The sequence below is a fragment of the Kushneria marisflavi genome (assembly GCF_002157205.1).
Classification (GTDB): Bacteria; Pseudomonadota; Gammaproteobacteria; order Pseudomonadales; family Halomonadaceae; genus Kushneria; species Kushneria marisflavi.
In genome coordinates this window covers 3,455,854-3,511,228 of sequence record NZ_CP021358.1, presented here as the reverse complement: position 1 = coordinate 3,511,228, position 55,375 = coordinate 3,455,854, and the positions used below count along the sequence as shown (strand labels likewise).

The following is a 55,375-nucleotide window of genomic DNA, read 5'->3' as shown; positions in this document are numbered from 1 at the left end:
CGTCATTGACGCTCAACGAAAACGCCGACCCGGACGTGCGACATGACATGGAGGCCTTTTTCCGCGACCGCGTACCGGGCGATCTGCCTTACTTCCGCCATACCCTTGAAGGTCCGGATGACATGCCCGCTCATATCAAGGCAAGCCTGATGGGAACCGAACTGACGCTGGCCATCGACAACGGCCGGCTGGCTACTGGCACCTGGCAGGGCATCTGGCTCGGTGAACACCGGGAAAACGGCGGCAGTCGGCGTATTCTGGCTACCCTGTTCGGCGAATAGCTCCTCCCTCTGCCGGGCCTGGACCCGGCAGAGAGTTGTCCTGGATCAGGACTGACTGTTGCCTTCAGAGGTCGCCTGAATCGCCTTGATCATCTCGTCACCATTGTCATCGATGAAGGTTTTCCAGACCGGCTGAATGGCCTTCTGGAAAGCCGCGGTATCAACATCGCGATTGACCTTCATGCCCTCCTCTTCAAGCGTTGTGATCATCGACTCGGTCTGTTCGGTGTTCATCTGTCGCTGCATGGCGGTGGCATCTGCCGCGGCTTTTTCAACAATCTGCTGCTGCTCGGGTGTCAGGCTGTCAAAGCGCTTCTGGTTCATGACCATCAGCAGCGCCGAGTAGGCGTGATTGGTAATGGAGAGATACTTCTGCACTTCGTTGAAGTTAAACGACACCACGATACCCAGCGGATGGTCCTGGGCATCCACCACGCCGGTCTCAAGCGCCGTATAGAGTTCGGCCACCGGCAGCTGCTGCGGGTTGGCGCCCAGAAGCTCAAACATGTTGTTGAGCGTGATGGAGTTGTTGACCCGCATGCGCAGACCTTCCAGATCCTTCGGCTCACGAATCGGCCCACGGTTGTTGGTGATCTCGCGGAAACCGTTTTCCGGGAAGGCCAACCCCTTGAGGCCAAGTGCCGGCAGCTTGCTCATCACCTCATTGCCCGCGTCACCGTCCAGCGCCTTATAGGCGGCTGCACTGTCGGCAAACATGAACGGCAGTTCAAAGGCACCGGCCTCCGGCACCATACCGGTAAAGTTGGTCAGTCCCGAAAGCGTAATGTCGATGATCCCGGAGCGGGCCCCATCGATCATCTGTGCATCGTTACCGAGCTGACCGTTGGGAAAGATCTGTACCTTGAGGTCACCATTGCTCTGGGCCTCGACTTCCTCCTTGAACTTCTCGGCCAGCTTGTGCTGCAGATCGCTTTGCGGCGTGGGATGAGCAAAGCGCAGCGTCGTGGCTGCCAGAGCGCTGCTGGACACGGACATGGCCAACAGCAGCGCTGCGGCCGTCGTTGCAATCGTTGTGGCACCCAGAGTCGTACCGAACAGGCATTTTTTCATGTTATTGCTCCTTGAAGATCAGCCGATCAGCCAGTGCATCGGCACGGTAATGATCTGGGGTATCAGCACGAACAGCGCCAGCAGTGCGATATACACCAGAACAAAGGGGTAAACGCCGCGTACGGCCTCACTCATTGTCGTTTTACTGATGCCACAGACCACGTTGAGCACGGTGCCCACCGGCGGTGTGATCAGGCCGATACAGCAGTTGATGACAAACATCAGGCCAAAGTAGATCGGATCGATCCCCGCCTCGCGTACCAGCGGCATGAACAGGGGCACCAGAATCAGAATCGCCGGCGCCAGATCCATCACCATGCCTACCAGCAGCACCACCACCATAATGGCGGCCATCAAAAGCCTTGGATTGTCGACCAGCGGACCCAGCAGTTCGGCGAGCTGTTGCGGCAGCTGCGCGATGGTAATGACCCAGGAGGCCACCATCGCCGCACCGACCAGAAACATCACCAGCGCCGTCGAGCGGCCGGCACTTTTCAATACCTGTGCCAGTTTGGCCAGGCTCATTTCGCGATAGATCACGGTCGAGACGAAAATGGCATAGACCGCGGCCACCACGGCGGCTTCCGTCGGGGTAAAGACCCCAAAACGGATGCCGACGATGATGATGACCGGTAACAGCAGTGCCCAGACGCTCTCCTTGAGCGCCTTGAGTCGTTCCGCCCGGCTGGCCTTTGGCTGAGGTTCAAGATCGGATTTACGCATCATGAAACGCCAGGTCACCATTAGCGCCAGCCCCATCAATAGCCCGGGCACGATGCCGCCGATAAAGAGCTTGGCAATCGAGATATTGCCTGCCACCCCCAGGATGATCAGCGGTAATGAGGGCGGAATGACCGGCGCAATAATGCCGCCGGCGGCCAGTAGCCCCACCGAACGAAACGCCGGATAACCGCTTTTACGCATCATTGGATAGAGAATACTGACCAGTGCGGCGGCATCTGCTACGGCCGACCCCGAAAGCCCTGCCAGCAAAAGCGAGGTCAGAATGGCCACATAACCCAGCCCGCCACGCCAGTGCCCGACCAAGGTCATGGCCAGTTTCACGATCCGGTCGGACAGCCCGCCAACCGCCATCACTTCGCCTGCGATCATGAAAAAGGGAATCGCCAGCAGCGCAAAGTTGTCCACGCCGTTGATCATCGACTGCGACAGAATGTCGGCGCTGAACATGCCAAGGTTGAGCATCAGCGCTCCGGCCGCCAGCAGTAGCGCAAAGGCCACCGGCAGACGCAGCAGAATTGCCCCGATCAGTACCCCCAGAAACAGTGCCAGCGTCATGAGCGGTGCTCCCCGTTGGAAGAAGATGTGGCCTCATCAACCGCCAGCGAATGTCCCTCGCCGCCCTGCTCTCCCGGCGCCCGCCCGGGCCCCGGGCGCAGCAGCCCGATCAGCGAGGTGATACTCATCAGGCTTCCGGCCACCACGCCGGCCAGATAGAAAAGCGCCGTCGGCAGCCCGGTCAGCGGCGAGATGTTTTGCCAGTTGGCCAGCGTCTGTTTCCAGCAGCCCATGACCAGCATGATCGAAGCCCCCAGAATCACGATCCACAAAAGGCGCGCGATAATGGAGCGCACCATGGCCGGCAGGCGATCAAAGAACTCCGCTACCGCCAGGTGTTCGCCATCCTTTAAACACAGAGAGGCTCCCAGCATCACAACCCAGACAAACCCGAGCCTCGACAGCTCAATGCCGGAGCGCAGCCCCGAGGAAAAGCCGTAACGCAGTACCACGTTGAAAAACACCAGCACCATCATGGCGGTCATCAGGGCCACAATCAGCCATTCGATGCTGCGCCATATCCCACGAAACATGGTCATTGTCCCCTCCCACTGGCCCGATGGGCCGCCGCTCCGATAGTTCCCTGTTCCTCTGCCCCCTTGCATCACATCATGGTGTGACTCACGTGCTCTCTGATGATCTCGATGCGCTGTCGGGCGCCTGGTCCAGCTCGGCGATGTAGCGCTGCGTCACGGTCAGATCAAGCTCGCCCAGCCCGCGCGCGCCCAGGTCCTGATACAGGGTCAAAAGCGTTGAAAGTTGAGGCGTCGTGACCTGCTGCTGCGCGGCCTCATCACGCGCGAACCCCAGATCCTTGATCATGTAGCGAGCAATGCCGGAAGGCGTGTAATCCTTGTCGATCAGGCGCTGCTTGCGTGATTCCAGAAAGCGCCCGCCGGCATAACCGCCGCCCAGACAGCCCAGCAATTTTTCGACATCCAGGCCTGCGCGCTCGGCAATCACCGTCGCCTCGGAAAGCGCCACCATGGTGGCGGCCACTACCATCTGATTGCAGGCCTTGGCCACTTCACCGGCCCCCAGCGGCCCCAGCAGAACGGGTATCCCCATGGTCTCCAGTACCGGGCGCGCCCGCTCAAGATCGTCATGTTCGCCGCCCACCATGATGGATAACCGGCCGGCCTCGGCACCATCCGTGCCGCCGGACAACGGTGCATCCAGCACCCGAATCTGCCCCTCACTTTGCTCATCAAGGCGACGGGCCAGCGCGCGCACCCCCTCAGGCGATGAGGTTGAGCAGATCACCAGCACCAGTGTCCCGGAAAGCCCCGCCAGCAGCCCATCATCGCCATCGATCAGCGCCTCGAGCTGGGGCAGATCCGGCAGGACCGTGATCAACACATCGCTTTGCGCCGCCAGTGCCCTGGGCGTATCACAACGCTCGGCACCGGCCTCCAGCGCCGGTGTGAGCTTGTCAGGTGAGCGGCCAAACACGCTCACCTGCTGGGCAACGCCTGCCGCCAGCAGATTGCGCGCCATTGGCATGCCCATGCTCCCAAGCCCGATCATGCCGACCCGCATGGTCGATCCCGTATCATCACCCTTTCGCATGCCCTTTCCCCCTTTTAAAGTGGCGATCACCGCCAAGCGTCAGGCACCGACGCTGGCACTACCCTTGCCCAGATTCATTGGATTGGCGATATGGTCGGCCATGGCAGATAGCGCCTCGATGGCCTGTTGTTCGATATGGACATTGCAGTACACCTCCAGCAGTGAGGCACCGACGGCATAGGCCTGTTCACCGCTGTACTGGGGGGCCACCGCAACCGCCAATCCCCGAATACCCGGAAACACCTCTCCCTTGTCCAGCGCAAAACCGCGCGAACGCACAACACGAATCTTGTCGATCAGTGCCTCAAGATCGGTCGTCGAATCGGCCGTCCAGCTCGGGCGTGTGGCCGGGTTTTCAAAGCGCGCCCGGAGCTCGTCATCGTCCAGCTGGGCCAGCAACGCATTGCCCACTGCCGTGATCGAGGCCGGAAAGCGACTGCCGATGCTGGCCGTCATTCGAAGCGGCAATCGCCCGGCGTGTGCGGCGAGGTAAAGCACCTCCGTGCCGTCGAGCACTGCCAGCTGACAGATTTCATCATGCAGAAAGGAGGTATCGCTGCAGGCCTGATAGAACGCCTGGACCGGGTCCACCGTGCGCAGATACGCACCGCCCAGCTCGACCAGCCGGCGCCCCAGCCGATAGCCGCCGTCGCTGCGCTGAACCACGCCCTCGGCCTCCAGCGCCAGGCAGACGTTGAACAGTGATGAGCGCGCCACCCCCAACTGGCGCGCCATTTCACTCACGCCCAGTGTCTCGCCACCAGCCGCCTCCAGCAGCGCCAGCACGCGCAGGGCCCGGGTGACGGCCGGGGCGCTCATCAGTAGAACTCAACGGTGTCGACACGGTTTCTAAGCGCCTCGCCATTGAGGTAACGACGAGCGTTATCGGCGAAGAATTCGGCAATCAGCCGATCCTCCGACTCGCTAAGCGCCGCGGTGTGAGGGGTCAGTAGTACATTGGGCAGGTCCCACAGGGGGGAATCGCGATCCAGCGGCTCCCTGGCCGTGACGTCCAGTACCGCCAGACCGATATGTTGACGCTTGAGGGCCTCGATCAGGGCAGGCTCGTCAATCACCGTGCCTCGGCCCACATTAACGATGGTGACACCGGGCTTCATTGCTGCCAGCAGCTCGGCATCGATCAGCCCTTCGGTGGCATCCGTACCCGGCAATGCAATGACGATCGCATCTGCGCGGTGCACGTGATCACGCAGCTGTGACGGAGGGATAATTTCGTCGACATGAGGCACCATGCGCTGCTGGCGAGAAACACCCAGCACATGCATATCCAGCAACGATAGCCGGCGCGCCACCTCGCGACCGATGCCGCCGAGCCCCAGAATCAGCACCTGTTGCTCGCTGATCTGCCCCATCATCCAGCGATCGCTCCAGTCATGGTCGCGCTGCTGAGCCACGATGCGTGGCAGCTGCTTGGCCCCGGCCAGCACGCCAAACACGGCGTACTCTGCCAATGGCCCACCATGTACGCCGGCGGAGGTGGTAAACATCACCCGCTCCAGGGCATCAGCAGAAAGACCTGCGGCCTTGACCTGCCCGCCGCCGCCGGCAGCCATCACATGCACCCAGCGCAGCTTCGGATTGGTTTCGACGATTTTCGCCAGGCGCTTCGGATCGACATCCGGAATGCCGTAAAGCACATCCGCCTCATTGAGCATCGCGTCAAAGCGCGCTTCCTCCTCCGGCGTACGCTTGAATGCCGGGTCGCCGGCAAAGTCGGCCGGGTGGCGCATGGGCGGCAGCAGCGACTGATCGCGCAGAAGCTCGATCTCGGGCACCCTTGACTCTATCAGTGCGCACAGCGCTTCGCTCAGCGGTGTTGCCACCGCCACTTTCAGCTTCTCTTGGGTCATGCTGCGCTCCGAAAACCAGCGGTCGTCCAGTGGATTGAACATCGTTCAGTGGACTGTACAACGCGCCGTACCATCAGAGAGCGCGGCTTTGGTCGATATCGGGACCAAAGTGCAATGCCCACTTCTATGGGCATTGGCCGCCGATATCAGAAAAAGCGCATATCAGTCAGAAGGGAGATCACAACGGTGACGGCCCTGCTCCAACGCACGGACCAGTACCAGCAAGGTGTGATTGATGGGTGTCTCGATGCCATGACACCTTGCCTGCCGCACAATAAAGCCATTGAGATGCTCGATCTCGCTTTGGCGCGCGCGGGCGAGATCCTGTGCCGTCGAGGAACGCTGAGCGGACATGACTTCAGCGATCGCAAGGGTTGAGCGCTCCATGTCATCGGGCAGAATAACGCCACAGGCCTGCGCCACAATCTGACACTCGCCCATGACCGCTACCACCAGCGCCCGGACACCATCGATGGCCATCAATGCCCCATAGGGTTGTTGGGTAATGGCCGATACCGCATTCCACGCACAGTTGATAACCAGCTTCGTCCACAGCATGTCGGTCACGTTATCCGCCACCGTCGCTGACATGCCGGCCTCCTGAAACAGCGCTACCAGTGATGCGCCCACGTCTGATGATCCCAGCGCAAGTTCACCGCCGCCGTGATGGCGCACATGCCCCGACCCCGCCATGGACACTGCGGCATACACCACCACCGGAATGACCTCCCGACCCAGCATTTCGGCAAGGCGGTCGGCATTATCCACCCCGTTTTGCAGGCTCATCACCACGGCAGTCTCCGACAGCGCCGACGCCATCGATGCTCCGGCCGTTTCGGTGTCGGTGGATTTAACGCAAAACAACACCAGCTCGGCGTCCTTCAGGGCACACACTTCCTGACTGGCGGTCACCTCAAGCGTTTCGCACCCTGACGCCGTTTCCAGTATCAGTCCTTTGGACTGTACCGCCTCGACGTGGGCCGCACGACCGATCAGCGCGACCGTATGTCCGGCACGCGCCAGAAGCGCCCCGTAATAACTGCCGACCGCACCGGCGCCCATGATCGCAATCTGCATGGTGTCTCCTGTGAGTGAATACATTCATGGGGCATCCTGCCCCACTGTCACACCCCGTCGCGAGCGCTATTGTGTAGGATAGGCAGACCCCGCAGCGTCGATGGGCTCGCCAACGCTTTCAGCTAAAAAGCAGACGCTTACAACAGACTTTGAAAAAAGAGACATGGCATGAAGTCACTGACTCACCGTCAACAGTACATGGGGCTTGCCGGCTGGCTGTTGCTGGCCTTTATCGCCGCCGCCATCGGGGCTGTGGCCTCCGTTGACGCCGCATCGTTTTATCAGCAGTTGCAGCAGCCCTCTTGGGCACCACCGGCCGGCGCCTTCGGTCCGGTATGGACCACGCTATATACCCTGATGGGGATTGCCGCATGGCTTGTCTGGCGTGAAAAACCCACTCGGAACGTGCGCCCGGCCCTGACGCTGTTTGTCGTTCAACTGGCCCTCAATGCGCTCTGGAGCTGGCTCTATTTTGTCTGGCACCTGGGCGCGGTTGCCTTTGCCGGCACGGTCGTGTTGTGGCTTTTGATTCTTGCCACGCTAATCGCTTTCTGGCGCATCAGACCACTCGCGGGCGCCCTGCTGGTGCCCTATCTCGCCTGGGTGAGCCTTGCTACTGCCCTCACCTGGAGCACCTGGCATCTCAACCCGCAGCTGTTGGGATAACCTGGTATCGAAGGCATGCTGGTGTAAAAGGGTTGACGATAGTGATGCATCGTCATCGGACTCCCAGCCCAACAAAAAAGCCCGCCACTCATATCGAGTGGCGGGCTTTTGATTGCGCGAGGCGCTACCGGTTTACGGAATGACCTTTTCGGCGCGCAGGCGGGTAAAGAGGTCGAAAAAGGCCGCACGCGTCTCGCGAAACTCATCAAAGCCGAAGTCACGGCATTTGACGATGTCGTTCACGCACTCCTGCTCGCGGCCAAGATCAGCATCGGTGTGCCACCAGGACGCCAGCTTCGTCACGTCCGATTCGACCAGACCGTGCTGCTCGGCAATCCTTTCCCACTCGGGCTCAAGACCAGCCATCTGCTCTTCCAGCGGCTGCGGCGTTTCGGGGCAGTCTGCCACTTCAAGGCCGAAGAACTCGCCGATTTCCTGCCACATGCGACGCCAGCGGAAAGTATCACCGTTGACCGTGTTGAACGCCTGATTATGCGCACCGGTTGTCAGGGATGCCCATTCCATCTGGCGGGCCAAAAGCAGCGCATCGGTCATGTCGGTCAGCGCGTTCCACTGAAGCTGCGAGCCCGGGAAGACGAACGGACGACCGGTGGCCTTGCAGATCGAGGCGTAAACGCCAAGCGTGGTGCCCATGTTCATGGCATTGCCACGGGCATGACCGATGACGGTATGCGGGCGGTGCACATTCCAGGCAAAGCCGTATTTGCCAGCAGCTTCGATCAGGATGTCTTCCAGCGTGTAGTAGAAGTTTTCCCCCGGTACGCGCGGTGCGGACTCGCGAAACGGCGTTTCAACCTTGCCGCTGCCATAGCTTTCAAAGGAGCCCAGATACTGCTTGGTGCCGGTGACCAATGCCGCATGCTCGAGCTTTTCCGGATCCAGCGCGGCAAACAGGTTATTCATCATCGCGCCATTGGCTTCGACGTTTTCCTGTTCGCTGTCACGTTTGGTCCACGTGCAATAGAAGACATGGCTGATCGGCAGGCCCTTGAGCGCCTGTGCGGTCGCATCGGCATCCAGCAGGTTTGCAGAGACCGGAATCACGCCGTCCTTGCCGGTGGCCTGACGCGACAGACCGTAAACGGTCCAGCCGCTGGCAACCAGATAAGAGGCCAGGTTTCCGCCGGTAATGCCCGTGGCACCGACGACCAGTGCGACACCTTTTTGCATGATGAGACTCCCTTGTTCATCAAATGATGCCAGGCATTATGATCCTTGCGCGTCGTTGCCGAAATCGAACATTATGCAAATGATTATTGCATCAGGTGCAACATGATGGATCTCAATGCGTTACGAACGTTCGAGCGGGTCGCAGCGACCGGCAGCTTCACGGCGGCCGCGAGGCATTTTCATATGGCGGTGTCTTCCGTGTCGCGCCAGGTCGGCGCGCTGGAGAAAAGTCTTGGTATTCGGCTGCTCTATCGCCACACCCGGGCGGTGGCGCTGACCGAGGCGGGCCGGCAGTACTACGAGCAGATTCGCGGTACGCTCGAGCAGCTCGACCAGGCCACCGAGGCGCTCAAGAGCCCGGCGCAGGCACCGTCGGGCACCCTGCATATCAACAGCCCGGTGGCCTTCGGCCGCCATCAGGTCGTGCCGCTGCTGCGTGGTTTCCATCAGCGCCACCCGAACGTGCGCGCCGAGCTGCTGCTCACCGATGCGCTGACCGACCCGGTGCGCGAAGGCAGCGACATTACCTTTCGCGTGGGGCAACTGGCCGACTCTTCCCTGATTGCCCGGCCGCTGGCGCCAATGCACTATGTGGCCGCCGCGGCTCCTGACTATCTCGCCCGCCATGGCACGCCAGCGACGCCGGAAGCGCTCCGGGATCATGATTGCCTGCTCTATCAGGGAGAGATGGGCCGCCAGCGCTGGTATTTTCAGGCACCAGGGGAAGAGGCACCGACAGCGTTCGAGCTGACCGGCAGCCTCTACAGCAACGATGCCGACAGCCTGCTGCAGGCCGCCATACTCGGCCAGGGCATCGTATTGTTCCCGACCTGGCTGATCGATGAGGCGCTGGCATCCCGTCAGCTGGTGCCACTGCTAAGGCAGTGGCGCTGTGAAGTCGTGCCCGAGCGGCGCATGATTCACGTACTGACTACCGATGGCCGCCTGCGCACGCCCAAGGTGGCCGCGTTCATGGACTATCTGCAGGAAACGATCGGTAAGACGCCGCCCTGGGACGACTGGCAATGACTTGATACCTCGCCCTCACTCCAAAAGTCACGGCGTGCTCGAGGCCGTCCCGGCACCCGGCCAGCGCACCGGTGCCGTGAGACAAACCAGACATGCCACCACCAGTACGATGCCGGCCCAGCCCAGCAGCGGCAGACGCTCACCGACGATCACGACGGCCAGCAGTGCCGCCACCACCGGCTCGAACAACGTAATGGTGGTGGCCGTACTGGCCGGCACTCTTGCCAACCCGTAACCAAAGCCGAGATAGCCCAGAAACATCGGTACCAGCGCCATGTAGAGTCCGACCGCGGCATTGTTGATCGAGCCCAGAAGCGGCGCACCGGTCAACAACAGCACCGGCATCAGTATCAGACCTCCCAGACCAAAGGTCGCCCCCATAGCCGCGCGCGGCGGGATGCCTCTCTGCATCAAGCGCCGCGCTGACCAGGAATAAAACGCATAGGTCAGCCCGGCCACCAGCCCCATGACCACACCCTGCAGTACCTGAGTGGTACTGCCCACGCCCGTGGTCGGCTCGGTTTCCGCCAGACACAGCAATGCCATACCGACCAGCCCCAGCGTCGCACCCATTTTCCAGCGTGCGCCCAACCTCAGGCCATCAAAGCGCGACTCGATCAGCGCCGAGAGCAGCGGCGCCGAACCAATCGATACCACCGTGCCAATGGTGACGCCGGCCAGACGCATCGAACCATAAAATGCCAGCGGATAGATCGCCACGGCCACAGCGCCCGATAACAACCAGGGCCAGCGGGCGCGCAGCGGCGGCAAGGTTTTTCGAATGCGCGGTGCGGCCACCAGTGCCTGCAAGAGCCCACCAATCCCCATGGCCACAGCGCCGATGGCAATGGCACTGACCTCCGGCGCCAGCGTTGCCGCCGTGCCGGTGGTACCCCATAACACCGCGGCAAGCAGCACGCCGGCCACACCCAGAAGACGCTCGCGAGCAGGGGTGTTCATAACGCGTTCACCATTGCCCGTGCCATGTCATGACCCTCCCGGACGCAGCAGCTGCTGCCTTCAAGGCCCGCCCGTACCATGGCGCCTTCCAGCAGAAAGGCGAGCTGATGCGCCAGTTGTAATGCCGCAGCCTCATCATCGGTCAATTCCTTGAGCGGCGCCGCCAGCAGTGATTCCACCTGTCGCTTGTGACGCAGAACCACGTTACGACCATCATGGCCTGCCGGCAGCTCAGCGGCGGCATTGAGCAGGCCGCAGCCGCGAAAGCCCCGCTCATAGGCCCATTCGGCATGATCCTGATAAGCCAGAAACACCGCCAGCACCTGATCGACAGGCGTGAAGGCTCTGGTCAGTCGCGTCTCGTAAAGCGCGAGCCATTCGCCATGGCGCGCTTCCAGGTAGGCGGCCACCAGTGCCGCCTTGGAATCAAAATTGTTATAGAGGCTTTTTTTGGCCACACCTGCACGTCTAACGATGGCATCAATGCCGGTCGCCACAATGCCATCGCTATAAAACAGCATGGCCGCGGCATTTAGCAGTCGTTCACGCGCGCTGACCACCGGCAGGGTTCCAGATGATGTCATGGTGATACTCCGCCATACGAAGGTAGGTAGACCAGTCTACCTACCTTCGAATCCATATCAAGGACTCATGTCAGCAAGGCTGCGTTCACGGTTGAATCCATATATTCGTATTTTTTTATTCTCGGGATCGAGGCATCATAAGACAGGCCACCTTGATGGCGGCCTTATCATGACTCGAAGGACACCACCCCATGAATCCGCGGTTAATCTTTATCCTGCTGGCATGTCTGGGATTTATCATCTGGATAATGCTGGACCGTTAATCTCCCATTCCACGATGCGATAATTTCATACGGTGATCAGGACAAAAAAAAGCCCCGGCGCTTCTGCGACGGGGCTTTTGATCATGACAACCTTCAGCCCTTGAGGGCGTCCAGCAGTTTTTCAGCCACGGCTTCCGAACTTGCCGGGTTCTGGCCGGTAATGACCAGGCCATCGACAACGGCGAACGGGGCGAAGGCCTCAACCTTTTGATACTCCGCACCGCGGCGCTTGAGCTCATCTTCAAGCAGGTGCGGTACCACATCCGTCAGGCCAACGGCGGCTTCTTCCTCGTTGGTAAAGCCTGCCACTTTTTTCCCCTTGATCACGAACTCGCCCTGCTCGTCCTTGAGGTTCAAAAACGCTGTAGGCGCGTGACAGACGGAGGCGATCGGCTTTTGCTGACGCAGGAAATCTTCCAGCAGCGAAATCGAGTCCTGATTGTCGGTCAGATCCCAAAGGGGGCCGTGGCCACCAGGATAGAACACGGTGTCAAACTCCTCGGCACGCATGTCGGCAAGCCGTGCCGTGTTGGCAATGCGTGCCCTTGCCTCGTCATCGGCGTAGAAGCGACGCGTGGCATCGGTCTGGGCATCTTCATTTTCGCTGTTGGGGTCGATGGGCGCCGCCCCACCCTTCGGCGTTGCCAGCGTGATCTCGCAGCCGGCATCGAGAAAGGTGTAATACGGCGCGGCGAATTCTTCCGCCCAGAAGCCGGTCTTGTGGCCGGTGTTGCCCATCTCGTCGTGAGAGGTCAGAACCATCAAAATACGTGCAGCGCTCATGGAAGACTCCTGTCAGCGTGAGTTACCCATGAGATGGTTACGAGCAGGCACCATATCAAGGCCGGGCCATCGGGCCTTTTTTCGCAGGCAGAAACGCTGACGCAAAAAAAAGACCCTCCGGCGCATCACCGAAGGGTCACATCACGGCAGATCCTTATGACAGGGCCTTTTTACAACCAGCCCTGTCAGACCGTCATTACTGGCCGCAGCTGCAGTTGTGGCCGCAATCCTTCGAACCATCGGCGTGGCCGGTGGCACAGGCCTGGCAGCAGTACAGCTCGCCATTGTGCTCTACGGCGTTGTCTTGAACATCACAGGTGCATTGCGGACAGGCACAGGTCGTCTGGTCGGACATGGTAAAGCTCCTTTGAAGGTGAACCCTGTCTTTGTAAACCTTGTACCTTCTATAAGGTCAAGACATATTGAACAACTTCCGGGGCCTGACACGATTCGAGCACTGCCCCATGTCGGCACGCCTTACCATCAGCGCCCGGGCTCGACAGCGCTGGAGATCAAAAAGGCCCACCGATCAATCACCGGTGGGCCTGATGTCTGACGCGCCGCAAAGGTCTCAGCCCTTGCCGTTTTCTTCATTCAAGCGCTGGCAGTCTTCATCAGCTTCCTCGCGCACTTCATACTCTTCGCTGACGTAGCGTTCTTCCTGGTTGTCCCAAATGCGAAAGCATTCCAGCGGCATATCGTCCATTGCCTTTTGCTGCTCCCGATTGGGGGCGCCCTTTATATGTGCGGTAGCGTGTTCATGCACCTCATAGCGAGTCGCCATGCCTTCCTCCCTGATGGATCAATGACATGAAAAGTGTGGTCATGAACGTCATGCAACGCCACCGGCAGACTTATAAAATCATCCAACTGTCATCAATACGGGCATCACGCCTGCGCCGTGCTCCAGTCAACAATACCGAAATACCAGGTGGCCAGAATCAACAGGCCAAAGGCGATGCGATACCACGCAAACACGGCATAACTATGGCTGGCGATAAACTTCAAAAGGGCTCGCACCGTCAGCATGGCCACAATGAAGGTGGTGACAAAGCCGATGGCAAAAATTGGTAGATCCGACAGATGAAGAATGTCGCGATACTTCCACAGCGAATAGACCGTGGCGGCCACCATGGTCGGCATGGCCAGAAAAAACGAGAAGTCGGTGGCGGCCTTGCGAGAGAGCCCGAACAGCAGCCCGCCGATGATGGTCGAGCCCGAGCGCGAAGTGCCGGGAATCAGCGCCAGACACTGCGCCAGCCCGACCTTGAGCGCGAGCTGCCAGGTCATGTCATCCACCGTCTCGGCCTTGACGGTATGTTCCCGCTTTTCCGCCCAAAGCATGATGAAACCGCCAATGATCAGCGCGGTGGCGACAGTAATGGGGTTAAAGAGCCAGTGCTCGATGGTATCCGCCAGCAGCAGTCCCAGAATGACCGCAGGAATAAAGGCTACCAGCACGTTGAGCGCAAAACGCTGCGCCTGTGGCTCACGTGGCAGCCCTTTCACCACACCGATTACGCGCTCACGAAACTCCCACATGACCGCCAGAATGGCACCGAGCTGAATCACGATCTTGAAGGCAGTGGCCGTGTCACCGTTAAAGTTGAGCAGATCCCCTGCGATGATCAGGTGTCCGGTACTGGAGACGGGAAGAAACTCGGTCAGTCCTTCCAGTATTCCCAGAACAAAGGCTTGAAACGCGGCCAGAGTGAGCATGGTCATTCCATTAATAGAGTCGAAAGGGCACACGGGCGCCGAGGCATCCGCCAAAACGAGTGTCAGATTACGGGCTTTCCTGCCGCCCGGTCTCTGCTCACTCGAGCAATCAACGCCCTATGACTACTGCGCGGAAAAAACATTCCCTCTGATACCGAAATCGGAGGGAACATGATCACTTCACACCATGCCGACAGAGAATGCGGGCACCTGCCCTGCATGGTCACTGCCCGTACAGATCGGCCCTGCCCCTGCTCCATAAAACCGGCCGTGAGCGCTTGAAGCCTGATCGCCAAGTCTGAACTGCCCGACGGCGGCCACCAGCTCATGGGCCTGGGTTTTCAGGCTGGCCGCGGCGGCGGCAGACTCTTCGACCAGCGCCGCATTTTGCTGCGTGGTTTCGTCAATCTGGCTGATGGCCTGACTGACCTGCCCCACGGCCAGGTTCTGCTCACTGCTTGCACCGCTGATTTCACCGACGATCTCGCTGACATGCCTGATGGAGGAGACGATATCCTGCATGGTCCTGCCCGCCTGATCGACCAGCGTCGTGCCTCGCTCGACACGTTGAACGCTTTCATCAATCAGTGAACGGATATCCTTCGCCGCTTCAGCACTGCGCTGGGCCAGACTGCGAACCTCACTGGCCACCACCGCAAATCCGCGGCCCTGCTCACCGGCACGCGCGGCTTCCACCGAGGCATTAAGCGCCAGCAGATTGGTCTGGAAGGCAATGCCATCAATCACGCCCACGATGCTGTTGATGCGACCGCTGCTGTCGTTGATGTCACGCATTGTCTGCACAACCTGGCCGACCACATCTCCCCCCTCGGACGCCACGACACTGGCGCTGGACGTCAGCTGGTTGGCCTTGCGGGCATTCTCGGCGTTTTGTGTCGCACTCGACCCCATCTCCTCCATGGAAGCCGAGGTCTGCTCGATGGCAGAAGACTGCACCATGGTGCGCTGGCTCAAGTCATCGTTGCCCTGGGAAATCTGCGCGCTCGCCGAGGCCACGCTCTCGGCATTGCGCCGCACACTGGCGACCACGTGCGACAGCCCCTGAACCATCTCCTTTTGTGCCATCAAAAGCTGGCCGATCTCATTGCGTGAGCGCGCCTCCACGCTGACCGACAGATCCCCGGCAGCCACCGCCCTGGCCTGTTGCACCGCCTGCCCCAGCGGCCCCGTAATACCGCGGGTAATCACCACCGCCGCCACGACCGAGATGGCCACGGCAATCAACGCCAAAATCAGTGTGTTCAGCATCGCCTGGTGATACTGGGCTTCCCCGCGTGCCATCGACGCCTGCGCCGCCGTCAGTTGAAGACCGGTCAGCTCGCTGATGGCATGACTGATCGGATCGATGGCGGTGTATAGCGGTCCAATAACACCATCAAGCTGGCCCCGGACCAAGCCGGTCATGCCCTGCAGTCGCTGCTCGAGAGCGCCCAGCGCCTCATCAGCGGTCATGAACAGCGACTGGGCCCGAGCGACCGCGGCGGCCTCCTCGGGCGTCAGCTTCGTATCCTTGTAGGCCGCCCAGTGACGCTTGATGGCCTCATGAGCATGGCGCACGTCCTGCAAGGCCTCTTCAGACGTTATCAGCCCGACATTGGCCTTGTTGATCGCATCGATGACCTCCACGGCATAGGCATCCGAAATCACCTTGAGATCCTTCAGGGGCACCACCCGGTCGTCATACATCGACTTCATGGTGTCATTGATGCTGCGAAGGCTCAGCGAATTCAACGCGCCGCTGAGCACCAGAAACACCACAGCGACCAAAAACCCCAGCCCGATCTGCTTACTGATGGAAAGATCTCTTATGGTCATGGCACCGGTTCCAGAGAGGGTTTGACCAACCCTTGGCGGAGAAAGGAATCCTCTCGATATCGGCGCAGACGCCGAATGCTTTAAGCGCTGGAATCGTCTTTGTGGCAGGAAAAAACAGCTGGCCAGGTTTGAGCCCAATACAGGACCGTCATGACCATTCCTCGGCGGTGATGGCGTACCGGTCGTGGTCCCGCCACTGGCCGGCAATGTTGAGATAGCGCGGCGAGTGGCCTTCCAGTCTGAAGCCCAGCGATTTAACCAGCGCCACCGAGGCCACATTGGCGGGCTGGATGTTGGCTTCCAGCCGATGCAGCCGGTGGTGGTGAAAAGCCTGCGTGATGACCAGTGCCATCGCCTGTTTCATCAGGCCGCGGCCGTCATACGGCGAAAACGCGTAATAACCGAGCGCTCGGGACTGGAATGCCCCACGCACGATGTTATTGATGTTGATACAGCCAACAAGCTCGCCCTCGCCGGTGCGGGCCAGATAGCTGACATTGTGGTCTGCCGAGTATCTTGCGATGTGCCGGGCAAAACGCTCTGGATCGCAGGGCGGGTTAACCCAGCCGCTCAGCAGCTCGTGACTGCGCGCCACCGCCTCAAGAAACGCCGCCTCATCCTCGGGCTGGATCGGTGATATGACCACTCTCATGGTGTTCGCACGCTCCGCATCGATCATAAGGACATGATTCGATGGACCACGAGTGCCCGTCGATTCATTGAGGCGCTCTAATATATAGACGCCGCCCTGCCCTGTCTTCTGACATGGCTTCTGTCATTGCTTCAAGCTATGTTGCCTGTTCCCTGCCCCAGGAATGCTCACATGCCGCTGATCAACCGTCGTCGCCTGCTTTCTGCCTTTTCCCTGCTGCCGCTGGCCACACTGTCCTTGCCCGCCCTTGCCAAAACGGCAGCCACCTCAAGCCAACAGGAGGTTCAGGGCAGCATTCAGGCATTGGAACAGCAGCACGGCGGGCGCCTTGGTGTGGCGCTGATGAATGTGGGCACAGGGGCGGTGGTCAGTCATCGCGGCAACGAGCGGTTTCTATTCAACAGCACAGGCAAGGTGTTCATTGCCGCCGCCGTGCTGGCACAGGTGGATGATGGCAAGGCCTCGCTGGATCAGCGCATTGAGGTCAAATCTTCCGACCTGACCGGCTGGACGCCAATCACCGAGCAGCAGCTCGGCAGCCCCGGCATGACCATCGCCGAACTCTGTCAGGCAGCCGTGGCATGGAGTGATAACGCCGCCGCCAACCTTCTGATCGAACGCCTCGGCGGCCCGGAACACGTGACCGCCTTTCTACGCGCCATCGGGGATACCACCACCCGGCTGGATAGAACCGAGCCGGCACTGAACGAGCACGATCATGAAGGCGATGAGCGCGACACCACCACGCCGCTGGCGATGATGCAGACGCTGCGCACCCTGCTGCTGGGTGAGGCGCTGTCGCCCGCCTCGCGTCATCAACTGGCCGCCTGGATGATCGAGGGCAAAACGGGAGATGCCCGCCTGCGTGCCGGCATGCCCACCGGCTGGCTGGTTGGTGAAAAGACCGGCACCAATAGCGTTGGCAACGCCGCCGACATCGGCATCGCCTGGCCCTCAAACCGCGGCGCGGTGATCGCCATTGCCTATGTCTATCTACCACAGGCCGACAAGGCGCAGCGCGACCAGGTCATCGCCGAGATCGGCCAGCTGGCTGCAAGGGTCTGACACTCGCGCCGTGACGGTCGTGATCATGCGCCTGAAAGCCTCGCTCCTGGCGGAGCTTCTATGAACCGGCAGCGCGGCTACACTGATTGACCATGATGCCACTGGATGCCACATCCTCTGGTTCGGCAACCTCATCACCCTCTTTACGCCGCCCCCTGACACAGGACGATTATGGCCGCCTCGCTTTCTCTCGCTTTTAATACCCGCCACTGGCGCCATATCGCGACCCTCATGACGCTGCTGCTGGGCGCGCTCATCGCAGCCCCGAGTCATGCCGGCGATGAACTCTCCAGTGCCGCTCAGGTCCTGTCGGGTAGCGCAAGCGAGGCCGAGAGCAGCGCCAATACAGAGACCCATGGTGGCATCGAGACCACCCCGAGCCCGCGCAAGGACCGTGACATTCAGGCCCGCATCGCCGGGATTTTCTCCGAGATTGAAGGCCTTGATGCCGTCAACATCAGCGTGGTGCAGGGCGTGGTCACGCTGTCAGGAGAAACCGCCAACGAGAAAAAGGCCCAGCAGGCCATCAGCCTGGCCAGCCGCCTGACCGACGTGGTCACCGTCAATGACGCCATCAACCGCACGCTGGATGTACAGGACAACGTCTCGACCGTCTTTCAGGAACTGACCGCGCAGGCAAAAGGGCTGATCAAGGCCCTGCCCCTGCTGCTGGTCGGCATCGTGCTGTTCGCGCTCGTGACCTGGTTCGGGGTCTGGCTCTCAAGGCGCCAGCGCCTGTGGCAGCGCCTGACGCCCAACCCCTTCGTGGCCGAACTGGTGTCCCAGACCATCCGGGTCATTTTCGTCATCTTCGGGCTGATTCTGGCACTCAGTCTGATGGGGGCCGAGACCATTCTGGGCACGCTGCTGGGCGGGGCCGGCGTCATTGGCCTCGCGGTCGGCTTTGCGGTCAAGGACACCATCGAAAACTACATCGCCTCATTGATGCTGAGCATTCGCCAGCCCTTTCGCGCGCGGGATCAGGTCGTGATCAACGGGCAGGAAGGCATCGTCGTGCGGCTGACCTCGCGCGCGACCATTCTGATGACGCTGGATGGCAACCAGCTGCGCATTCCCAACGCCGACGTGTTCAAGGGCACCATCCTCAACTACACCAGCAACCCGGAGCGCCGCTTCACCTTTGAACTGGGGGTGGATGCCGATGACGACCCGCTCGCCGCCATCAAGGTCGGGCTGGACGCCGTGCATCAACTGCCCTTCGTACTGGAGGAGCCCAGAGCGATCGGCATCATCACGCAGGTAGGCGACTCCAACATCGTGCTCGAATTTCAGGTCTGGGTGGATCAATCCAACACCGACTTTTCCAGAGCGCGCAGCATCGCCATTCGCGAAACCAAGCACGCGCTGGAAGCCGCCGGCTTCAGCCTGCCCGAACCGATCTATCGCCTGCGCTTTAATGCCTCGCTTGAACAGGCGCTGGAACGCTTTCAGGGCCAAAGCCCCGAGCACCTGGGCAGTGACGCCCACGTGGCCACGGCTGATACCACCCCTGAAACAAGGGGCGCACGCCAGAGTGATGACGCCCATCCCGCGCGCGCGCGCGCCAAACGGATTCTTCAGGACCCAAGCGCCGAGGCGCTGTTTGACGCCCGGCCGGATGACAAGCTGATGGAAAAAGTGGAACAGGAGATTGCCAGAAGCGACGAAGAGACAGATCTCTTGAACAAGCGCTCGCCCAGGGAGTGAGACGATAAAGGGTGGCAGTAAAGGCGAGTATTTGAGGTGGGAGCTCGCCTGCTCATCGATTGATATCAGGCGCAACGTCGGTACGGACCCATTCTCAACTTCAGACTGCCATTGTCTGGATAGAGCCTCCCAATCCTGTCGATCAGGGGTTCAATAATGAGGCAGCCCCCCAGGCGCCTGATGAATGTCATCAAGGGGGATACCGGCATCAGGCACTGAGTGCGACCTGGCCGAACTTTTCCGATGTCACCACTGCTGGACGTGAATGCCACAAAAAAGCCCCGCACATGGCGGGGCTTTTGAGTCTCGATACAGGCGGCTCACTTCACCATGAACATGCCATGTGGTCAGGCAAAAAACCCTTCTGGCATTTCTCGCTCATCCACGCCCAGCATCAGCAAAATCTGCTTCTGCGCCGCTTCAAGAACACGCGCCCTTTCTTCTTCGTCCGGCAGGCTCTTGGCAATGGCGACGGCACCGACCAGAGAGGCCAGAATGGCGCGCGATTTTTCGGCAATGGCGTCACGGTCGGGTTCAAACGGCAGTTTCTTCAGCCGGCTCAGCGCAATCAGGCGGGTTTCAAGCATGCGGCGCATACGATGGTAAGAGGCTTCAAAAAGCGCTCGAATTTCAGCATTGTCATTGCCGATTTCGTTAAACAGTACGGTTTCAGGCCCCGGCTGGCTCTTGCGCTCAAGTTCCTGAAGGTTCCAGTAGTTGGCCACAAGCGCCGTCAAATGCTTGATCGATAACGGCCCCTTGACGAGCCTTGCCGCGCGGCTGCCTTCCAGCGTTTCGCGAATGGAGGCGTTATACAGCGCTTCCTTGGAGTCGAAATGCGAGTAGAAGGCACCATGTGTCAGCTTCGCCAGCTTCATGATCTGACCGATCGACACCTTGTTGAAGCCATTACGGGAAAACAGCTCGATGGCTGATTTCAGAATGCGTTCTCGTGAACTGGCCTTGTGAGCACTTGAGTAGGGCATGACGTCCTCGCCGCCGGCAGACTGGATATTATCTTGATCATATTTAGTGCGGTGATAGCCTGGTGACAAACGTCAGCTTAACGGAGTCAGCATGAGCTCACCCATCGTGATCACCGGCATGGGCATGATCAGCCCGCTTGGATGTGGCGTCAACTCGGTCTGGTCGCGGCTGGTCGCGGGGCATTCCGGCATTGGCAGAATCACGCGGTTCGACAGCGCAGACCTGCCCATCAACATTGCCGGTCAGGTGCCGGACCGTGAGACCGACCGCGACGCCGGGTTCGATCCCGATCAGGTCGCCGATGCCAAGGAGCGCCGCAAGCTGGAACTGTTCAGCCTGTATGCGCTGGCCGCTGCCAAAGAGGCACTGACCCAGGCCAACTGGTTCCCGCAGGACGAGGCCGGGCAATGCGCCACGGCGACCATCATTGGCTCGGGCATAGGAGGGTTCCCGACCATCACGCAGGCGCAGAACACGCTGACCCAGCGCGGCCATCGTCGCCTATCGCCGTTTACCGTACCCGCCTTTCTGGCCAACATGGCCGCCAGCAATGTATCGATCCGGTATGGCTTTCGCGGCCCGTTGGGGTGCCCCGTGACCGCCTGTGCCGCAGGGCTTCAGGCGATAGGTGATGGCATGAGAATGCTGCGCAGCGGTGAGGCAGAAGTGGCGCTGGTGGGCGGTGCCGAGGCCTGCATTGATCCCCTGTCGCTGGCCGGTTTCCATGCCCTGAAGGCCCTGTCCACGGAGCAGGATCACCCCGAGAAGGCTTCAAGGCCATTCGACAGAACACGTCATGGCTTTGTCATGGGAGAAGGCGCGGGGCTCATGGTGATCGAGACGCTGGAACACGCCAGAGCGCGTGGCGCCACACCACTGGCCGTGCTCAGCGGCTATGGCACCAGTGCCGATGCCTACCACATTACCTCAGGTTCGGAAGATGGTGCCGGTGCCGCTCAGGCCGTTCAGGCAGCCCTGCGCATGGCAGGCCTGGCGCCCGGCGAGATCGACTACGTCAACGCCCATGCCACCTCAACGCCGGTGGGGGATCGCGCTGAAATCGCCTCCCTGCAGAAAGTGTTTGGACAAGGACTCGGCGATGTCCCCATTTCCTCGACCAAATCGGCCACAGGTCACCTGCTGGGTGCGGCCGGCGGTGTGGAAGGCATCTTTTCTGCGCTGACCACGATCCACGATCAGCTCCCCCCAACGCTTAACTTTACCGCCGCTGACGAGGGCCTGGAGCATCTCGACTTTGTGCCGGAGGTGGGCCGCCAGCATGGGGTACGCCACGCCCTCTGCAACGGATTCGGGTTTGGCGGCGTCAATGCTGCGTTGATCATCAGCAAGCTGACGTAACCCCCGAAGGCTGCCTGAAACCGGAAGCCCCGCACATGGCGGGGCTTTTCGGTCTTGAGGATCAGGCTTAAACGGCGCCTTGATCATCGTTTTTTTCATCCTCACGGCGGCTCAACTGCCCTTCCCGGTTGCGAAGATTTGCTTGAGGGGTGTTGGTCTGGGTGTATTCGATCTGGCTGCGGCTGTTGGCCTGACGGTGATCTACAAAGTGCAGCAGGGCCAGTTGTGCAATCAAAAAGCCGCAGCAGAGCAAAATGCCTTTTAACATGGGAGTTCTCTAAATTCGGAAAGGAACAGCCAGAGTGTATGGTGATTGAGCCCGACATGACCAGTCATCGTTCAAGGCATGGGGTTTACCCATGAAGGCACCCTGCGTGACGTGGAATACAAGCAGGGCCGCTATCTCGATCTGCACCAGTTCAGCCTGCTGACTACCGCCCCTGCCGCGACCGGAATCATGGCCAGCATTGAATCGATAATATTCCCCATCAGCCGTCATGAGAGGCCGCCCCATGGAAGACAACATGACCTTTCGCTACGCCACCCGAGACGACCTGCCGGCCATCGTGGCACTACTGGCAGACGATGAAAAAGGCAGAACCCGTGAGAGATTCGCCGATCCCCTCCCTGCGGCCTACTACGACGCCTTTGAGGCCATGGAAAGTCAAAGCACACAGGCATTGCCCAACCGCTATCTGCTGGCCTGTGATGGCGACAATATCGTCGGCTGCCTGCAGCTCACCCTGATTGCCGGGCTTTCACGGCTGTCAACTGAGGGCACAGATCGAAGGGGTCAGGGTCGCCTCGAGTGCCAGAGGGCTTAAAATCGGTGAGAAGCTCGTCAGGCAGGCCATTGCCATCTCAAAAGGCCACGGCGCCGCTCTGGTTCAGTTCACGACCGACAAGACACGCCCGGATGCCCACCGGTTCTACGAACGGCTGGGATTTATCGCCAGTCACGAAGGTATGAAAATGATGTTGTGAGCACTTCAAGGCACAATAGCTGACAGCCTGAATCAGCTACTTCAAATTTTACCGCGGCCGGATGCCCCGCCCGCAGACATAACGCTTAAAGGAAATACGGATGGACCTGAAAGAGATCGTACAGGGGCAGCTGACCGAGGCTGCCGAGGTGCTGGCCCGTTTCAGTCAGGATGAGGCGCAAATTGCCGCCGTTACGCAGGCCGCGGAGCTATTGGCAGCGCGTTTCAATAGTGGCGGCAAGGTGCTGGCCTGCGGCAACGGCGGCTCACACTGTGATGCGATGCATTTTGCCGAGGAGCTGACCGGGCGCTTTCGTGACCACCGCGCCGCTCTGCCGGCGATTGCCATTTCTGACCCCAGCCACCTGTCCTGCGTGGCCAATGATTATGGCTATGAGCACATCTTTTCCCGCTATGTCGAGGCGCTGGGCCAGCCGGGGGACATCCTCTTCGGCCTGTCGACCTCCGGCAACTCCGACACCATTATCAGGGCGGTCGACGCCGCCAGAGACCGCGGCATGCACGTCATCCTGCTGACCGGCAAGGATGGCGGCAAGCTGGCAGGTCGGGCCGACGTCGAGATTCGGGTGCCTCATTTTGGCTACGCCGATCGCATTCAGGAAATTCACATCAAGGTGATTCACACCATCATTTTGATGGTAGAGCAGCTGGTAGCCTCAAAAAATTGACCCGGGCAGGAAGCTGATCAGAAGGCGTCTGATCAAAAAATGGCCCTGTTCACGTACTCCATATCGCGAACGAGCGCTCCGCTCGGCCATGCGGAGATGAGCGTTTTATCACGACGAATGAGTGGATGGCCGAGGTGATAGCAGCAAACCGGCTGCTATCTGTCTTGCTCTCTCCACCGGTTCGAGATTGCCCTCACGCAGCCCCCCCATCAAGGCGCCATCAATGAGCAGCTGAAAGTCGCAGGCGAGTTCATGGCTCGGAGAATACCCGGCCTGCTCGAGCACTCGAGCAATAATCTGTATCTGGGCCAGCTTGTGCGCTCTGGCGATGCGATGAGTTTCGCTGCCACGATCGGCAGCTTCCACCATGGCATTAATAAAGGCACAGCCCCGAAAATCGGCCTGCCCATAACGCTCGGCGATGACATCGAACACGCCAAGCGGCGAGCAGTCATTGGCGGCAATACCGGCCTCGAGTGAGGCCAGGGCCATCTCATTACGGTGGTTCAACACGCCATGAACCAGCGCCTCCTTGCTTTCAAAGTGCCGGTAGAACGACGCACGCCCAACGCCAGAGGTTTCAATCAATTCACTGATGCCGACCGCATGGATGCCTCGCTGATAGAAAAGCGCTTCCGCCGCTGCAATCAGTCGTTCACGAGCCTGTATCGGCATGGCTTTCCCCTAAACGAGATTGACTTCAGATGGTAATGATCAGTACCGTTCAACGCAAACGGTACTGATCAGTTCCATACTGGAACGATGACCCACGGCCTTTATCGCTTCAAGAGACCGTGCTCGCAGAGGGAGCGCCCATGTCGCAACTCACCACACTCGTCATCACGGCACTGCTTCTGTTCGGCTCCCCGGGTCCGGGTCCCATGACGATCGTGGCGACATCGGCCACCTTTGGCATTCGCCAAACGCTCTCGCTCTACGCGGGCATTCTGATCGGGCTGGCGATGTCGATGGTGGCCTCTGCCCTTGGGCTGGCGGCACTACTGGCAGCCCTGCCGAGCGTCAAGCTGACGCTGCAAATCGTGGGCGGGCTCTACGTGCTCTACCTCGCCTACCGCATTGCGACAACGCCACTCGACACCAATGCAGCCGAAAGCGCCCGCCTGACGATGCGCGATGGCATTTTACTCAACGTGCTCAACCCGAAGTCCTACGCGGTATTACTGGTGATCTACTCCCGGTTTTTACTGCCGATATCGCCAACGGTCATAGCTTACGTGGTGACCGCAGGGGTCTGCCTGGCGGTGGCCGTGGTCACCAATATCTTCTGGATGTGCCTCGGCGGTGCCATCCGACCGCTGGTGCAGCGCCCTCTTTTCTCCAAATGGCTACGCCTTACCTTCGTCCTGCTGATGATCGGCGCAGTCGCCTGGGCTTTTATTCAAAGCTGAGTACATTTCAGGCGATAGGTTGGACAGGAATAGACCGGAACGGCGGAGTTTTGGAAGCGCCGTTTTTTCAGAGATTTAAAGAAGTAGGGAGGAATACCTAGGAAGGGTCAGTGGTGCCCGAGAACGGCGTCTTATCATTCGAGCTGCATATGAAGGAGCGGATAAGGCTTGCCTTGACCATCAAGCGGGAAACGACCGATCACCGTAAAGCCCAGGTGCTTGTAGAATCCCAGTGCCTGCTCGTTCTGCTCGTTTACGTCTACCCTGGTGACACCACGAGTGCTTATGACATGTCGGGCAAGTGACGCTCCGACACCCTGGCCGCGCGCTTCCGGTGCAACGAAAAGCATCTCGATATTGCCATCGCTCACACCGCAGAATCCCAGAATTTTACCGTCATCGCTCTTGGCAACACTCAGGCTGACGGCCTTGAAATACTCATTCAGGATAAGCGGCTTGAGTTCAATGAGGTCACTTTCAGCCAGAAAATCGTGCGTCGCTCGAACCGAGGCCTCCCATATCTCTATAAGCTGCTGATGCTCTGCACTTGCGGCGCTTTCGATCTTCATTCATCGCTCTCCTGCTTCACCCGATTTTTTGAGCCTATCTATCCATGGCCGGCCATTGCCATAGCGCCAATGAGCTCAATAAAGCTATTTTTTCAGAAGCTTATCGCAACCATCCTCCATCACGATGGCCTCAGCATTGCTAAAGGGGCGAAGATCAAGATGTTCGGAAAACTCATGCTGAGCCTGCTCTACAGCTTTTTTGAAAGGGAAGTTGGTGTGGTGAGGAAGCGGATAAAATTCAATCACACCCAGCGATGCATACGAACCAAGGTCTGGGGCAGCCCTTGAATCATCCAGGGCTCCTATATATTCGATATCCGCAGCCAATACGACGGCGCCGGCAGACTCGCCAATATAAGTCTTTCCCGATTTAATCTGTTCAATAATGAGCCTATCGGCCCCTGTTCTTTTCAGTTCCTGCAACAGATAAAACGTATTGCCACCTGAAACATATACGTACTCGTTCCTGGCCAGCTTGAGAGCAATCTCATCCTCTCCCGCCGTAGAAATATCCAGCTCATCGATCAACAGTCCCAGACTTTCCAGCGCCTTCCTGCCCGCATCAACATAAAACGTCATCTTTTCAGGAATGCTGGCTGTGGCGATGAATGTCACTGTTTTGGCAACGCACTCGCTGTGGTCGAAAGTGACGAAAAGCTCAGAAACTTCTGCAAACGATGAGGCCAAAAACAATTTCATCCTGATGTCCTATTCATGTTCATTCGTGATGTCTACAGCGCAGCATATCCAGAGTACAGCCGGTCAGCCCATGCCTGCATTATGGTCAGCCGTTAAATATCCCGGCAGAAAAAATATACTCGGCGTTTTTGTTCATGCTTGTCTTGGCCTTCCAGTCAGGCGCTGGATTGGGTAGGAACAGATAGGAACGGAGAAGCCTTGAAAGCGCTGTTTTTGCAGTGTTTTCAGGGATTTAAAAGACTTGCGAGGAATGCCTGGGAAGGGTCAGTGGCGCCCGAGGCAGGACTCGAACCTGCAACCCACGGCTTCGAAGGCCGTTGCTCTATCCAATTGAGCCACTCGGGCAGTGATGCATTGCGCATCAACGGTCCCCATTCTAGCGGGACAGGGCCGGCATGAACAGGGGGAATTTTCATTGTCTTTTCAAGGTGCTGAGTCTCCCTCCACCATCAGCCGGTAACCAATGCCCGATTCGGTCTGAATCAGCGAGGGGGTTCGCGGGTCATCACCCAGTTTCTGGCGCAGCCGACTGACCAGAATGCGCAGGTAATGGGTGTTGTGCTCGAACACCGGCCCCCACAGCTCGATCAGCAGCTGCCGGCCGGTCACAATCTGCCCCGGGCTCTGCGCCAGACGTGCCAGAAAGGCGTACTCACGCGGGGTCAGGTGCAGCACCTCGCCGCCTCGACTGACCCGACGCTGCACCAGATCGATCTCGATGTCCCCGGCCTGAAGCCGGGTCGGCAGCGTTTGCGCCCCGTCACGCGCGCGAAGGGCCACCCGAATGCGCGCCAAAAGTTCACGGATGCCGAACGGCTTGGTCACGTAGTCGATGGCACCGGCATCCAACGCGGCGACCTTTTCCTCTTCGCCTTCGCGCACCGACACCACGATCACCGGCGCCCGGCACAGCCAGTGCAATGACTTGAGCACCTCCTGACCGTCCATGTCGGGCAGCCCCAGATCCAGCAGGATCAGATCGAAGGCGGTCTCCCGCGCCTGCTCGATCCCTTCTCGCCCGCTGGCGGCTTCCACGATGGCAAAGCCCTGTGATCCAAGACTGATGCGCAGAAACCTGCGAATCTCGCGCTCGTCATCAATAACCAGAATGCAGGGGGTGTCAGTCGTCATGATCGAACGCCTCGGGCGGGGCGATCAGCGGCAGACTGATGATAAAGGTCGCGCCTTGCCCATTGGGGCCATCGGTGACCGTCACTTCGCCACCGTGGGCGCGCACCATGCTACGGCATATGGTCAGCCCCAGGCCGCTGCCATGGGGGCCGACGTCTGTTTTTTCACCGGTAAAAAAGCGCTCGAAGATGCTCTCGCGCAGCGCCTCGGGCACGCCCGGGCCTTCATCCTGAACGCACAGACACACCCGGTCGCCGTCGGTATGGCCGGCCAGGGTAATCTGCCCCTGCTCCGGTGAGAGGCGAATGGCGTTTTCAAGAATATTGACCAGCGCCTGCTCGATCAGGGCGGCATGCACATGCAGCAACGGCAGGTTATCGCCCCATCCACGCAGGATATGCACTCGACTCAGCGCCCGCCCCAGCCGCGTCAGCGCGCCCTCAAACAGATCACCGGCGGCCACCCAGTCACGCTTGATCGACAGGCCATGCCCCAGCCGGGTCATGTCCAGCAGGTTCTGAATGTAGCGATCGAGCCGCTCGCTCTCGCCCAGCACTGCCTCGAGCAGCTCCTGGCGATCGTCCCCGCTGAGGCTGCCATCAAGATCGCGCAGGGTGCTGGCCGAGCCGATGATCGAGGCCAGCGGCGTGCGCAGATCATGAGACACCGAGGAGAGCAACGCCGCACGCAGGCGTTCGTTGCCTTCGGCCAGACGCGCATCGCTTAAAGCCTCGACCAGCGCTGCACGGGTCAGCGCCGCGGCAAACAGACGAAAGAGCGTATCCAGCAGCGCCGGCTCACGACGTTCACGGCCGGGGCGGCGCTCATCAATGGCCATGGCCACCACGCCCAGCACGCCGGAGGCATCCACCAGCGGCACCATCCGCCAGCGCTGGTCGCTGAACATGGCCGTGCCCGGCCCGCTGGGCTCGGCGTGATGATAGCTCCAGGTCGCGGCCTCAATGGTCACGGCGTCCAGTGCCGGCTCACCCGGGTGCGCGGCGCTCACCGTCGGGATGACGGCGGTGCCTTCACACTCCAGAAAGGCACAGGGCAACGACCAGTCATGCGCCACGGTGGAAACGATGATCTCGCGAATCCCGGCCCGATCCGGCGCGGCCGACAGTGCCCGGGCAGTGGTTAGCAGCTGTCGGATCTGATGCCGGCTCTCCCGCAGCGCGGTCATACGCCGTCTGAGTGCGCCACCCAGCAGGCCGCCGATCAGGGCCACCAGCAGAAAAAGCCCAATCGTCAGAATCTCGCCCTGCTCGATGATCTCAAGGCTGAAGCGCGGACTGGTGAAAAAGAAGTTGTAGGCCAGCGCCGAGAGCACCGCCGCCAGCATGGCCGCCCGGGCACCGGCACCAATGGCCGTAACCAGCACCGCACCAAGAAAGATCATCGACAGATTGGCCAGATCCATCTGGCGCGCCACCAGCCAGGCCATCACCAGGGCCAGCGCGACGCTGCCCAGCGGCCAGTACCATTCACGTCTGGTGGGCCGAGACCAACGGGGCCATAACCGGCGACGAGCCGCGGGCGTACCGGCGACCACCACGATGTCCAGGGTCTCGACCGAGCTCAGCACATCGCCTCTAACGTTCATGCGCGGCCAGTACCACGGGCGTCGCGCAGCGCGGCCGATGACAAGCGAATCGGCGCGGCTTCGGCGGGCATAATCGGCGAGCTCGTCACTGACCCGCTCACCGGTCAACACGCACCATTCGCCCCCCAGCTGGCCCACCTGATGAGACAGGGCCTCAAGCACTTCCGGTGGGGTCGGCCGGCGCGGGGTCTCGACATGCACGGCCTGCCAGCCGGCCCCGCGACGACGAGCAATCTGCGCGGCGGTACGAATCAGCGCCGCGGCGTCAGGCCGTCCCGGCACGGCCACCAGCACCTGTACATTTTCCGGTCGATCCATTACGACAGCCTCTGTGTCATCCCTCCCCTTGAGTGTGCACGCACTCCCGCGCGCGCCCAACGTGGCCGGCGTAAAAGTTTCGTAAAAACCGCGCCAATGGCGTTGTCGCCAACACCGCCCGATTTCAATATGACCCCTGGTCGTGCCGATAATCCTGTCCAGCACGCGCTTTTACTCTGCAATCACGCGCCACGACGCGATATGGAACGCCTTCATGACCACCGCCAATGCCGGCAATGCTGAAACCTCCCCTCACAAGGCATCAATGACGACACTCACCATTGCCGCCGTTGGTGTGGTGTATGGGGACATCGGCACCAGTCCGCTGTATACCCTCAAGGAGATCTTTACCGGAGGCTATGGCCTGAAGGCCGATGACAGCGGCGTGCTGGGGATTCTTTCGCTGATTTTCTGGTCGCTGATCTGGGTGGTGACGCTCAAGTACGTGCTGGTGGTACTGCGCGCCGACAACCAGGGGGAAGGCGGCGTCATGGCCCTGACGGCCCTTGCCAGGCGTGGGGTCAAAAACCGCCATCTTCAGCTGGTACTGGTGATGCTGGGACTGGCCGGCGCCTCGCTTTTGTATGGCGACAGCATGATCACCCCGGCCATCTCGGTGCTCTCGGCCGTCGAGGGGATCGAGGTGGCTTATGCGCCGATCTCGCACTGGGTCGTGCCAGTGGCGCTGGGCATTCTGATCGCCCTGTTTGTGCTTCAGCAGCGTGGCACGGCCGCGGTCGGCAAACTGTTCGGACCGCTGACGCTTTTGTGGTTTGCCTCACTGGCCGCACTGGGCATTTATGGCATTACTCAGGCGCCGCAGGTGCTGTCGGCCATCAACCCCGTGCATGCCATCGATGTCTTTCGCAGCAACCCGGGCATTGGCATTGTTATCTTTTCTTCGGTGGTGCTGGCCATAACCGGTGCCGAGGCGCTCTATGCCGATCTTGGTCACTTTGGCCGGCGCCCGATTGCCCGCGCCTGGGTCTGGATCGTGTTGCCGGCGCTGGTGCTGAATTACTTCGGCCAGGGGGCGCTGCTGCTGATCCGCCCCGAGGCGATCAACAACCCGTTTTACCTGCTGGCGCCGGACTGGGCGCTCTGGCCGATGGTGATTCTGGCCACCATTGCCACCATTATCGCCTCGCAGGCGGTGATCACCGGGGCCTATTCGATGACCTATCAGGCCATCCAGTTCGGGTTCATTCCGCGCATGCGCGTGTTTCATACTTCAAGCGCCGAGCGCGGCCAGATCTATATCCCCACGGTCAACTGGCTATTGATGGCAGGCGTGGTGGCGCTGGTACTGGGCTTTAAAAGCTCAACCAATCTGGCAGCGGCCTACGGCATTGCGGTGACCGGCACCATGCTGATTACCTCGCTGTTGCTCTCGGTGGTGATGATCCGGGTATGGCGCTGGCCGCTGTGGTCCGCCCTGCCGCTGCTAACCGGGTTCCTGCTGGTCGATACGCTTTATTTCAGCGCCAACCTGGCCAAGATTTTTCACGGCGGCGCCTTCCCGGTGCTGGCCGGCATCGTGCTCTTTACCCTGATGAGCACCTGGTGGCGTGGCCGCGCCCTGCTTGAAAAACGAGTGGGAACGGACCTGCCGCTGGAGGCACTGATTCACAGTCTGCGTCGTCAGCCACCGCATCGGGTCAGCGGGACGGCCGTGTTTCTCTCCGGGCGGCGTGAGGTGCTGCCCCGGGCGCTGCTGCATAATCTGATGCACAATCAGGTGCTGCATGAGCGCGTCATCGTCGTGACGGTTGAAAGCGATGATCGCCCCTGGCTTGAAGCCTCCGAGCGGGTCCACATGGAGGCCTTCGAGGATGGCTTTCATCGTGCCGTGATCCGCTTTGGCTACATGGAAACCAATGATGTGCCTGCGGCGCTGCAAACCTACAGCCGGCTACAGGCCTCAAGCGATGCCCCCTTCCCCTTCGAGCCGATGAAAACCACCTGGTTTCTGACCCGGGAAACTCTGGTCAGCTCGCCGCACGTGGGCATGGCGCGCTGGCGTGAAAGGCTCTTCTCCTTCATGCTGAAAAGCGCCCACAGCAACATGCAGTTTTTCCACCTGCCGCCCAATCGTGTGGTAGAGCTGGGCAGTCAGGTGGAGGTATAGGACAATGCTGTCATCGGCCGGCGGCACGAGCCGGCCGATGCCATTTCTGACTGGAAGGAGCCGCACGCCCCCTCTCATGCCGATTCCCGATTTTCACGCCCTGATGTACCCATTGTTGCAGCTTGCCGATCACGGCGAGCCGCTGCGCCTGCGCGACAGCTACGCCCCGCTTGCCGATGCCTTTGAACTGAGCCCGCAGGAACGCCACCAGCTCAGCCCCAGCGGACAGCAGTATCTGTTCAATAACCGTGTCACCTGGGCGGCCAGCTATCTGCGCAAGGCAGGCCTGCTGGAATCGAGTGGGCGCGGACTGATCACGATCACGGCACAGGGCTACATCACGCTGCGGGAAGTGCGCTACATCGACATGGCCTATCTGATGGGCTTTGAGTCGTTCAGGGAGTTTCGCCGGCGTACCGGCAGCAGCTCGCCCCGCCCTCGCAGTCTGGAGATGTCGGAGTCCCTTGAGGATGTCCCGGACGCGCTGACGCCGCTGGAGAGCATGGAAGTCTCGTGGCGCGCCATTCGTGCCGATCTTGAACTCGATCTCATCGAGCGAATGCAGCAGATTCACCCGGCGCGCTTTGAGCAGCTGGTCATCGATGTGCTGATGACCATGGGCTACGGCTGTGGGGAATCGGCCGGCCAGAACGTCGGCCAGAGCGGCGACGGCGGCATTGACGGGATCATCAACGAGGATCCGCTGGGCCTTGAGACGATCTATCTACAGGCCAAGCGCTGGGTCAATCCGGTAGGCCGGCCGGACATTCAGAAATTTTCCGGCGCACTGGCGGGCAGGCGGGCTCGCAAGGGCGTGTTTATTACCACATCACAATTCACGCGTGAGGCACAGGAATACGTGACCGGGCTCGAAACCCGCATCATCCTGATCGACGGCCCGCAGCTGGCGCGGCTGATGATCGATCACAACGTCGGCGTTTCCACCGTCGACCGTTTCGAAATCAAGCGGCTGGACAGCGATTATTTTCTGGAAGAGTAACGCGCTGGAAGGAGTGACGTTTCACCGTTGCGGTCACACGCGAGAGCTAGAGCGTGCGTGAAACGCCATCGCCGCCGACCTCTCGGTTCGGCGGCGATGACACCTGCTGCAAATCAAACGTCCTTTAGAAGAACATCCTCACGCCCAGAAAGAGCACCGTGGGCGCCAGTAGAATACCGAGCCCGGTGTAGAAGGTGGCCGTCATGGCACCGTAGGGCACCAGCCGTGCATCGGTGGCGGCAAGCCCCGCTGCCACGCCACTGGTCGTGCCGATCAGTCCGCCAAAGATCATCGCCGAGCGCGGGTTGTCCAGACCAATCATGCGCGCCACCAGCGGCGTGACAATCATGGTCAGGATTGATTTAACCAGACCCGCGGCAATCGAGAGTGCCACGACTTCCGAACTGGCGCCCAGCGTGGCCCCGGTCACCGGCCCCACGATATAGGTGACCGCACCAGCGGCAATGGTGGTGATGTCCACGGCACTGGTATAGCCAAAGCCCACCGCCACCACGGCGCCTGCCAGAAAGGACACCAGTACCCCGGCGAAGAGTGCAATCAGCCCGCGCACGCCGGCCTTTTTGATTTCGGAAAAGCGTACCCCATAGGCGGTGGCGATGATCGCGAGATCGCGCAGCATCCCGCCGCCCATCAGGCCCAGCCCCGTAAACATCGAGACATCCGCCAGCCCGTGGCTGCCGCCGGTGTAGATACCGCCAAAGTAGGCCAGCGCCAGGCCGATCAGAATGGCGATCGCCGAACCATGCAATCGGTTGGCGGTGAGATGTCGGCTCATCCAGTGTGAAACGAACATGGTCAGGCCGATCACGGCAAAGGCCGCAATCAGGTGATACTTGTCCAGCAGTGACATGATGGAATCGTTCATGAAGCTCTCCGTGAGCCACAGCGCGAGGCCGAATAGCGGCCCTCAGCGATGAGGTGACAAGACATGATCAGTGCGTGCGACCCTGTGCCGTCGATACCGGCCGGGCATCCAGAGGGGTGGCGTCTTCCACGCGTTTCCCGGTCAGAAGCGGTACCATCGCAAGCCCCAGTACGACCGCCAGAGCGCCGGCCAGAATGGCCACCATGCCGCCACTGAACGCCGCCGCCACGTTTTGACTGGCCGCCATGGCCACCACGATGGGGATATACATCGCGTTCCAGAAGTTGATGCCGCTTTCGGTGCTTTCCGGCAGGTGATCGTGCGACTTCAGATAGCCCGTCACGAAAATCAGCAGCAGCATGGCGATCCCCACGCCGCCCAGATTGGCATCAATGCCCAGCAGTTGCCCCAGCACATCTCCAATAATCAGACCGACCAGCATGCAGCCGGCCAGCAGTGCCACGCCATAAATCACCATGATCCATCTCCTTGTACTTGTGCTTTTATCTGTGTTCTCGGAATCGGGCCACGCCTCGCCCAAAGGAGGGGCAATGATCGCGGCCGGGAACGACGTCATGGATATTGTTGTTTTAATCCCTGTTGCTTTAATCCCTCTTGATTGAATCCTTCGCGTTTAATCGCCCTTGCCCTGGCGCCTGCGCGCCACTAGTGCTGGGCGCTCGCCATGGTCTGATAGGTATCGGCGTAGCGCTCGCGCAGTACGTTCTTTTGCACCTTGCCCATCACGTTGCGCGGTAGCGCATCAATGAAGAACACGCGCCCGGGCTGCTTGTAGCGGGCCAGCTTGTCCTTGAGGGCCGCCAGCACCTGATCCTCATCGAGCTGAGCCCCTTCCCGCAGCACTACGGCGGCGGTCACGCCTTCGCCCAGGTCCGGATGCTGCACGCCGATGACCGCCGACTCCGATACTTCGGGCAGCTCGTCGATCCACTGCTCGATCTCTTTCGGGTAAACGTTGTAGCCGCCGGAGATCACCAGGTCCTTGTCGCGTCCAACAATATTGAGATAGCCCTTGTCATCGATCAGGCCCAGGTCACCGGTAATGAAAAAGCCATCGTCGCGGAACTCCTCGCGGGTCTTTTCCGGCATACGCCAGTAGCCCTTGAAGACGTTCGGGCCGCGCACTTCGACCAGCCCGGTCTCACCATCAGGCAGCGGCTTGCCGGTATCGCGGTCGGTGATACGCACCTCACTGCCGGGCAGCGCCATGCCGACCGTTCCGGGGCGACGCTCGCCGTCATAGGGATTGGAGGTGTTCATGTTGGTTTCAGTCATGCCGTAGCGCTCCAGGATGGCGTGACCGGTGCGCTCGGAAAACTCGCGATGGGTGTCAGCCAGCAGTGGCGCCGAACCGGAAATGAAAAGCCGCATGTTGGCGGTGCGCTCGCGATCCAGCCGTGGGCTGGTCAGCAATCGCGTATAGAAGGTCGGCACGCCCATCAGTACCGTGGCGCGCGGCATCAGATCCAGCAGCTGCTCGATGTCCAGTCGCGGCAGCAGCGTCATCGACGCCCCTACGGTCAGCGTGACGTTGCAGGCCACAAAAAGGCCGTGGGTATGAAAGATCGGCAGCGCATGCAGCAGGTGATCGGTATCAGAGAACTGCCAGGTCTCGACCAGCGCCTGGCTGTTGGCCGCCAGATTGCCGTGGGTCAGCATGGCGCCCTTGGAGCGTCCGGTGGTGCCGGAGGTATACAGAATCGAGGCCAGATCATCCCGGCCCACCTCGGCAATCCGCGTTTCTTCAAGCGCTGCGTCGGCCCGCTCCATCAGGCTACCCTCGCCTTCAACGCCCAGACTCTCGACGTGCGCCACGCCACAGCGGCTGGCAAGTGCCTGCGCCTGTACCAGATCCTCCGGCCGGCAGATATAGACCCGCGGTTCGGCATCGGTCAGGAAGTATTCGATCTCGGCCTCGGTATAGGCCGTATTGAGCGGCAGCCACGCCGCGCCGACCTGCAGGGCCGCCAGGTACAGCATCAGCGCCTGCGGGCTCTTGTCGACCTGAACCACCACGCGGTCGCCCGGCGTCACGCCCAGAGACTGCAAAACGCTGGCCAGACGACGCGAGCAGGCCAGCACGTCGGCGTAGCGATATTGTCCCCCCTGTGGGGTATCGATCAGCACCTTGTCAGGCTGGCGCTCGAAATGGGGGTAGAACTGCAGATAAAGGTTATGGTTCATGAATACTCCTGCCTGTAGATCTTGTAGCCCCTGCCCTGCAGGGGCCGATTGTCGTGGTCGTCGTAGCGGTTTTCAGGCCTGATCAGGGCCCGGGCTCAAACGTTGTCGCGCGAGGCGAGGCGCTTGCGACCCAACCGGGCCTGACGACGAATATCGCTGGCGCAGACCACCGTGCCCTCTCGACTGAAGGCCTCATGGTTCTGTTCGATGCGATCCAGCTCGTAGAGATAATTGACCATCAGGCCGTGCGCCTGCTGGCACCCCTTTTCGGAAGTATCACCGGGCCAGTTGATGCGATGCAGGCTGGCACCATTGCCCAGATGAAAGCGCGCCACCGGGTCCAGCGGCTGGCCTCGGGGATTGCGTGCCTCCAGCAGATAATGCGCCGCCAGTCCGCGCAGCTCCGGTGCCAGACGCTGGCGCTCGGCCTTGTCGTTGAGCCAGTTGCCGCGATCAAGCGCCGTGCAGATCTCATCATCATCAGGAAGCTCGCCCTCCTTGCGCTGGGCGTCCATCCATCCGGCAAAACCTGGTACCGGTGAGAGCGTGACGAAGTTGACCAGCCCCGGCAGGTCCTTCTTGAGCTCCTGCACCACCTGCTTGATCAGGAAATTGCCAAACGAGATGCCCTTGAGACCGCTCTGACAGTTGCTGATGCTGTAGAAGGCGGCCGTGTCGGCCTCGCCCGGCGCCACCTCTTCACCACCGCTGAGAATGGTCTGAATGTTATCGGGTATGCCCTTGCACAGTGCCACCTCAACAAAGATCAGCGGCTCATCGCCGGTGGCCGGGTGAAAGAAGGCGTAGCAGCGACGATCGCCCGGATCGAGGCGGCGGCGCAGGTCCGACCAGTCCTGAATGGCGTGTACCGCTTCATAGCGAATGATCTTTTCAAGCACTGCCGCCGGCGTGTTCCAGCCGATGCTTTCCAGCATCAAAAAGCCGCGGTTGAACCAGGAAGCGAACAGGTGGGCGAAGTCATCATCGAGCGGAGCCAGTTCGGGATTGGTTTTCATATAGCGCAGCAGGTCGGCGCGCATGGACACCAGTTCATAGGTGCCGCCCGGGCAGAGATTGAGTCGACGCAGCAGGTGCTGACGGCGCGGTTCACAGGCCGCGAAAAGCTTCTGGAGATTGGCGTTGTCCTCGCGCTCGCTCCACGCTCGATAAGCCTTGTGGATGTCGTCGCTGTCAGCGGCGTAGTGCTCGGCAAGCATTTCAAAAAAGGCCAGCCGGTCGGCATCATCAAGACCGCGATAGCGTGTCAGTGCCTGCTGGGCAATCAGGATCTGGGAGGCTTCCCCACCGCGCTGCATGAGGGTTTCACAACTGGAAGCCAGCTGCGACAGGCTCGCCTTCTTGTCATCGCTGTCACCGCCGGTACTTCGAAACCGTTCTCGGGTGCGGCGCTCGATGTTCGATAGCAGCTCCTGGAGAAAATTCATGTTGACGTTCATGGCAGCCCTCATCGGTCACTTGAACGGGCATCCAGACACCCGAAGATGAATATTGCTTGTCATCAACAGGAAAGTTACTTTTCATATACATGTCACCGTCCTGTTGTATATAACAATCCGCGTGACGCTTGAGGGTGTCAACATGGGAGAAAGTCTATTGAATGAAAGTCCAGGAAGGCGTGTCCCCCAGGCGCAGCGACTTCGTGACCTGCTGGAAGATGCCATTGTCGAGGGCCACTATGCCCCGGGCGATCGCCTCGACCCGGAAGCGCTGGCCCGACAGTATGAGTGTTCGCGCACGCCCATCCGCGAGGCACTGGCGCATCTGGCAGCCTCGGGCATGGTGAAGGTGGCGCCCAAGCGCGGCACCTTTGTGGCCCGTTTGAGCGTGACCGAACTGGTCGAACGCTTTGAAGTCATGGCAGAGCTTGAGGGCATGTGCGGCCGGCTGGCGGCTCGGCGCATGAATGCCGAGACGCTTTCGGCACTGCAACGGGCGCAGGCGGCGTGTCGTCAGTTCATGCTCGAAGGGGATGTCAACGGCTACTACTACGAAAACGGCGAGTTTCACCGCCTGATTTATGAAGGCAGCCGTAACGCCTTTCTGGCCCAGGAAGCCAGACGTCTGCATGCCATGCTGAAACCCTACCGACGCCTGCAGCTGCATGCCCGACAGCGACTGGAAAGTTCATGGTGCGAGCACGAACGCATTGTGGCTGCCCTGATCGCCGGCGATGCCGACACCGCCCAGCGTGAGCTGAAAGCGCACGTGCTGCTGCAGGGCGAGCGCTTTAATGATCTGGTCGCCTCGGTGCGGCATCTGGACCAACCGCAGACCTGATCCTGGACCAGGTCCCTTAGCGGTAGGCGCTGTAGGTTTGTCGAGCGCGGGAAAAGTGCTGCCTGACCGCCTGCTCGGCCCGTTCGGGATCACGTGACAATACGGCGTCCAGGATGGCCTGATGCTCTCCCGCCACCATTTCCAGATAGCGCCGCGCCGCCTCAACGTTCAATTCGTGATCCACCAGGCGGGCACGAGGGATCGCTTCCTGACTCAGTGGTTCATAAAAGGCCATGAAAAAGGGATTATGTGTCGCCTCGATCAGGGCATGATGAAACTGATAATCCTCATGACGGGCCTGTCTGCCCTGCTTTACCGCCTCCATGAAAGCGGCATGGGCACTTTCAAGACGCTGAACATCTTCCTCATCATGACGCTCTGCCGCCAGTGCCGCGGCCCGCGGTTCAAGCGTCAGGCGAAGCTCCAGCACATGCAAAATGTCTTCTACCGTGTGCGCACTGATGCGCCGGGCAGGCGACGGTGCTGCCTGACGTGTCTGAATCACACGCGTCCCGATCCCTCGTCTCGTTTCGATCAGCCCCAGAGAGCGCAGATGAGCGATCGCTTCGCGCACGGCGGTGCGGCTGACGCCAAACATATCGCACAGTTCGCTCTCCGTGGGCAGCTTGTCACCCACCGCAATCTGTCCGTTGGCGATCGAGGCCTCCAGCTGCCGGGCAATCTGTGCCGACAGGCTGCCCTGCTGGGTAATGCGTTCGATTTTGAGCGTCTTCATATTGGCCATTCATTACCCTGTCGTGGCGCGTATCGATTACTTCGACATGACGTCTGCCAAAATATTCAAGCGAGAAGCGTTTGGACATGTGCCGATGCCCCGGCCTGGTGCAGGGCACATGATAATGTATTGCACCTTGAGACAATATCCTGCGCCCGATGGAAGGTCGGTCGCGTATATGGCACGCCGCCAAGGTCATACATCGTACATTTACTATAAGCCCTTTTTTCGTCTACTTCTCTTTGCCTTTGGCCTATCAAAAACATCTCTGACCTACCAAAAACATGAAGGGGGCCTGCCCGTCGGCAGACCCCCTTATGTCAGCTCGAACGCTGATCCGGGCGAATTACCCCTGTTCGCGCTTGCCATCCACCAGACGGTTGAGCTGGTATGGATTGGCCTCACGAAGCGCTTCGGGACGCAATGCATCCGGCAAATCCTGATAGCAGACCGGACGCAAAAATCGCTTGATGGCCGCAGTGCCGACCGAGGTGGTGCGACCGTCGGAAGTGGCCGGGAAAGGCCCGCCATGCACCATCGCATCGCTGACTTCAACACCGGTCGGCCAGCCGTTGACCAGAATGCGACCGGCCTTGCGCTCGAGAATGCGCACCAGCGGACGAGCACTTTCAAGATCAGCGTCGTCCATCTGCAGAGTGGCCGTCAGCTGCCCTTCCAGATGTTCGGCAACGGTAGCCAGCTCATCGCTGTCCACACACTCAACGATCAGTGACGTGGCCCCGAACACTTCATCCTGCAGCTCGGTATCGGCCAGGAAGGTCTGCGCCGAAGTGGCATACAAACCGGCCTGGCAGGCATTCATGCCTTCACCGACCGGTCCGCGACCCAGCTCGGTAATACCGCTGTGCCCGGCCAGACGCTCAACGCCTTCCTGATAGGCCTCGCTGATGCCGGGGGTGAGCATGGTCTGGGCATTGGCATCGGCCAGTGCTTCCTTGGCCGCCTGCTTGAAGGTCTCAAGCGCCTCGCCCTTGATGGCGATGACCAGCCCCGGGTTGGTGCAGAACTGGCCTGCGCCCATGTTCAGAGATCCGACAAACGCCTTGCCCATCTCGCGACCGCGTGCCTTGAGCGCCTCGGGCAGCGGGAAGACCGGATTGATGCTGCTCATCTCGGCGTAGAAGGGAATCGGCTCATCGCGCGACTGCGCCACTTTCCATAGCGCCATACCACCATTTCGAGAACCGGTGAAACCGGCAGCCTTGATGCGCTTGTCAGCCACCAGCGCCGTCCCCACGTCACGGCCCGAGCCATACAGCAGGGAAAAGACGCCTTCCGGCAGGTTGCAGCGAGAGACGGCCTTTTGAATGGCACGACCGACCAGCTCGGACGTTCCCGGGTGCGCACCGTGCGCCTTGACGATCACCGGACAGCCGGCTGCCAGCGCGGACGCCGTATCACCACCGGCCACCGAGAAGGCCAGCGGGAAGTTGCTGGCACCAAAGACCACCACCGGGCCCAGACCAATGTGACGCTGGCGCAGGTCGGAACGCGGCATCGGCTGACGGTCCGGCATGGCCGGGTCAACGCGTACGTCCAGCCACTCCCCGTCACGTATAACGCGTGCAAAGAGTCTCAATTGACCGCAGGTACGCCCGCGTTCGCCCTGAATGCGCCCCTGCGGCAGGCCGGTTTCAGCCACCGCACGCTCGACCAGCGCATCGCCAATCGCCTCGATCTCTTCGGCAACGGTTTCCAGAAATACGGCGCGGTCTTCAAGCGACGTCTCGCGGTACTGATCAAAGGCCTGCCAGGCCAGTGCGCAGGCCTGCTCGACTTCGTTGCTGCTGCCACCGCTATAGGCCGGCTCAAGCTTTTCACCGGTTGCGGGGTTGATGGCCTGAACCGAATCACGCGTGCCCTTGATGGCGCGCTGTCCGATAAGAAGTTCGCCTGTCAGCTGCATCGTTCTCTCCTGATGGTTGCGTTGCGTATTGCCGGTTTCAGCGCACCAGCGCGGGGCGCTTGGGATCGAAAGCCCAGCCGTCGATCAAATACTGCATGGCGGTTGCATCGTTGCGCGCGCGTACATCAAGCGAGCGGTAAAGCGCATGTGCTTCATCCAGCTTGCCCTGATCCAGCGTCACGCCTAGTCCGGGCGTTTTCGGCACGGTCAGCTTGCCGTCACGAATCTCGAACGGCGCCTCGGTCAGACGCTGACCGTCCTGCCAGATCCAGTGAGTATCGATGGCCGTAATCTCGCCCGGGCAGGCCGCGGCCACGTGCGTCATCATGGCCAGCGAGATATCAAAGTGGTTGTTGGAGTGCGAGCCCCAGGTCATGCCCCACTCGTCACAGAGCTCGCCCACCATGACCGCGCCCTGCATGGTCCAGAAATGGCAATCCGCCAGCGGAATGTCGACCGAATTCATCTGGGCGGCGTACTGCAGTTGCTTGAAATCGGTAGCAATCATGTTGGTGGCCGTGCGAAGACCGGTGCGGCGTTTGAACTCTGCCATGGTTTCGCGACCCGACCAGCTACCTTCCTGGCCACAGGGGTCCTCGGCGTAGCTCAAGATGTCGCGAATGGGTTCGAGCACCCGAATGGCCTCTTCCAGCGACCAGGCCCCGTTGGGGTCCAGCGTCAGCCGCGCCTCGGGGAAAATCTCATGCATGGCGCGAATACAGTCGGCTTCCTGCTCACCTTGCAGCACGCCCCCTTTCAGCTTGAAGTCGCGAAACCCGTAGCGTTCGTGCGCAGCACGGGCCAGCTCGGCGACGGCCTCGGGCGTCAGCGCTTCCTGACAGCGTAGTCGCTCCCAGTCATCGCGAGGATTATCAGCCTTCGGATAGGGAAGATCGGTCTTGCCCGGGTCACCCAGCAAAAAGAGATACCCGAGCGCTTCGACTTCATCGCGCTGACGCCCCATGCGACCCAGCAGATCAGCCAACGGGGTTTCAACGGCCTGACCGTAGAGATCCAGCAGCGCCGATTCGATGGCCGTCAGCACATGGACTGCAACGCGCAGATCAAAGGTCTGACGGCCCCGCTCTTCCGGACCGCCCTGTGCCAGCAGTTTTTTGGCATTGTTCAGTGTCCTGCGCCAGGCATTGAGCCGGGTGCCTTCCACCAGCGAGCGGCACTTCTCAAGCCCTTTCAGAATGCCTTCACTGGAAGGGATTTCACCAACACCCCGGTTACCGGCGTTATCTTCAAGAATCAGCACACAGCGCACAAACCAGGGCGCATGACCGCCGCTCAGGTTAAGCAGAAAGCTGTCATGACCGGCGACCGGCACAATGGTCATGCGTTTAATGGTGGGCAGTGACATACAAGGGGTCTCCTATGAATGGGACGCCGTCTGGCGACGGTTCTGCCACAGGGTGAAAAACAGGAAGGCTGCAGAGACCAGCAGGAACACCAGGCTGATCGGACGCGTCACCAGTACGCTCCAGTCCCCCCCGGAGAGCAGCAGCGCGCGGCGAATGTTGGACTCGGCGATCGGACCCAGAATCAGGCCCAGAATGACCGGCGCAGTACCGAAGTCATAACGGTTGAGGAAGTAGCCCAGCACCCCGAAGCCCAGCATCAGATAGACGTTGAAAATGTCGGCATCGACGGCATACACCCCGATCACGCAGAACATCAGGATCAGTGCCATCAACAGCTTGCGCGGTACCTGCAGCACCTTGACAAAGATCTGAATGCCAAACCACTGGATCAACAGCATGAAGATGTTGGCGACAAAGAAAGCAATGAAGATGCCATAGATGATCGAGCCGTTATCGGTAAAAAGCGTCGGCCCGGGGCTGATGCCCTGAATCATCAGCCCGCCCATCAGCACGGCCGTGGCCGCCTCGCCCGGAATGCCCAGCGTCAGCATCGGGATCAGCGCACCGCCCACCAGCGCATTGTTGGAAGATTCGGAAGCAATGATGCCTTCAGGATGTCCGGTGCCGAATTTTTCCGGCGTTTTGGACATCTTTTTGGCCTGATCATAGGACAGAAACGAGCCGATGCTGCCGCCGGCACCCGGAATGGCGCCAACGATCGTGCCAATCACCGAGCTTGAGGCCAGCACCTTCCAGTAGCGCAGAGTTTCCAGCCAGCGCGGTGAGGCATGATCCATCTCATTCTTGCTGTGCTCGGCACGTTCGGGACCGAAATAATCGACCACGTCCTTGAGCACCTGGGAGACGGCAAATAAGCCAATCAGCGCCGGCAGCAGATTGACGCCGGTCAGCAATGACAGGTTATGAAAGGTGTAGCGCTGGACACCGGCCACCGGGTCAGTGCCGATCGTGGCGATCAGCAAGCCGATCAGACCAGCCACCAGGCCCTTGATCAGGGACTTGCTGGAGACCGACGCAATAATGACCAGCCCGAACACACTCAGCGCAAAATATTCGGCAGGACCGAAGCGCAGCGCAAAATCGGCAATGGGCGGGGCCAGCAGGCTCAGTACCACGGCACTGAAAATACCGCCGATGAACGAGGACACGATACAGATGCCCAGCGCCCGGCCTGCCTCACCCCGGCGCGCCATGGGGAAGGCATCCAGCGTCGTGGCCACCGATGAGGGGGTACCGGGAATGTTCAAAAGCGTTGCCGACACCGAACCACCGGCGATGGCCCCGCACAGGGTACCCAGCAGCATGCCCATGCCCATGACCGGCGGCATGCCAAATGTCAGTGGCAATAGCAGCGCAATGGCCATGGCGGCCGTAAGCCCCGGCAGCGCGCCCATGATCAGCCCCAGCAGCGTACCGCCACCGATGACCAGCAGCACATGCCACTGAAAGACCAGTCCGAGGGCCTCTAGATAATCTCCCATGTCATACCCCCATCACGCCGATGGTGGGCAGCACGATTTCAAACCCCACCGAGAAGATCAAAAAGATGGCAACCGAGACCACTGCAGAAAACAGTGCCAGCATAAGCACACGGCCGATGGCGATGTTCTCGCCGGGCTGACGTGACAACACGCTGACCAGTGCCACACATGAAAAGAGAAACAGTGCCGTGGAAATGACATAGCCCAGCGGCTCGAGCAGTGCAGCATAAGCCACCAGCAATACCGCTACGGCGCACCACCCCACGACCGGCACCCACCTCGGGGTTGTGGCAGCATCATCGCTGGGCTCACGCGCCAGCAGTGTGCCCGCCATCAGACCGCGAACCATCGAAATCAGCAGCAAAATCGCAATGGCTGACGAGATGGCTTTAGGAAAAAATGCGGGGGAGAGACTCCCCCCCGCGGCATTGGCCGGCAAATGCCAGGCCTGCTGAAGAAACCAGCCCGCCAGGGCCAGCAGCACCAGATGGAAAAGCGCATCACTGCGTGTTTTAACCATTTTCAATGCCTCCTGCCGCTTTACTGGCGGATTGCCCTGGCTTCTTCGATCAGAGGTTTGGATGTTCTTTCAACGAATTGATCCAGCTCATCGCCATACAGAGGACTAACATCCGTGCCGATGCTTTGGGCAGTCTTCCTGAACTGCGGATCATCAACCATCTTCTTGATGGCCTCGACCCACTGCTGCTCAATGGCAGGGTCCAGCCCCTTCGGTGCAGCAATACCGCGCCACTGGGAAAGTTCGAAATCATGCCCGGATTCTTCCATTGTGGGCGTATCCGGCAGCGCACCACTGCGCTCCTCGCCGGTGGTCACGATCGCGGTCAGGCGGCCACCATTGACAGCCGAGATTACCTCTGATGGGTTGAGCACCACACCATCAATATGTCCCCCCATCGCCGAAGAGACGGCGGCAGAGCCCCCATCAAACGGGATAAATTCGACATTGAGCCCCAGCGCCTCACCCAGCATCAGGGCGACAATGTGAGATGAGGACCCTACGCCGGAAGCGCCGATGCGTAGCGGCTTGCCGCTGGCCTTGAGGTCACTGCTCAGACTGTCGAGATTTTGCCAGGCATCGTTTTTGCGCACGGCCAGTACATAGGGCTCGACCAGCACTCGCGCGATGTAGTCAAAGTCGTCTTTCGTAAAGGCCACATTGCCTAGGCCTTCCAGCGTGAAGACTGCGTTGGTTGGAACCGTCATGGTATAACCATCAGGTTTTGAGGCCACCGCTCGCGAAAAACCAACCGCACCGCCGCCGCCCGAGAGGTTACGCACCACGATGGTGGCACCAAGCGCTTTCTCAAGCGAAGGCTGCATGGCACGCACTGCAGTATCCGCGCCCCCACCGGCCGACCAGGGCACAATGAACTCGATATTCTTGGAGGGATAATCGGCTGCCATTGCCATGCTGCTGGCGAGTATCGTGGCTGCACCGAATGCACTCAGTAAGCTTTTCATGTTGTCGATCTCCCCGTCCGTCAACACAGGCCCTGACCTGTGCGAAAGGACATTTCTGAATGGTTAACGTACACGCTCGATCAGCATCTTGAGCTTCTCGACTTCTTCAGCACTGGGCATGGTCAGCGGAGCACGCACGTTGCCCGCCGGGTAGCCCACCTGAGCAGCACCAGCCTTGACCAGACTGACTGCATAACCGCGACAGGTATCACGCATGGCAATGAAAGGGATAAAAAAGTCGTTGGTCAGGCGTGCCACGGTCTCGTGATCACCGGCGCGCAATGACTTGTAGAAATGCACCGCCATCTCGGGCACGAAATTGAACACCGCCGAGGAGTAGGTATTAACACCGATGGAGAGATAGGCTTCGGCAAAGATTTCAGCAGTCGGTACTCCACCGATATAGATCAGACGATCACCGACCGTCTTGATGATGGTGTTAAGCGACTGAATGTCGCCGCGACCGTCCTTGAGACCGATCAGGTTCGGGCAGCGATCAGCCAGCGCCTTTACAGCTGAAGCTTCCAGTGCGCCGTTGGCCCGGTTGTAATAAATGACATTGAGGCTGGTGGAGTTACAGATTTCGGCCGCGTATTCAACGATGCCTTCCTGTGAGCACTCGGTAAGATAAGGCGGCATCAAGAGAATGCCATCTGCACCGGCCGCTTCGGCAGCAGCGGCGTGCGCCTTGGCCATGGTGATGCTTTGACCGGCGCTGGCGATAACGGGTACACGACCGGCCGTCTCCTCCACGGCCACTTGAACGACTTCAGCGAACTCTTCAAGGCCGAGATTAAAAAATTCGCCCGTGCCGCCGGCTACAAACAGCGTGGAAATATCGTACTCAAGCAGCCAGGCAATGCGTTTGCGATAGCTCTCGGCATCGAACTGCCCGGCGCTGTCGAAGTCGGTGACCGGGAAGGAGAGCAGGCCATCGCCTGCGGCACGCGTAACGTCAGCTCGTGAAAACGTCATAAAGGGTCCTCTGGATTGGCCTGCCCCGCCTAGCGGTGGAGCGTTGGCACTCACTTTGTCATACATCATACTTTTAAAACCATTATACGAAGGGCATAGAGACAGCCCTTCGTGCCAGTTTCAGCTGCCGAAAGTCTGACGGGCAACGGTCCACTGTCGCGCCTGCTCGGTCAGGGTAATTCCAAGCCCCGGGCGGTCCGGCACAATCATGCGACCATCGCGGGTTTCAAGCGTCTCGTTGAACAGCGGTGCCAGCCAGTCGAAATGCTCGACCCACGGCTCGGTCGGATAGGCCGCTGCCAGATGCAGGTGGATTTCCATGGCAAAGTGTGGTGCCAGCTGCAGGCCGGCCTGGGAAGACATCGTCGCCAGTCTCAGAAACTGGGTGATCCCGCCGATGCGCGGCGCATCGGGCTGAATGATATCAACACTGCGATGCTCAATAAGCTTCATGTGCTCAGCAACGCTTGAGAGCATCTCGCCGGTGGCGATCGGTGTATCAAGCGCAGCTGCCAAGGCGGCGTGACCTTCGGCATCGTGGGCATCCAGCGGCTCCTCGATCCAGACCAGCTCGTATTTTTCCATGGCGCGGCCAAATCGCAGAGCACTGGCACGATCCCACTGCTGGTTGGCGTCCACCATGAGCGGTACGTTGTCACCGATATGGGCGCGCATCGCGGCCACGCGCTCAAGATCAATGCGCATGTCGGGCTGGCCAACCTTGATCTTGATGCCGGAGATACCGCTTTCCAGCGAGTGCGTGGCGTTTTTGAGCATTTCTTCTATCGGCGTATGCAAAAAGCCGCCGGAGGTGTTGTAGCACTGCACCGAATCACGATGAGCGCCGATCAGCTTGGCCAGCGGCAGACCGGCACGCTTGGCCTTGAGATCCCATAGACCGATATCAACCGCGGCAATCGCCTGAGTCGACACCCCACCCCGACCGACCGATGCTCCGGCCCAGACCAGCTTTTGCCACAGCCTGTCGATATCGCTGGGATCTTCGCCAATAATGGCCGGCGCAATTTCGCAGGCATGGGCATACTGTGCATAGCCACCGGCACGCTTGGAATAGCTGAAACCGATGCCGGTATGGCCATCACGCGTGGTGATTTCGGCAAACAGAAAAGAGACCTCCGTCATCGGCTTTTGCCGTCCGGTCAGCACCTTGGCATCACTGATGGGTGTGGCCAGCGGCAGCAGAACGTGTGAGAAGGTAATCGAGGAGATGGCATCAAAGGACATGGGGGCTCCGAAAGCGCGTAGACCGTCCCTGAACAAGACGGCACTTGTTGATGTTAGCGCTATCATTGCGCTTCATATCAACTCGCATGTCAACCAGAACCAAAGTCCAGGGCCGAAAGCACCATCACGGAAGGAAGCGCCCTTTGACCGTACAGGAGCTCAGTTTCTTGCGGTAAGCGTGGTTTGACGCGCCATGATTTCAAAGCCCACATCAAGCACGTTATGTACCGGCTCAGGGCTGGGAGCATTAAAACACCCGAGCAGATGCTCGGCGGTCAGTCGCCCGATCTCAGCCCCGTCGATCTTCACCGTGCTCAGTGCCGGCCAGGTGGCAGCGGCAAAGCTCATATCACCAAACCCCATCACGGCAAGGGTCTCTGGAATGGCCATGCCACGGCTTTGCGCCTCGGCCATTACGCCCATGGCCAGGGTGTCCGAGCCGCACACGATCGCTTCGCACTCGGGCATCTCTTCAAGCAGTGACGCCGCTGCTGCGCGACCGCCTGCAAGGCTTGCCGGGATGTCTGCCCAGCAGGTCGTGACCTGTATCCCGGATTCGGGACGCTCCTCCTGCGCTTTCCGGATGCACTTGTTGAAGCCTTCAGCGCGCTGATGAGAGCGTGGGTCATCCGCCATGGCCTGTCCGAAGCGTCGATAGCCGCACTCCAGAAGGTAGTCGGCCACTGCCGCCCCGACCGCGTGATGGGAAAAGCCGATCAGCATGTCGATCGGGTCATCACTCATGTCCCAGATTTCGACCACCGGAATACGCGCCGCCTTGAGCCGGGATCGTGTTGCCTCCGAATGGCGAGTACCGGCCAAGACTATCGCATCCGGCCGTCGGCTCAGTACGGTGTCTACCACAGCAGCCTCTTCCTGCGTCTGATAGCCGGTCAACCCCAGAAGGACCTGATAGCCATCAAGGGCCAGCGTATCGGTAATGGATTGCACCACGTCGGCAAAAATCGAGTGCGCCACGGTCGGCACCAGCACCGCCACCATTTTGCTGCGACTCGAAGCCAGCGCTCCGGCAACCCGATTGGGCACATAGCCGGTCTCGATCACGGCGCGCTGGACTCGCTCACGGGTGCGTTCGCTGACCAGCTCAGGCTGATTGAGCGCACGCGAGACAGTCATGGCCGCCACACCAGCTGCGGCCGCGACATCGCTCAGACGCACGGCACCGGTTGCCCGTGGATTGTCACGACCGTGCTGACCGGGTCGTTCAGAGCGGGAATCAGAGGAACGTCCCATGCAGTTCTCCAGCAAAACCTCAAAATGACAGCGAAGGCCATGGTACAGGCAAGCCCCTGATCCCGATAATAACGCCTCTTCTGCAATGACGTGGCCTGTATCGCGCTTTTCTATCGCGAAGCCTTTTGTGCAACGATGGTCGCAATGATAGCGCTAACAAAATCTGCGTAAGATGGTTCGAGCTGTTTCACGACCACCGCGGACAAGGATGACACCGTCCTGCGGTCGTCATGTCTTTACCCAAGGGGAACTGTCGCACATGAAAAAGGCACTATCCGTACTGGTCATGACTACTGCCCTGCCAGCAGCAGCGTTTGCAGCCGACTACCCGACCAAAAACATGGACATGATCATACCGGCCTCCCCCGGCGGCGCGGCGGATACCCTGATGCGCGCGCTTCAGCCCGGCCTCGAATCCGCCCTAGATCGCACCATCATCGTGCGTAACATGGGCTCCGGTGGCGGCGCACTGGCGCTGACCCGTACGGTTACCTCGAAACCCGACGGTTATACCCTGACGCTGGCCAACAATCAGAACTTTACTCTGGAAGGTCTCGGTAATGTCGGTTTCAAGTATCAGGATTTTAACTATCTGGCCCGCATTACCGAAGAGCCCTATCTGCTGGTCAGCAATAAAAACGATCGGTGGCAGGATGCCGACACGCTGGTGGCGGATCTGAAAAAAAGCGGCAAACCGCTGCAGGTCGGCACATCAGGCGTCGGGTCTTCCACCTACGTGGTCGCCTCGACACTGGGCAGTCAGCTTGGCATTCCGGTTCAGGTCGTCCCCTTTGATGGCGGTTCACCGGCCATCTCGGCCCTGATGGGCAGCCATGTCGATGCGGTGGTGGTGAACCCCTCGGAGGTGCTCTCCCAGATTCGTGGCGACCGCCTGCAGGCAGTGCTTTCCACCGGCAGCGAGCGCAGTGACCTGCTGCCGGAGGTCAAGACCATGAAAGAGCAGGGTTATGATCTGGCCGTTAGCCAGTGGCGCGGAATCGCAACGCCTGCCGGCGTCAGTGATGAGGTGGAAAAGGCGTGGGTCGAGGCGGTCAAAAAGGCCATCGAGGCACCGGAGTTCAAACGCTTTGCCGAGAGCACCGGGGTTGAGGTCAAACCGCTGTTTGGCGATGAGCTTGATAGCTACGTCAACGACATGGCCGACGTCATGATCCCCGCGTCACGTGAAGTGGCCAAAAACAACCGTCAATAACCCGGGACAAATCGCCGTCCTGCCGGGCGGCGCTGATACGTTGCTAGCGTAGCGACACCCGGCCGGCCAGACGCTGCACCTCCTGCCAGATGTCCGGGTTGACCTCGATCTCGGTGACATGGTGACGACGATGAAACGTCGAAGCGCCGGGCCAGCGCACTGCCCTGCCGGACTCATCTGGCATGGCCTGCGATAGATGGGTTGTCATGTCATCGACCATCCTTCGACAGGCGTCGATGCCACCAAGCTGCTCGGGATCAAACACCATGAATATCTGTGAGCTGCCGGTACCGCTGCCGCGCTCGACCCTGTCGATCTCGTGAGTCGATCGCCCCTGAGACAACAGCGCTGCCATGGCATCGAGCAGGATGGCCAGTCCCGAGCCTTTCCAGTAGCCGGTCGGCAGAATACGGCGAGTGGCCTGAATGGCGCCCGGATCACACGTCAGCTGCCCGTGCTCGTCAAACCCGCCCGCCACCGGCAGCGAGGCGCCCTGCGCCTGCAAGACCCCCAGCCGCCCGTAGGAGAACTGTGACATGGCCATATCCAGCACCAGCGGTGATGTTTCTCCTGGAACGGCCATGACCAATGGATTGTTGCCGATACTCTGACTGCTCGCCCCCCAGGCCGGCATGCAGGACTCTGTATTGGTCCACATGATGGCCGCCATGCCCTGCTCCACGGCATGCCAGCCATAGGTGCCACCGCGCATCCAGTGGGTGGTATTGCGCACGGCCACCAGCCCCATGCTATGTTCTCGCGCCAAGGCAATGGCCCGCTCGGTGGCCCGCATGGCATGACGCACGCCCAGCCCGAAGTGGCCGTCATAGACTTCCAGCGCCCCCAGCCTTTGTACCTGCTCAAACGCTCCCTGCGGATCAACCCAGCCCCGCGCAAGATAATCCACAAACCTTGGAATACGATCAATGCCGTGGGAATTGACGCCATCACGGGTGCTTTCAGCATGGATTCGAGCACACGCTGTCGCGTCTTCCGGCGCCAGCCCGGCACGCAGCAGGGCCTGCTCGATCACTTCCTGAAGATGATCAATGGTGACGCGAGTCATCTGGCCCCTCCTGCGAAGCTTGTACCGGCACGCGGTTGGCGCGGTAGTTTTGCCATAGCGTCAGCGCCAGCAGACCTGCCGCAATAACCAGAAAGGTCAGGCTGATGGGCCGGGTGAAAAATGGTGTCCAGTCACCCTCGAAAGCCTGTAGACCGCGACGCAGATTGGATTCGGCAATCGGGCCCAGAATCAGACCCAGAATGACCGGCGCAGTGCCAAAGCCATAGCGGTTGAGGAAATACCCCAGAATGCCGAACCCCAGCATCAGATAGAGATTGAACACATCGCCATCGACGCCGTAGACCCCGATAAAACAGAGCACCAGAATCGCCGAAAGCAACTGCTTGCGCGGTACCATCAGCACCCGGATGAACAGCTTGATGCCCAGACACATGATCAGCAGCATGAAGATATTGGCCACGAGATAGGCCAGAAAAATGCCATAGACAATGCCGCTTTGATCATCAAACAGCATCGGCCCCGGGGTCACTCCCTGAATCATCAGCCCTCCGAGCAGCACGGCCGTGGCGGCCTCCCCCGGGATCCCCAGCGCCAGTGTCGGAATCAGGGCGCCACCGAGCAGCGCATTGTTGGCACTTTCCACCGAGACGATGCCCGGTGCATGACCCGTACCGAATTTTTCAGGATGTCTGGAAAAACGCCGCGCCTGGTCGTAGGCCACCAGCGAGGCGATACTGCCACCGGCGCCGGGAACAGGTCCGACAATCGACCCGGATAGAATGCCGACCAGCAGCGCCCGCCAGTGACGCAGGGTTTCCACAAATCGCGGCCGCGCGACATCGATGCGATGACCGCTGTCCTTCAGCCGCTGAAGCGGGTCGTACTCAAAGGCATCCTTGAGCAGCTGAGAGACGGCAAACAGCCCGATCAGTGCCGGCAACAGGTTGACCCCGGTCAACAGCGACAGCTCACCAAAGGTAAAGCGGTCCACGCCGGTAATGGGATCGGTTCCGATAATCGAGACGAAAAACCCGAGCAGTCCGGCAATCAACCCCTTGAGCAGCGACTTGCCCGCCACCGAGGCGATGATGACCAGACCAAATACGCTCAGCGAAAAGTATTCGGCCGCGCCAAAGCGCAGGGCAAAATCGGCGATGGGGGGCGCCAGCAGGCTCAGAATCACCATGCTGGCAATGCCGCCCAGAAAGGAAGCCACAATCGACAGGCCAAGTGCCCGTCCGGCTTCCCCTTTCTGGGCCATGGGAAAACCGTCAAAGGTGGTCGCCACCGACGAGGGCGTGCCTGGAATATTGAGCAAAATGGCCGGAATCGAACCGCTGGCACCGGCGCCACACAGCGCACCCAGCATCATGCCGATACCCATGACCGGAGGCATGCCAAAGGTGACCGGCAGCAACAGCGCCACGGCCATGGCCGACGTCAGCCCCGGCAGCGCCCCCATGATGATGCCCAGAAGCGTTCCGCCGGCAATCGCCAGCAACGTGCCAAACTGCAGCACCATGCCCAGTCCATCGAGATAACCGGAAATCATGAAACTCTCCTAAATGACGTACCGCGAGATCGCATCAGGCCGGCAGTGGAATCTCGAACAGCTCGGTAAACACATAAAAGATGACCACGGACAGAACAATGGCAAAAACGGCCGCGCTGGCCAGGCTTCTGGCACGTCGGGCCGCCGTCAGCTCACGCCATGTTCCACCGGCCAGCAGTAACCCCATCACACAGGAGAAGGTGAAAATGGCCGTGCTGACGATATAGCCCAGCCGCTCAAAAATGAGGATATATCCCAGCGCCAGTGCCACGATCAGCAGCCACTGCACCACGCCGCGAGAAGAGGTCGTGCGTTCAATGCGGGTATCGGCGGCCTGCCATTCGCGGAAATCCTTGATCAGACACGGCACGGCAAACACAAAGACCAGTGCCGAGATCAGTTTGGGGAAAAACGCCGGTGACAGGTCACCAATGATCTCGATGTTGGACAGCGTCGTGGACACGGCAAAGGCGGCCGCCGAGGCGATCACCAGCAGCAGATCGAACAGTGGCTTGCCGATATCACGTTGCATGATTTGAAGCTCCCTCACTGAAGAAACAATCACCCGTTGAGGACTGGATCAAGCGGGCACGCCGCCGTCATGCAGCGGCGTGCCCGGCGCCCTATTTGGCCAGATCACCCGCGGCTTCACGCATAACATCCGCTGACTGGTCAATGAAACTGTCGAGCTCATCACCGTAGAGCGGGGCCAGCTGCGTCCCCAGATTTTCGGCCGTTTTTTCATAGGAGCCATCGGCCACGATCTGCTTGATGGCCTTGACCCACTGCTGCTCGACCTCCTGTGAAATCCCCTTGGGTGCCGCAATACCGCGCCACACTGTCAGAGTCAGGTCATAGCCTTCTTCCTGAAAGGTCGGCACGTCAGGCAGCGAGTCGCTGCGCTCGGCGTAGGTCATCGCCAGCGCTGTCAACCGACCGGACTCCAGAGCCGAGCGCAGCTCGGAGCCTCCCAGTACCACCGCGTCCACATGGTTGCCCATGGCCGCGGAAATGGTCTCGGAACCGCCGGGATAGGGAATGATATTAAAATCCGCGCCGGTACGATTTTGCATGGCAACAGCTGCAATGTGCGCGGAAGAGCCTACGCCCGAAACACCAACCCTGAGGCGTTTGCCCTGCTTTGAGGCCTCGATCAGACTTTTCAGATCCTTGTATTTTTTATTGTCACCCACTGCAATCACGTAGGGCTCTTCAATGACCTTGGCAATGAAGTCAAAGTCATCATGGGTAAAGGCAACATTGCCCATGGCTTCAAGGGTGAGCATGGCGTTACTGCCCGCCAGCATGGTGTAGCCATCGGGCTTTGAAGCCGCCACTCGAGACGTGCCGACCGCCCCGCCACCGCCGGCGATATTGCGAATGACCAGATCCTGACCCAGCTGTTTTTCCAGCAGCGGCTGCAGGGCGCGAACGAAAGTATCGTTACCGCCGCCAGCCGAGAAAGGCACCACCATGCTGATGCTTTTTGCAGGGTAATCTGCCGCCATGGCCGGTGCGCCCAATACCATCGTGGCCGCAATCGTCAGTGTACTCAGTAGCCTTTTCATGATCCTTTCCCTCGTTGTTTTTAAACGGTGATCAACGCACCAGTGCCGGGCGTTTGGGATCAAATGTCCAGCCATCGATCAGGTATTGCATGGCCATGGCGTCATTTCGGGCCCCGGCCGGCAGGCTGCGATAAAGCGCATTCGCCTTCTCGATGGCCTCCATGTCGATCTGGATGCCCAGACCCGGTGCATCGGTGACCGCGACATGACCGTCAATGATCTGGGGGGACTCACGAGTCAGGCGCGCGTCACCTTCCTGCCAGATCCAGTGAGTATCCAGCGCGGTCACCGAACCCACGGCCGCAGCGCCGACCTGAGCAAACATGGCCAGCGAAATATCGAAGTGGTTGTTGGAGTGGGAGCCCCAGGTCATACCGTGGTCGGCGCAGAGCTGCGACACACGTACGGCGCCGGAAAGCGTCCAGAAGTGCGGGTCAGCCAGCGGAATATCCACGCTGCGCAGCATCAGGGCATGAGCCATTTCACGCCAGTTGGTGGCCACCATATTGGTCGCCACCGGCAGGCCGGTGGCGTGACGAAACTCGGCAAGAATCTCGCGGCCGGAAAAACCTTCTTCAGCACCACAGGGATCTTCGGCATAGGCGAGCACGCCGTGAAGATCCTTGCATAGCGTAATGGCCTCATGCAGGGACCAAGCGCCGTTGGGGTCGATCGTTGTCCGTGCCTCCGGAAAGGCCTTCGACAGCGCCGTCACCGCCTCGATTTCACGCTCGCCGGGCAGCACGCCGCCCTTGAGCTTGAAGTCGCGAAAGCCGTAACGATCCTGTGCAGCCTGCGCCAGCTCCACGACACGCTCTGGTGTCATGGCGGCCCTGTCGCGCTGGCGATACCACTCATGCGACTGGCCGGGTGTCGACTGGCGATAATCCAGCGGGGTCTGCTCGCCGTCACCGATAAAGAACAGATAACCCAGCACTTCGACGCTGTCTCGTCGCTTGCCCTCGCCCAGCAGCTCGGCCACCGGCACACCCAGGTGCTGGCCCATCAAATCCAGCAGTGCGGCTTCAAGCGCCGCGACGGCATTGACGCGCAGTTCAAAGGTCCAGGCCCCCTTGCCAAAATCGTTGAAATCGGCCCGCTGGCCGCTGGCTGCCAGCGCCGACACCATCGAGCGCAATTTGCCCAGCGACTGGCCTTCTACCACCTGACGCGCCTGTTCAAGGGAGCGCTGAATGGTCTCGCCGCCGGGCGCCTCCCCGACGCCAGTACGACCGGCGCTGTCTTCAAGAATCAGGATATTGCGCGTAAAAAACGGGGAGTGTGCACCGCCCACGTTGAGCAGCATGCTGTCACGTCCGGCAACGGGTATGACCCGCATGGCCACAATGGTGGGTGTCTCGGTATGTTGCGCCATGGCAGTCCCTTGATGGATGAATGATCTCGCCGGGTATCAAAGCCTTGCTGAATACGCCGTTACAGGCACCTCATGAAGTCGTGTCGTATGACGCATGGCATTTTTGAAACCACAGTGCTGAGGCTTCAGGTGACTTCAATCAATTAAGGCGGGCTACAAAGATGTCATACATCATACTTTTGGAACTACGCGACCTTGGTACATTGGACTTTGGACATATTCATCAGGCCAGTCTAAATGAACGCACCAACCCTTTGAG

At 60.1% G+C, this 55,375-nt stretch carries 55 protein-coding genes and 1 tRNA gene (1 of these 56 cut by a window edge); 14 read left to right on the top strand and 42 right to left on the bottom strand.

What is annotated here, in order from left to right:
* Window positions 1-281, top strand: partial view of a secondary thiamine-phosphate synthase enzyme YjbQ gene (locus B9H00_RS15975; RefSeq protein WP_086901489.1) — the 3' portion only. Its footprint begins 139 nt before the window's first position; only the last 281 of its 420 coding nucleotides appear in the window; the start codon falls outside the window, past its left edge; it ends in the stop codon at window positions 279-281.
* 45 nt (window positions 282-326) lie between these two features.
* Here B9H00_RS15975 and B9H00_RS15970 read toward each other — a convergent pair whose 3' ends face one another.
* From B9H00_RS15970 to B9H00_RS15940, 7 genes are all read right to left on the bottom strand, one after another.
* Window positions 327-1,352, bottom strand: coding sequence for a DctP family TRAP transporter solute-binding subunit (locus B9H00_RS15970; RefSeq protein ID WP_086901488.1), 1,026 nt, complete (start codon window positions 1,350-1,352; stop codon window positions 327-329).
* Window positions 1,353-1,370: 18 nt separating this feature from the next.
* Window positions 1,371-2,651 (bottom strand): TRAP transporter large permease subunit, encoded by a 1,281-nt coding sequence (locus B9H00_RS15965; RefSeq protein WP_086901487.1) that lies wholly within the window; start codon window positions 2,649-2,651, stop codon window positions 1,371-1,373.
* Window positions 2,648-3,190 (bottom strand): TRAP transporter small permease, encoded by a 543-nt coding sequence (locus B9H00_RS15960; protein ID WP_086901486.1) that lies wholly within the window; start codon window positions 3,188-3,190, stop codon window positions 2,648-2,650. Before B9H00_RS15960 ends, B9H00_RS15965 begins: the two co-directional genes overlap by 4 nt.
* An 82-nt stretch (window positions 3,191-3,272) precedes the next feature.
* A complete protein-coding gene (locus B9H00_RS15955; RefSeq protein WP_086901485.1) occupies window positions 3,273-4,220 on the bottom strand; it encodes an NAD(P)-dependent oxidoreductase in 948 nt (315 codons plus the stop codon).
* A 39-nt stretch (window positions 4,221-4,259) separates the two neighbouring features.
* Window positions 4,260-5,039: an IclR family transcriptional regulator gene (locus B9H00_RS15950; RefSeq protein WP_086901484.1), complete on the bottom strand. Its 780-nt coding sequence runs from the start codon at window positions 5,037-5,039 to the stop codon at window positions 4,260-4,262.
* Window positions 5,039-6,091, bottom strand: coding sequence for a D-2-hydroxyacid dehydrogenase (locus tag B9H00_RS15945; protein WP_086901940.1), 1,053 nt, complete (start codon window positions 6,089-6,091; stop codon window positions 5,039-5,041). Before B9H00_RS15945 ends, B9H00_RS15950 begins: the two co-directional genes overlap by 1 nt.
* Window positions 6,092-6,253: 162 nt before the next feature.
* A complete protein-coding gene (locus tag B9H00_RS15940; protein WP_086901483.1) occupies window positions 6,254-7,168 on the bottom strand; it encodes a ketopantoate reductase family protein in 915 nt (304 codons plus the stop codon).
* A 168-nt stretch (window positions 7,169-7,336) separates the two neighbouring features.
* Between B9H00_RS15940 and B9H00_RS15935 the strand changes: the two genes are divergently transcribed.
* Window positions 7,337-7,834, top strand: a complete 498-nt coding sequence (locus B9H00_RS15935; RefSeq protein ID WP_086901482.1) for a TspO/MBR family protein — start codon at window positions 7,337-7,339, stop codon at window positions 7,832-7,834.
* 132 nt (window positions 7,835-7,966) lie between these two features.
* On the opposite strand, the gene B9H00_RS15930 is transcribed toward B9H00_RS15935, so the two are convergent.
* The gene (locus B9H00_RS15930; RefSeq protein WP_086901481.1) at window positions 7,967-9,025 is read right to left on the bottom strand and encodes an SDR family oxidoreductase; all 1,059 of its coding nucleotides are present in this window, start codon (window positions 9,023-9,025) and stop codon (window positions 7,967-7,969) included.
* 102 nt (window positions 9,026-9,127) lie between these two features.
* Here B9H00_RS15930 and B9H00_RS15925 point away from each other — a divergent pair, with 102 nt between their 5' ends.
* Entirely contained in the window at window positions 9,128-10,054 is a 927-nt protein-coding gene (locus B9H00_RS15925) for a LysR family transcriptional regulator (RefSeq protein WP_322788254.1), read from the top strand.
* Between the two features lie 27 nt (window positions 10,055-10,081).
* On the opposite strand, the gene B9H00_RS15920 is transcribed toward B9H00_RS15925, so the two are convergent.
* From B9H00_RS15920 to B9H00_RS15885, 8 genes are all read right to left on the bottom strand, one after another.
* On the bottom strand, window positions 10,082-11,014 hold the full coding sequence (locus B9H00_RS15920; RefSeq protein WP_086901480.1) for a DMT family transporter: 933 nt from the start codon (window positions 11,012-11,014) through the stop codon (window positions 10,082-10,084).
* On the bottom strand, window positions 11,011-11,598 hold the full coding sequence (locus B9H00_RS15915; protein ID WP_086901479.1) for a TetR/AcrR family transcriptional regulator: 588 nt from the start codon (window positions 11,596-11,598) through the stop codon (window positions 11,011-11,013). The genes B9H00_RS15920 and B9H00_RS15915 overlap by 4 nt, the downstream gene beginning before the upstream one ends.
* Window positions 11,599-11,954: 356 nt before the next feature.
* Window positions 11,955-12,644 carry a type 1 glutamine amidotransferase domain-containing protein gene (locus tag B9H00_RS15910; protein WP_086901478.1) on the bottom strand — a complete coding sequence of 230 codons (690 nt, stop codon included), beginning with the start codon at window positions 12,642-12,644 and terminating at the stop codon, window positions 11,955-11,957.
* Between the two features lie 196 nt (window positions 12,645-12,840).
* Window positions 12,841-12,999: a metallothionein gene (locus B9H00_RS15905; protein ID WP_086901477.1), complete on the bottom strand. Its 159-nt coding sequence runs from the start codon at window positions 12,997-12,999 to the stop codon at window positions 12,841-12,843.
* A 216-nt stretch (window positions 13,000-13,215) separates the two neighbouring features.
* Entirely contained in the window at window positions 13,216-13,428 is a 213-nt protein-coding gene (locus B9H00_RS15900) for a hypothetical protein (protein ID WP_086901476.1), read from the bottom strand.
* A gap of 104 nt (window positions 13,429-13,532) precedes the next feature.
* The gene (locus B9H00_RS15895; RefSeq protein ID WP_086901475.1) at window positions 13,533-14,363 is read right to left on the bottom strand and encodes an undecaprenyl-diphosphate phosphatase; all 831 of its coding nucleotides are present in this window, start codon (window positions 14,361-14,363) and stop codon (window positions 13,533-13,535) included.
* Between the two features lie 180 nt (window positions 14,364-14,543).
* Entirely contained in the window at window positions 14,544-16,199 is a 1,656-nt protein-coding gene (locus tag B9H00_RS15890; RefSeq protein WP_086901474.1) for a methyl-accepting chemotaxis protein, read from the bottom strand.
* 148 nt (window positions 16,200-16,347) lie between these two features.
* Window positions 16,348-16,851, bottom strand: a complete 504-nt coding sequence (locus tag B9H00_RS15885; RefSeq protein ID WP_211329669.1) for a GNAT family N-acetyltransferase — start codon at window positions 16,849-16,851, stop codon at window positions 16,348-16,350.
* Window positions 16,852-17,022: 171 nt separating this feature from the next.
* On the opposite strand from B9H00_RS15885, the gene bla reads away from it, so the two are divergent.
* Together bla and B9H00_RS15875 are read left to right on the top strand one after the other, a co-directional pair.
* Window positions 17,023-17,916, top strand: coding sequence for a class A beta-lactamase (gene bla, locus B9H00_RS15880; RefSeq protein ID WP_086901472.1), 894 nt, complete (start codon window positions 17,023-17,025; stop codon window positions 17,914-17,916).
* Window positions 17,917-18,087: 171 nt separating this feature from the next.
* On the top strand, window positions 18,088-19,623 hold the full coding sequence (locus B9H00_RS15875; RefSeq protein ID WP_211329668.1) for a mechanosensitive ion channel domain-containing protein: 1,536 nt from the start codon (window positions 18,088-18,090) through the stop codon (window positions 19,621-19,623).
* Between the two features lie 347 nt (window positions 19,624-19,970).
* Here the strand turns inward: B9H00_RS15875 and B9H00_RS15870 are convergent, their stop codons facing one another.
* Window positions 19,971-20,609: a TetR/AcrR family transcriptional regulator gene (locus B9H00_RS15870; protein ID WP_086901471.1), complete on the bottom strand. Its 639-nt coding sequence runs from the start codon at window positions 20,607-20,609 to the stop codon at window positions 19,971-19,973.
* A 91-nt stretch (window positions 20,610-20,700) separates the two neighbouring features.
* On the opposite strand from B9H00_RS15870, the gene fabF reads away from it, so the two are divergent.
* Window positions 20,701-21,969, top strand: coding sequence for a beta-ketoacyl-ACP synthase II (gene fabF / locus B9H00_RS15865; protein WP_086901470.1), 1,269 nt, complete (start codon window positions 20,701-20,703; stop codon window positions 21,967-21,969).
* A gap of 67 nt (window positions 21,970-22,036) precedes the next feature.
* Here fabF and B9H00_RS15860 read toward each other — a convergent pair whose 3' ends face one another.
* The gene (locus B9H00_RS15860) at window positions 22,037-22,237 is read right to left on the bottom strand and encodes a hypothetical protein (protein WP_086901469.1); all 201 of its coding nucleotides are present in this window, start codon (window positions 22,235-22,237) and stop codon (window positions 22,037-22,039) included.
* A 256-nt stretch (window positions 22,238-22,493) separates the two neighbouring features.
* On the opposite strand from B9H00_RS15860, the gene B9H00_RS16985 reads away from it, so the two are divergent.
* The 3 genes from B9H00_RS16985 to lpcA all read left to right on the top strand — a co-directional run bounded on the left by B9H00_RS16985 (window position 22,494) and on the right by lpcA (window position 23,641).
* Window positions 22,494-22,793, top strand: a complete 300-nt coding sequence (locus B9H00_RS16985; RefSeq protein WP_211329673.1) for a GNAT family N-acetyltransferase — start codon at window positions 22,494-22,496, stop codon at window positions 22,791-22,793.
* The gene (locus B9H00_RS17230) at window positions 22,717-22,953 is read left to right on the top strand and encodes a GNAT family N-acetyltransferase (RefSeq protein WP_211329667.1); all 237 of its coding nucleotides are present in this window, start codon (window positions 22,717-22,719) and stop codon (window positions 22,951-22,953) included. The genes B9H00_RS16985 and B9H00_RS17230 overlap by 77 nt, the downstream gene beginning before the upstream one ends.
* 100 nt (window positions 22,954-23,053) lie before the next feature.
* A complete protein-coding gene (lpcA, locus tag B9H00_RS15845; protein WP_086901467.1) occupies window positions 23,054-23,641 on the top strand; it encodes a D-sedoheptulose 7-phosphate isomerase in 588 nt (195 codons plus the stop codon).
* Between the two features lie 108 nt (window positions 23,642-23,749).
* Here lpcA and B9H00_RS15840 read toward each other — a convergent pair whose 3' ends face one another.
* Window positions 23,750-24,316: a TetR/AcrR family transcriptional regulator gene (locus B9H00_RS15840; RefSeq protein ID WP_086901466.1), complete on the bottom strand. Its 567-nt coding sequence runs from the start codon at window positions 24,314-24,316 to the stop codon at window positions 23,750-23,752.
* 140 nt (window positions 24,317-24,456) lie between these two features.
* Here B9H00_RS15840 and B9H00_RS15835 point away from each other — a divergent pair, with 140 nt between their 5' ends.
* The gene (locus B9H00_RS15835) at window positions 24,457-25,050 is read left to right on the top strand and encodes a LysE family translocator (RefSeq protein ID WP_086901465.1); all 594 of its coding nucleotides are present in this window, start codon (window positions 24,457-24,459) and stop codon (window positions 25,048-25,050) included.
* Between the two features lie 134 nt (window positions 25,051-25,184).
* Here the strand turns inward: B9H00_RS15835 and B9H00_RS15830 are convergent, their stop codons facing one another.
* The 5 genes from B9H00_RS15830 to B9H00_RS15810 all read right to left on the bottom strand — a co-directional run bounded on the left by B9H00_RS15830 (window position 25,185) and on the right by B9H00_RS15810 (window position 29,373).
* Window positions 25,185-25,619, bottom strand: a complete 435-nt coding sequence (locus tag B9H00_RS15830) for an acetyltransferase (protein ID WP_086901464.1) — start codon at window positions 25,617-25,619, stop codon at window positions 25,185-25,187.
* A gap of 84 nt (window positions 25,620-25,703) precedes the next feature.
* Entirely contained in the window at window positions 25,704-26,318 is a 615-nt protein-coding gene (locus B9H00_RS15825) for a Type 1 glutamine amidotransferase-like domain-containing protein (protein ID WP_086901463.1), read from the bottom strand.
* Between the two features lie 268 nt (window positions 26,319-26,586).
* Window positions 26,587-26,663 (bottom strand) — tRNA-Arg (locus B9H00_RS15820).
* A gap of 78 nt (window positions 26,664-26,741) precedes the next feature.
* Window positions 26,742-27,449, bottom strand: a complete 708-nt coding sequence (locus B9H00_RS15815) for a response regulator (RefSeq protein WP_086901462.1) — start codon at window positions 27,447-27,449, stop codon at window positions 26,742-26,744.
* Window positions 27,439-29,373 (bottom strand): ATP-binding protein, encoded by a 1,935-nt coding sequence (locus tag B9H00_RS15810; RefSeq protein ID WP_086901461.1) that lies wholly within the window; start codon window positions 29,371-29,373, stop codon window positions 27,439-27,441. Before B9H00_RS15810 ends, B9H00_RS15815 begins: the two co-directional genes overlap by 11 nt.
* Before the next feature lie 214 nt (window positions 29,374-29,587).
* Here B9H00_RS15810 and B9H00_RS15805 point away from each other — a divergent pair, with 214 nt between their 5' ends.
* The gene (locus tag B9H00_RS15805) at window positions 29,588-31,501 is read left to right on the top strand and encodes a potassium transporter Kup (protein ID WP_086901460.1); all 1,914 of its coding nucleotides are present in this window, start codon (window positions 29,588-29,590) and stop codon (window positions 31,499-31,501) included.
* 76 nt (window positions 31,502-31,577) lie between these two features.
* Entirely contained in the window at window positions 31,578-32,501 is a 924-nt protein-coding gene (locus B9H00_RS15800; protein ID WP_086901459.1) for a restriction endonuclease, read from the top strand.
* A 124-nt stretch (window positions 32,502-32,625) separates the two neighbouring features.
* Here B9H00_RS15800 and madM read toward each other — a convergent pair whose 3' ends face one another.
* From madM to B9H00_RS15780, 4 genes are all read right to left on the bottom strand, one after another.
* Window positions 32,626-33,387, bottom strand: a complete 762-nt coding sequence (gene madM / locus B9H00_RS15795; RefSeq protein ID WP_086901458.1) for a malonate transporter subunit MadM — start codon at window positions 33,385-33,387, stop codon at window positions 32,626-32,628.
* Between the two features lie 67 nt (window positions 33,388-33,454).
* Window positions 33,455-33,865, bottom strand: a complete 411-nt coding sequence (madL, locus tag B9H00_RS15790) for a malonate transporter subunit MadL (protein ID WP_086901457.1) — start codon at window positions 33,863-33,865, stop codon at window positions 33,455-33,457.
* Between the two features lie 188 nt (window positions 33,866-34,053).
* On the bottom strand, window positions 34,054-35,592 hold the full coding sequence (locus B9H00_RS15785; protein ID WP_086901456.1) for a malonate--CoA ligase: 1,539 nt from the start codon (window positions 35,590-35,592) through the stop codon (window positions 34,054-34,056).
* A gap of 95 nt (window positions 35,593-35,687) precedes the next feature.
* Window positions 35,688-37,037 carry a malonyl-CoA decarboxylase gene (locus B9H00_RS15780; RefSeq protein WP_086901937.1) on the bottom strand — a complete coding sequence of 450 codons (1,350 nt, stop codon included), beginning with the start codon at window positions 37,035-37,037 and terminating at the stop codon, window positions 35,688-35,690.
* A 154-nt stretch (window positions 37,038-37,191) separates the two neighbouring features.
* Between B9H00_RS15780 and B9H00_RS15775 the strand changes: the two genes are divergently transcribed.
* A complete protein-coding gene (locus B9H00_RS15775) occupies window positions 37,192-37,890 on the top strand; it encodes a GntR family transcriptional regulator (protein ID WP_086901455.1) in 699 nt (232 codons plus the stop codon).
* 16 nt (window positions 37,891-37,906) lie between these two features.
* Here the strand turns inward: B9H00_RS15775 and B9H00_RS15770 are convergent, their stop codons facing one another.
* From B9H00_RS15770 to B9H00_RS15730, 9 genes are all read right to left on the bottom strand, one after another.
* Window positions 37,907-38,626, bottom strand: a complete 720-nt coding sequence (locus B9H00_RS15770) for a FadR/GntR family transcriptional regulator (RefSeq protein WP_236944307.1) — start codon at window positions 38,624-38,626, stop codon at window positions 37,907-37,909.
* Window positions 38,627-38,972: 346 nt separating this feature from the next.
* A complete protein-coding gene (locus B9H00_RS15765; protein ID WP_086901453.1) occupies window positions 38,973-40,553 on the bottom strand; it encodes an aldehyde dehydrogenase (NADP(+)) in 1,581 nt (526 codons plus the stop codon).
* Between the two features lie 37 nt (window positions 40,554-40,590).
* Window positions 40,591-41,919 (bottom strand): enolase C-terminal domain-like protein, encoded by a 1,329-nt coding sequence (locus tag B9H00_RS15760; protein WP_086901452.1) that lies wholly within the window; start codon window positions 41,917-41,919, stop codon window positions 40,591-40,593.
* A 12-nt stretch (window positions 41,920-41,931) separates the two neighbouring features.
* Window positions 41,932-43,422, bottom strand: coding sequence for a tripartite tricarboxylate transporter permease (locus B9H00_RS15755; RefSeq protein ID WP_086901451.1), 1,491 nt, complete (start codon window positions 43,420-43,422; stop codon window positions 41,932-41,934).
* 1 nt (window position 43,423) lies between these two features.
* Complete coding sequence (locus B9H00_RS15750) at window positions 43,424-43,942, bottom strand: tripartite tricarboxylate transporter TctB family protein (RefSeq protein ID WP_086901450.1); 519 nt, start codon at window positions 43,940-43,942, stop codon at window positions 43,424-43,426.
* 20 nt (window positions 43,943-43,962) lie between these two features.
* Window positions 43,963-44,907, bottom strand: coding sequence for a Bug family tripartite tricarboxylate transporter substrate binding protein (locus B9H00_RS15745; RefSeq protein ID WP_147376587.1), 945 nt, complete (start codon window positions 44,905-44,907; stop codon window positions 43,963-43,965).
* 63 nt (window positions 44,908-44,970) lie between these two features.
* Window positions 44,971-45,882: a 5-dehydro-4-deoxyglucarate dehydratase gene (gene kdgD, locus B9H00_RS15740; protein WP_086901448.1), complete on the bottom strand. Its 912-nt coding sequence runs from the start codon at window positions 45,880-45,882 to the stop codon at window positions 44,971-44,973.
* 120 nt (window positions 45,883-46,002) lie between these two features.
* On the bottom strand, window positions 46,003-47,127 hold the full coding sequence (locus B9H00_RS15735; RefSeq protein WP_086901447.1) for an L-talarate/galactarate dehydratase: 1,125 nt from the start codon (window positions 47,125-47,127) through the stop codon (window positions 46,003-46,005).
* Between the two features lie 159 nt (window positions 47,128-47,286).
* The gene (locus B9H00_RS15730) at window positions 47,287-48,381 is read right to left on the bottom strand and encodes a LacI family DNA-binding transcriptional regulator (RefSeq protein WP_086901446.1); all 1,095 of its coding nucleotides are present in this window, start codon (window positions 48,379-48,381) and stop codon (window positions 47,287-47,289) included.
* Between the two features lie 259 nt (window positions 48,382-48,640).
* Between B9H00_RS15730 and B9H00_RS15725 the strand changes: the two genes are divergently transcribed.
* On the top strand, window positions 48,641-49,594 hold the full coding sequence (locus tag B9H00_RS15725; RefSeq protein ID WP_157663236.1) for a tripartite tricarboxylate transporter substrate binding protein: 954 nt from the start codon (window positions 48,641-48,643) through the stop codon (window positions 49,592-49,594).
* 43 nt (window positions 49,595-49,637) lie between these two features.
* Here the strand turns inward: B9H00_RS15725 and yiaK are convergent, their stop codons facing one another.
* The 5 genes from yiaK to B9H00_RS15700 form a co-directional block, all read right to left on the bottom strand.
* Window positions 49,638-50,660 carry a 3-dehydro-L-gulonate 2-dehydrogenase gene (yiaK, locus tag B9H00_RS15720; protein WP_086901444.1) on the bottom strand — a complete coding sequence of 341 codons (1,023 nt, stop codon included), beginning with the start codon at window positions 50,658-50,660 and terminating at the stop codon, window positions 49,638-49,640.
* Window positions 50,641-52,173 (bottom strand): tripartite tricarboxylate transporter permease, encoded by a 1,533-nt coding sequence (locus B9H00_RS15715; RefSeq protein WP_086901443.1) that lies wholly within the window; start codon window positions 52,171-52,173, stop codon window positions 50,641-50,643. Before B9H00_RS15715 ends, yiaK begins: the two co-directional genes overlap by 20 nt.
* A gap of 34 nt (window positions 52,174-52,207) precedes the next feature.
* Window positions 52,208-52,705 carry a tripartite tricarboxylate transporter TctB family protein gene (locus tag B9H00_RS15710; RefSeq protein WP_086901442.1) on the bottom strand — a complete coding sequence of 166 codons (498 nt, stop codon included), beginning with the start codon at window positions 52,703-52,705 and terminating at the stop codon, window positions 52,208-52,210.
* Window positions 52,706-52,796: 91 nt separating this feature from the next.
* Window positions 52,797-53,741 (bottom strand): Bug family tripartite tricarboxylate transporter substrate binding protein, encoded by a 945-nt coding sequence (locus B9H00_RS15705; protein WP_157663235.1) that lies wholly within the window; start codon window positions 53,739-53,741, stop codon window positions 52,797-52,799.
* Window positions 53,742-53,772: 31 nt separating this feature from the next.
* Window positions 53,773-55,116: an enolase C-terminal domain-like protein gene (locus B9H00_RS15700; RefSeq protein ID WP_086901440.1), complete on the bottom strand. Its 1,344-nt coding sequence runs from the start codon at window positions 55,114-55,116 to the stop codon at window positions 53,773-53,775.
* Between the last annotated feature and the right edge of the window lie 259 nt (window positions 55,117-55,375).

What these genes read in the sequence shown, in the direction of transcription:
- B9H00_RS15945 (WP_086901940.1), bottom strand. Translation starts at nt 6,091, where the DNA reads ATGACCCAAGAGAAGCTGAAAGTGGCGGTGGCAACACCGCTGAGCGAA.
- B9H00_RS15750 (WP_086901450.1), bottom strand. Translation starts at nt 43,942, where the DNA reads ATGGTTAAAACACGCAGTGATGCGCTTTTCCATCTGGTGCTGCTGGCC.
- fabF (WP_086901470.1), top strand. Translation starts at nt 20,701, where the DNA reads ATGAGCTCACCCATCGTGATCACCGGCATGGGCATGATCAGCCCGCTT.
- B9H00_RS15920 (WP_086901480.1), bottom strand. Translation starts at nt 11,014, where the DNA reads ATGAACACCCCTGCTCGCGAGCGTCTTCTGGGTGTGGCCGGCGTGCTG.
- B9H00_RS15905 (WP_086901477.1), bottom strand. Translation starts at nt 12,999, where the DNA reads ATGTCCGACCAGACGACCTGTGCCTGTCCGCAATGCACCTGTGATGTT.
- B9H00_RS15810 (WP_086901461.1), bottom strand. Translation starts at nt 29,373, where the DNA reads ATGGATCGACCGGAAAATGTACAGGTGCTGGTGGCCGTGCCGGGACGG.
- madL (WP_086901457.1), bottom strand. Translation starts at nt 33,865, where the DNA reads ATGGTGATTTATGGCGTGGCACTGCTGGCCGGCTGCATGCTGGTCGGT.
- B9H00_RS15725 (WP_157663236.1), top strand. Translation starts at nt 48,641, where the DNA reads ATGAAAAAGGCACTATCCGTACTGGTCATGACTACTGCCCTGCCAGCA.
- B9H00_RS15910 (WP_086901478.1), bottom strand. Translation starts at nt 12,644, where the DNA reads ATGAGCGCTGCACGTATTTTGATGGTTCTGACCTCTCACGACGAGATG.
- B9H00_RS15735 (WP_086901447.1), bottom strand. Translation starts at nt 47,127, where the DNA reads ATGTCCTTTGATGCCATCTCCTCGATTACCTTCTCACACGTTCTGCTG.
- B9H00_RS15780 (WP_086901937.1), bottom strand. Translation starts at nt 37,037, where the DNA reads ATGAATTTTCTCCAGGAGCTGCTATCGAACATCGAGCGCCGCACCCGA.
- B9H00_RS15965 (WP_086901487.1), bottom strand. Translation starts at nt 2,651, where the DNA reads ATGACGCTGGCACTGTTTCTGGGGGTACTGATCGGGGCAATTCTGCTG.
- B9H00_RS15830 (WP_086901464.1), bottom strand. Translation starts at nt 25,619, where the DNA reads ATGAAGATCGAAAGCGCCGCAAGTGCAGAGCATCAGCAGCTTATAGAG.
- B9H00_RS15765 (WP_086901453.1), bottom strand. Translation starts at nt 40,553, where the DNA reads ATGCAGCTGACAGGCGAACTTCTTATCGGACAGCGCGCCATCAAGGGC.
- B9H00_RS15785 (WP_086901456.1), bottom strand. Translation starts at nt 35,592, where the DNA reads ATGAACCATAACCTTTATCTGCAGTTCTACCCCCATTTCGAGCGCCAG.
- B9H00_RS15700 (WP_086901440.1), bottom strand. Translation starts at nt 55,116, where the DNA reads ATGGCGCAACATACCGAGACACCCACCATTGTGGCCATGCGGGTCATA.
- lpcA (WP_086901467.1), top strand. Translation starts at nt 23,054, where the DNA reads ATGGACCTGAAAGAGATCGTACAGGGGCAGCTGACCGAGGCTGCCGAG.
- B9H00_RS15745 (WP_147376587.1), bottom strand. Translation starts at nt 44,907, where the DNA reads ATGAAAAGCTTACTGAGTGCATTCGGTGCAGCCACGATACTCGCCAGC.
- B9H00_RS15835 (WP_086901465.1), top strand. Translation starts at nt 24,457, where the DNA reads ATGTCGCAACTCACCACACTCGTCATCACGGCACTGCTTCTGTTCGGC.
- B9H00_RS15800 (WP_086901459.1), top strand. Translation starts at nt 31,578, where the DNA reads ATGCCGATTCCCGATTTTCACGCCCTGATGTACCCATTGTTGCAGCTT.
- B9H00_RS15705 (WP_157663235.1), bottom strand. Translation starts at nt 53,741, where the DNA reads ATGAAAAGGCTACTGAGTACACTGACGATTGCGGCCACGATGGTATTG.
- madM (WP_086901458.1), bottom strand. Translation starts at nt 33,387, where the DNA reads ATGAACGATTCCATCATGTCACTGCTGGACAAGTATCACCTGATTGCG.
- B9H00_RS15925 (WP_322788254.1), top strand. Translation starts at nt 9,128, where the DNA reads ATGATGGATCTCAATGCGTTACGAACGTTCGAGCGGGTCGCAGCGACC.
- B9H00_RS15930 (WP_086901481.1), bottom strand. Translation starts at nt 9,025, where the DNA reads ATGCAAAAAGGTGTCGCACTGGTCGTCGGTGCCACGGGCATTACCGGC.
- B9H00_RS15885 (WP_211329669.1), bottom strand. Translation starts at nt 16,851, where the DNA reads ATGAGAGTGGTCATATCACCGATCCAGCCCGAGGATGAGGCGGCGTTT.
- B9H00_RS15815 (WP_086901462.1), bottom strand. Translation starts at nt 27,449, where the DNA reads ATGACGACTGACACCCCCTGCATTCTGGTTATTGATGACGAGCGCGAG.
- B9H00_RS15890 (WP_086901474.1), bottom strand. Translation starts at nt 16,199, where the DNA reads ATGACCATAAGAGATCTTTCCATCAGTAAGCAGATCGGGCTGGGGTTT.
- B9H00_RS15895 (WP_086901475.1), bottom strand. Translation starts at nt 14,363, where the DNA reads ATGCTCACTCTGGCCGCGTTTCAAGCCTTTGTTCTGGGAATACTGGAA.
- B9H00_RS15770 (WP_236944307.1), bottom strand. Translation starts at nt 38,626, where the DNA reads ATGAAGACGCTCAAAATCGAACGCATTACCCAGCAGGGCAGCCTGTCG.
- B9H00_RS15825 (WP_086901463.1), bottom strand. Translation starts at nt 26,318, where the DNA reads ATGAAATTGTTTTTGGCCTCATCGTTTGCAGAAGTTTCTGAGCTTTTC.
- B9H00_RS15755 (WP_086901451.1), bottom strand. Translation starts at nt 43,422, where the DNA reads ATGGGAGATTATCTAGAGGCCCTCGGACTGGTCTTTCAGTGGCATGTG.
- B9H00_RS15900 (WP_086901476.1), bottom strand. Translation starts at nt 13,428, where the DNA reads ATGGCGACTCGCTATGAGGTGCATGAACACGCTACCGCACATATAAAG.
- B9H00_RS15915 (WP_086901479.1), bottom strand. Translation starts at nt 11,598, where the DNA reads ATGACATCATCTGGAACCCTGCCGGTGGTCAGCGCGCGTGAACGACTG.
- B9H00_RS15870 (WP_086901471.1), bottom strand. Translation starts at nt 20,609, where the DNA reads ATGCCCTACTCAAGTGCTCACAAGGCCAGTTCACGAGAACGCATTCTG.
- B9H00_RS15775 (WP_086901455.1), top strand. Translation starts at nt 37,192, where the DNA reads ATGGGAGAAAGTCTATTGAATGAAAGTCCAGGAAGGCGTGTCCCCCAG.
- kdgD (WP_086901448.1), bottom strand. Translation starts at nt 45,882, where the DNA reads ATGACGTTTTCACGAGCTGACGTTACGCGTGCCGCAGGCGATGGCCTG.
- B9H00_RS15955 (WP_086901485.1), bottom strand. Translation starts at nt 4,220, where the DNA reads ATGCGAAAGGGTGATGATACGGGATCGACCATGCGGGTCGGCATGATC.
- B9H00_RS15970 (WP_086901488.1), bottom strand. Translation starts at nt 1,352, where the DNA reads ATGAAAAAATGCCTGTTCGGTACGACTCTGGGTGCCACAACGATTGCA.
- B9H00_RS15860 (WP_086901469.1), bottom strand. Translation starts at nt 22,237, where the DNA reads ATGTTAAAAGGCATTTTGCTCTGCTGCGGCTTTTTGATTGCACAACTG.
- B9H00_RS15950 (WP_086901484.1), bottom strand. Translation starts at nt 5,039, where the DNA reads ATGAGCGCCCCGGCCGTCACCCGGGCCCTGCGCGTGCTGGCGCTGCTG.
- B9H00_RS16985 (WP_211329673.1), top strand. Translation starts at nt 22,494, where the DNA reads ATGACCTTTCGCTACGCCACCCGAGACGACCTGCCGGCCATCGTGGCA.
- B9H00_RS15760 (WP_086901452.1), bottom strand. Translation starts at nt 41,919, where the DNA reads ATGTCACTGCCCACCATTAAACGCATGACCATTGTGCCGGTCGCCGGT.
- B9H00_RS15960 (WP_086901486.1), bottom strand. Translation starts at nt 3,190, where the DNA reads ATGACCATGTTTCGTGGGATATGGCGCAGCATCGAATGGCTGATTGTG.
- B9H00_RS15935 (WP_086901482.1), top strand. Translation starts at nt 7,337, where the DNA reads ATGAAGTCACTGACTCACCGTCAACAGTACATGGGGCTTGCCGGCTGG.
- yiaK (WP_086901444.1), bottom strand. Translation starts at nt 50,660, where the DNA reads ATGACTCGCGTCACCATTGATCATCTTCAGGAAGTGATCGAGCAGGCC.
- B9H00_RS15710 (WP_086901442.1), bottom strand. Translation starts at nt 52,705, where the DNA reads ATGCAACGTGATATCGGCAAGCCACTGTTCGATCTGCTGCTGGTGATC.
- B9H00_RS15840 (WP_086901466.1), bottom strand. Translation starts at nt 24,316, where the DNA reads ATGCCGATACAGGCTCGTGAACGACTGATTGCAGCGGCGGAAGCGCTT.
- bla (WP_086901472.1), top strand. Translation starts at nt 17,023, where the DNA reads ATGCCGCTGATCAACCGTCGTCGCCTGCTTTCTGCCTTTTCCCTGCTG.
- B9H00_RS15875 (WP_211329668.1), top strand. Translation starts at nt 18,088, where the DNA reads ATGGCCGCCTCGCTTTCTCTCGCTTTTAATACCCGCCACTGGCGCCAT.
- B9H00_RS15730 (WP_086901446.1), bottom strand. Translation starts at nt 48,381, where the DNA reads ATGGGACGTTCCTCTGATTCCCGCTCTGAACGACCCGGTCAGCACGGT.
- B9H00_RS15715 (WP_086901443.1), bottom strand. Translation starts at nt 52,173, where the DNA reads ATGATTTCCGGTTATCTCGATGGACTGGGCATGGTGCTGCAGTTTGGC.
- B9H00_RS15805 (WP_086901460.1), top strand. Translation starts at nt 29,588, where the DNA reads ATGACCACCGCCAATGCCGGCAATGCTGAAACCTCCCCTCACAAGGCA.
- B9H00_RS15940 (WP_086901483.1), bottom strand. Translation starts at nt 7,168, where the DNA reads ATGCAGATTGCGATCATGGGCGCCGGTGCGGTCGGCAGTTATTACGGG.